The organism is Streptomyces sp. NPDC058307 (assembly GCF_042880295.1).
Taxonomy (GTDB): domain Bacteria; phylum Actinomycetota; class Actinomycetes; order Streptomycetales; family Streptomycetaceae; genus Streptomyces.
This window is the reverse complement of record NZ_JBHVYZ010000021.1, coordinates 71,861-116,755: the sequence shown is the minus strand read 5'-3', so window position 1 is coordinate 116,755 and position 44,895 is coordinate 71,861. Positions and strand designations below refer to the sequence as shown.

At 70.6% G+C, this 44,895-nt stretch carries 33 protein-coding genes, 1 tRNA gene and 1 pseudogene; 3 read left to right on the top strand and 32 right to left on the bottom strand.

All coding sequences use genetic code 11. The features are described 5' to 3' along the window. Positions 1 to 184 precede the first annotated feature (184 nt). The 22 genes from ACFVYN_RS17835 to ACFVYN_RS17730 all read right to left on the bottom strand — a co-directional run bounded on the left by ACFVYN_RS17835 (position 185) and on the right by ACFVYN_RS17730 (position 30,373). A complete protein-coding gene (locus tag ACFVYN_RS17835; RefSeq protein WP_389999117.1) occupies positions 185 to 1,528 on the bottom strand; it encodes a glutamate-1-semialdehyde 2,1-aminomutase in 1,344 nt (447 codons plus the stop codon). A gap of 6 nt (positions 1,529 to 1,534) precedes the next feature. Next, positions 1,535 to 2,086, bottom strand: a complete 552-nt coding sequence (gene rfbC / locus ACFVYN_RS17830) for a dTDP-4-dehydrorhamnose 3,5-epimerase (RefSeq protein ID WP_389999114.1) — start codon at positions 2,084 to 2,086, stop codon at positions 1,535 to 1,537. Further along, positions 2,083 to 3,315, bottom strand: a complete 1,233-nt coding sequence (locus tag ACFVYN_RS17825; RefSeq protein WP_389999111.1) for a polysaccharide pyruvyl transferase family protein — start codon at positions 3,313 to 3,315, stop codon at positions 2,083 to 2,085. Before ACFVYN_RS17825 ends, rfbC begins: the two co-directional genes overlap by 4 nt. Then, entirely contained in the window at positions 3,312 to 4,259 is a 948-nt protein-coding gene (locus tag ACFVYN_RS17820; protein ID WP_389999108.1) for a glycosyltransferase family 2 protein, read from the bottom strand. The genes ACFVYN_RS17825 and ACFVYN_RS17820 overlap by 4 nt, the downstream gene beginning before the upstream one ends. Next, entirely contained in the window at positions 4,256 to 5,563 is a 1,308-nt protein-coding gene (locus tag ACFVYN_RS17815; RefSeq protein ID WP_389999105.1) for a hypothetical protein, read from the bottom strand. Before ACFVYN_RS17815 ends, ACFVYN_RS17820 begins: the two co-directional genes overlap by 4 nt. After that, positions 5,560 to 6,858: a DUF4910 domain-containing protein gene (locus ACFVYN_RS17810; protein WP_389999103.1), complete on the bottom strand. Its 1,299-nt coding sequence runs from the start codon at positions 6,856 to 6,858 to the stop codon at positions 5,560 to 5,562. Before ACFVYN_RS17810 ends, ACFVYN_RS17815 begins: the two co-directional genes overlap by 4 nt. Continuing rightward, the gene (locus tag ACFVYN_RS17805; protein ID WP_389999100.1) at positions 6,855 to 7,880 is read right to left on the bottom strand and encodes an NAD-dependent epimerase/dehydratase family protein; all 1,026 of its coding nucleotides are present in this window, start codon (positions 7,878 to 7,880) and stop codon (positions 6,855 to 6,857) included. The genes ACFVYN_RS17810 and ACFVYN_RS17805 overlap by 4 nt, the downstream gene beginning before the upstream one ends. Further along, the gene (locus ACFVYN_RS17800; protein WP_389999097.1) at positions 7,865 to 8,530 is read right to left on the bottom strand and encodes a PIG-L deacetylase family protein; all 666 of its coding nucleotides are present in this window, start codon (positions 8,528 to 8,530) and stop codon (positions 7,865 to 7,867) included. The genes ACFVYN_RS17805 and ACFVYN_RS17800 overlap by 16 nt, the downstream gene beginning before the upstream one ends. Further along, positions 8,527 to 9,321 carry a sugar phosphate nucleotidyltransferase gene (locus ACFVYN_RS17795; protein WP_389999094.1) on the bottom strand — a complete coding sequence of 265 codons (795 nt, stop codon included), beginning with the start codon at positions 9,319 to 9,321 and terminating at the stop codon, positions 8,527 to 8,529. The genes ACFVYN_RS17800 and ACFVYN_RS17795 overlap by 4 nt, the downstream gene beginning before the upstream one ends. Continuing rightward, the gene (locus tag ACFVYN_RS17790) at positions 9,318 to 10,577 is read right to left on the bottom strand and encodes a class I SAM-dependent methyltransferase (RefSeq protein WP_389999091.1); all 1,260 of its coding nucleotides are present in this window, start codon (positions 10,575 to 10,577) and stop codon (positions 9,318 to 9,320) included. Before ACFVYN_RS17790 ends, ACFVYN_RS17795 begins: the two co-directional genes overlap by 4 nt. Then, the gene (locus ACFVYN_RS17785) at positions 10,574 to 11,815 is read right to left on the bottom strand and encodes a glycosyltransferase (protein ID WP_389999088.1); all 1,242 of its coding nucleotides are present in this window, start codon (positions 11,813 to 11,815) and stop codon (positions 10,574 to 10,576) included. Before ACFVYN_RS17785 ends, ACFVYN_RS17790 begins: the two co-directional genes overlap by 4 nt. Positions 11,816 to 11,817: 2 nt before the next feature. Then, positions 11,818 to 13,050: an O-antigen ligase domain-containing protein gene (locus ACFVYN_RS17780; RefSeq protein WP_389999086.1), complete on the bottom strand. Its 1,233-nt coding sequence runs from the start codon at positions 13,048 to 13,050 to the stop codon at positions 11,818 to 11,820. Between the two features lies 1 nt (position 13,051). Further along, the gene (locus ACFVYN_RS17775) at positions 13,052 to 14,590 is read right to left on the bottom strand and encodes a right-handed parallel beta-helix repeat-containing protein (protein WP_389999083.1); all 1,539 of its coding nucleotides are present in this window, start codon (positions 14,588 to 14,590) and stop codon (positions 13,052 to 13,054) included. A gap of 8 nt (positions 14,591 to 14,598) precedes the next feature. Continuing rightward, complete coding sequence (locus tag ACFVYN_RS17770; protein WP_389999080.1) at positions 14,599 to 16,539, bottom strand: alginate lyase family protein; 1,941 nt, start codon at positions 16,537 to 16,539, stop codon at positions 14,599 to 14,601. Continuing rightward, positions 16,539 to 18,731: a bi-domain-containing oxidoreductase gene (locus tag ACFVYN_RS17765; protein ID WP_389999077.1), complete on the bottom strand. Its 2,193-nt coding sequence runs from the start codon at positions 18,729 to 18,731 to the stop codon at positions 16,539 to 16,541. Before ACFVYN_RS17765 ends, ACFVYN_RS17770 begins: the two co-directional genes overlap by 1 nt. A gap of 16 nt (positions 18,732 to 18,747) precedes the next feature. Further along, on the bottom strand, positions 18,748 to 20,682 hold the full coding sequence (gene asnB, locus ACFVYN_RS17760; RefSeq protein WP_389999074.1) for an asparagine synthase (glutamine-hydrolyzing): 1,935 nt from the start codon (positions 20,680 to 20,682) through the stop codon (positions 18,748 to 18,750). A 3-nt stretch (positions 20,683 to 20,685) separates the two neighbouring features. Then, positions 20,686 to 22,239, bottom strand: a complete 1,554-nt coding sequence (locus ACFVYN_RS17755) for a Wzz/FepE/Etk N-terminal domain-containing protein (RefSeq protein ID WP_389999072.1) — start codon at positions 22,237 to 22,239, stop codon at positions 20,686 to 20,688. Further along, positions 22,236 to 23,606 (bottom strand): Wzz/FepE/Etk N-terminal domain-containing protein, encoded by a 1,371-nt coding sequence (locus ACFVYN_RS17750; protein ID WP_389999069.1) that lies wholly within the window; start codon positions 23,604 to 23,606, stop codon positions 22,236 to 22,238. The genes ACFVYN_RS17755 and ACFVYN_RS17750 overlap by 4 nt, the downstream gene beginning before the upstream one ends. After that, positions 23,603 to 24,871: a glycosyltransferase family 4 protein gene (locus tag ACFVYN_RS17745; protein WP_389999067.1), complete on the bottom strand. Its 1,269-nt coding sequence runs from the start codon at positions 24,869 to 24,871 to the stop codon at positions 23,603 to 23,605. The genes ACFVYN_RS17750 and ACFVYN_RS17745 overlap by 4 nt, the downstream gene beginning before the upstream one ends. Next, positions 24,861 to 26,177: a nucleotide sugar dehydrogenase gene (locus ACFVYN_RS17740; RefSeq protein WP_389999064.1), complete on the bottom strand. Its 1,317-nt coding sequence runs from the start codon at positions 26,175 to 26,177 to the stop codon at positions 24,861 to 24,863. Before ACFVYN_RS17740 ends, ACFVYN_RS17745 begins: the two co-directional genes overlap by 11 nt. Before the next feature lie 73 nt (positions 26,178 to 26,250). Continuing rightward, positions 26,251 to 27,621 carry a sugar transferase gene (locus ACFVYN_RS17735; RefSeq protein WP_389999061.1) on the bottom strand — a complete coding sequence of 457 codons (1,371 nt, stop codon included), beginning with the start codon at positions 27,619 to 27,621 and terminating at the stop codon, positions 26,251 to 26,253. A gap of 928 nt (positions 27,622 to 28,549) precedes the next feature. After that, positions 28,550 to 30,373, bottom strand: coding sequence for an ABC transporter ATP-binding protein (locus ACFVYN_RS17730; RefSeq protein ID WP_389999058.1), 1,824 nt, complete (start codon positions 30,371 to 30,373; stop codon positions 28,550 to 28,552). Between the two features lie 168 nt (positions 30,374 to 30,541). On the opposite strand from ACFVYN_RS17730, the gene ACFVYN_RS17725 reads away from it, so the two are divergent. Beyond that, positions 30,542 to 33,502, top strand: coding sequence for a GH59 galactosidase (locus ACFVYN_RS17725; protein WP_389999056.1), 2,961 nt, complete (start codon positions 30,542 to 30,544; stop codon positions 33,500 to 33,502). Positions 33,503 to 33,554: 52 nt separating this feature from the next. Here the strand turns inward: ACFVYN_RS17725 and ACFVYN_RS17720 are convergent. From ACFVYN_RS17720 to ACFVYN_RS17685, 8 genes are all read right to left on the bottom strand, one after another. Continuing rightward, positions 33,555 to 33,628, bottom strand: a tRNA-Pro gene (locus ACFVYN_RS17720). 47 nt (positions 33,629 to 33,675) lie between these two features. Further along, a complete protein-coding gene (locus tag ACFVYN_RS17715; protein ID WP_389999053.1) occupies positions 33,676 to 33,840 on the bottom strand; it encodes a hypothetical protein in 165 nt (54 codons plus the stop codon). A gap of 82 nt (positions 33,841 to 33,922) precedes the next feature. Then, entirely contained in the window at positions 33,923 to 35,248 is a 1,326-nt protein-coding gene (locus tag ACFVYN_RS17710; RefSeq protein WP_389999050.1) for an MFS transporter, read from the bottom strand. Between the two features lie 124 nt (positions 35,249 to 35,372). Next, positions 35,373 to 36,323, bottom strand: coding sequence for a catechol 2,3-dioxygenase (locus tag ACFVYN_RS17705; RefSeq protein WP_389999047.1), 951 nt, complete (start codon positions 36,321 to 36,323; stop codon positions 35,373 to 35,375). Beyond that, positions 36,323 to 37,405 carry a 4-oxalomesaconate tautomerase gene (locus ACFVYN_RS17700; protein ID WP_389999044.1) on the bottom strand — a complete coding sequence of 361 codons (1,083 nt, stop codon included), beginning with the start codon at positions 37,403 to 37,405 and terminating at the stop codon, positions 36,323 to 36,325. The genes ACFVYN_RS17705 and ACFVYN_RS17700 overlap by 1 nt, the downstream gene beginning before the upstream one ends. Further along, a complete protein-coding gene (locus ACFVYN_RS17695) occupies positions 37,402 to 38,106 on the bottom strand; it encodes a 4-carboxy-4-hydroxy-2-oxoadipate aldolase/oxaloacetate decarboxylase (RefSeq protein ID WP_389999041.1) in 705 nt (234 codons plus the stop codon). Before ACFVYN_RS17695 ends, ACFVYN_RS17700 begins: the two co-directional genes overlap by 4 nt. Next, positions 38,103 to 38,852 carry a PIG-L deacetylase family protein gene (locus tag ACFVYN_RS17690; RefSeq protein WP_389999039.1) on the bottom strand — a complete coding sequence of 250 codons (750 nt, stop codon included), beginning with the start codon at positions 38,850 to 38,852 and terminating at the stop codon, positions 38,103 to 38,105. Before ACFVYN_RS17690 ends, ACFVYN_RS17695 begins: the two co-directional genes overlap by 4 nt. 48 nt (positions 38,853 to 38,900) lie before the next feature. Next, positions 38,901 to 39,551, bottom strand: coding sequence for a GntR family transcriptional regulator (locus ACFVYN_RS17685; RefSeq protein ID WP_389999036.1), 651 nt, complete (start codon positions 39,549 to 39,551; stop codon positions 38,901 to 38,903). A gap of 212 nt (positions 39,552 to 39,763) precedes the next feature. Between ACFVYN_RS17685 and ACFVYN_RS17680 the strand changes: the two genes are divergently transcribed. After that, positions 39,764 to 41,242, top strand: a complete 1,479-nt coding sequence (locus ACFVYN_RS17680) for an MFS transporter (RefSeq protein WP_389999033.1) — start codon at positions 39,764 to 39,766, stop codon at positions 41,240 to 41,242. A 349-nt stretch (positions 41,243 to 41,591) separates the two neighbouring features. Here the strand turns inward: ACFVYN_RS17680 and ACFVYN_RS17675 are convergent, their stop codons facing one another. Beyond that, positions 41,592 to 43,736: a DPP IV N-terminal domain-containing protein gene (locus tag ACFVYN_RS17675; protein ID WP_389999030.1), complete on the bottom strand. Its 2,145-nt coding sequence runs from the start codon at positions 43,734 to 43,736 to the stop codon at positions 41,592 to 41,594. Between the two features lie 235 nt (positions 43,737 to 43,971). Between ACFVYN_RS17675 and ACFVYN_RS17670 the strand changes: the two genes are divergently transcribed. Further along, a complete protein-coding gene (locus ACFVYN_RS17670; protein ID WP_389999027.1) occupies positions 43,972 to 44,565 on the top strand; it encodes an alpha/beta hydrolase in 594 nt (197 codons plus the stop codon). Positions 44,566 to 44,682: 117 nt separating this feature from the next. Here the strand turns inward: ACFVYN_RS17670 and ACFVYN_RS17665 are convergent. Then, a pseudogene (locus tag ACFVYN_RS17665) lies at positions 44,683 to 44,895 on the bottom strand (hypothetical protein); the annotation flags it as partial.

The following is a 44,895-nucleotide window of genomic DNA, read 5'->3' as shown; positions in this document are numbered from 1 at the left end:
GCCGGCGCCGCGATGGGATGGGCAGAGGTCGCCCTGGGCGCGCACTACCCCACCGACGCGCTTGGTGGCTGGTGCACCGCGCTGGCGGTGATTCCCGCGACCGCGTGGCTGGTCGACCAGGCAGCTGACCGGCTGGCCGACCGGACGGCCGGCGCCAGTCAGCGGGAGCCTCGCTGACCTCACGTCATGCCAAACGACGGAATACAGGCTTCACCGGTCGTCCGCCCACCCAGGGGGTGGGGTCGGCGGCGTCCAGTGCCTTCCGGTACAGCGCGCATGCCTGGGCCACCACGTCGACGGTGTGATCGATGTCGGCGTCGCTGAGCGCGCTGCTCACCACGAACGACGGGGCCAGCACCCCGCCCGCGAGGAGTCGGCGCAGGAACAGAGTGCGGTACTCCTGCGACGGCTGCCCGTTCTCGTCGAGGGTGGCGAAGACCAGGTTGCTGGACCGGCCCCGGACGACGACGTGCTCGCCGACGCCCATGCCGGCGGCCGCGTCGCGGACACCGGCGGCCAACCGTTCGCCGAGGGTGTGCAGCCGCGCGGTGACGCCCTCTTCGACGTAGGTGGTCTGCACGGCCATCGCGGCGGCCAGCGAGTGCGTTTCCGCACCGTGTGTGGTGGACAGCAGGAACACCCGGTCGCCAGAGTGACGCAGTCCGCCCAGCTCCATCAGATCGCGGCGCCCGGCCAGCGCGGAGACGGCGAATCCGTTGCCCAGCGCCTTGCCGAACGTGGAGAGGTCGGGGACGACGCCGTACAGGCCCTGGGCACCCGCCTCGGACCAGCGGAAGCCGGTGATCATCTCGTCGAAGATCAGTACGCAGCCGTGCCGGTCGGCCAGTTCGCGCAGGCCGGCGAGGTACCCGGGCGGCGGCTCGGTGTGGGTGGCGGGTTCGAGGATCAGACAGGCGACCTCGTCCTGGTACCGGGTGAGCAGTTCCTCGGTGGCGGCCAGGTCCCCGTAGGGGAACGTCACGGTGAGCTCGTTGGTCGCCGCCGGAATGCCGGCGGACAGCGGTGTGGTGCCGATGAACCAGTCGTCGGTGGAGAAGAACGGGTGGTCGGCGCAGAGGGCCACCCGCGGGCGTCCGGTGGCGGCGCGGGCGAGGCGTACCGCGGCGGTGGTGGCGTCGGAGCCGTTCTTCGCGAACTTCACCATCTCGGCGGTCGGCACCGTGGCGAGGAAGCGTTCCGCGGCTTCGACCTCCACGATGGACGGCCGGACGAAGTTGCTGCCGCGGTCGATTTCCCGCCGCACCGCCTCGGTCACGCGGGGGTGGGCGTGACCGAGGCTGACCGATCGCAGGCCGGACCCGTACTCGATGTAGCGGTTGCCGTCGACGTCCCATACGTGGGCACCGCGACCGTGACTGATGACGGGGGCCAGGTCCTCGGGATACTGGTCGTCACCCTTGGCGTAGGTGTGCGCGCCCCCGGGGATCAGGGCGTGCAGCCGTTCGTTCGCCGTCCGCGACCGGGGCAGGTGGAACTCCGGGGCCCCTTCGGTGTGTTCGATGGTCAACCGACGTCAACCTTCCTTGTGCTTCAGGACTTGGGCGAGGCTCGGCGCCTCACGGTCCCGTTGGGACATCGACGTAGCCGGCAGTGGCCACGGAATGGAGAGTTCCGGGTCGTCGAATGCGATGGTCACGTCCTCGGAGGGATCGTGCTCTCGGTCGATACGGTAAGAGGTGTCGGCGATTTCGGTAAGAGCCTGGAAGCCGTGGGCGCATCCCGCCGGGATGTAGAGGGTCTTCTGCGTCTCGCCGGACAGCTCGAAGAATGCCCGGCCGAGGTACGTCGGCGAGTCCGGCCGCAGGTCCACGACGACGTCGAAGATCTGCCCGTACGAGCACCGCACGAGCTTGGCCTCGCCGGCGCCGGAGCGCAGGTGCAGGCCGCGCAGCACGCCCCGGACCGAGCGGGAGACGCTGTCCTGGACGAAGGCGTACGGGTCGAGGCCCACCGAGCGGACCACGTCGACGTCGAAGGTGCGGCAGAAGAAGCCGCGTTCGTCGGCGTACGGTGTGGGCTCGAACAGGTACGCGCCGGCGATCTCCGGGACTTCGGTCGCTTTCATGGAGCCTTCCGCGGGGCGTGGGCGTGGGAGTTCGCCCGGAACAGGGTGGTCGTCAAGGCGCTGAATTGCTGGGTGAGCTGCTCTTCGGTGACCCGGTTTCGCTCGGCGAGGGTCTGCCGTAGCTCCACCGCGTGCTTCTCCAGGTCCCGGAACTGTTCGAGCAGCCGGTCGGCGTCGAGCTCGCGTGCCGGGTGGCAGTAGGCGCCGAGGCCCATCCGGTCCATGAGGGCATTGCTCTTCGCCGCATAGCAGAGGGCGAGCACGGGCGTTCCGGTCTTCAGCGCGCAGATCAGGTTGTGGTAGCGGACGGCCACCACGCTGTCGGCGTCCGCCATCTCGTTCATCAGGTCGGCCAGTGAGGCCGGTTGGGCCGCGGTGACCAGCGGTGAGTCCACGGCGTCGAGGATCGCGGCGACCACCGACAGATCGCACTGGTCGCCGGTGAGGAGCCGGACCGGTCTGCCCTCCTCGACGAGCGCGCGGACGAACGTGATCGTCCCGTCGAGGTAGCGCCGGTAGATCTCCTCGGCCCGGTCGCGGTCGTCGTTGCCTCCGTGGAAGTCCATGACGCCGAGGCAGACGGGACCCGGGGTGTCGGCGGGCGCGCTCGACGGCGGTGCCGGCAGGAAGAACGCGAGGTCGGGGTAGACCTCGTCGCGCGAGGTGTCCACGCCCATCGCCCGCATCGCGTCGCGGGACTGCTCGTCCCGGTAGGACCGGTAGGCGGCGAGCCGTGCCGACCAGCGCACCAGGGCACGGGTCGGCCGGCTCTTGATCTCGGCGGCACCGACGCTGACCAGCGCGACCCGGGTCCCCAGCAGCCGTCCGCTCGCGCAGAGCAGGAGCAGCGAGTACGGGAAGCCCCACGGCCGCAGCGGCAGGGTGGCCTCCAGCACGCCCATACCGGGCACGATCACCACGTCGTGCCGGCGCACCCAGGCGGCGGTGCGGAAGACGTCGAGGAGTTTGCCCAGTCCCTTCGACGCGATCGCGCTCGCCCGGGACGCGGTCCGGTACTCCGCGCGGTTCCAGTGCAGACGCGTCGCGGGGATCCCGAACCTGGCCGTCACCGCCTCGGGTCCGCCGCACAGTGCGTCGACGCTCGCGTCCGGGTGCTCGGCGCGGAGGTGTCCGAGCACGGCCTCGAGTGATCCGTCGTTGCCGAGGTTGCCGGAGCCGAGCAGGCCGAACACCCCGACGCGCACCGGGGTGGCGTCCGCTGACGTCATGACTGCCTCCCCTCGCGGCCGGCGACGAGGGCGTCCACGGAGACGGTCAGCTCGGCCGGGTCGACCGGGGCGCGGTCCTCGACCCGCTCGCCGGCGCCCGGCCGGGCCCGGCTGGTCATCCATGCGGCCAGATGGCGGTAGCACTCGCGCCGGTCGGCCGGGGACAGCGGGGCCCGGTGGATCGCCGAGGCGAAGCCCCAGACGTACTCGGCGAGCAGTCGGGGTGTCGGGTGCAGCAGTCCGGCTCGGCGCGGGTCCAGGTTGGCGCACCGGGATCGCTTGGACGGGTTGGCCCGCTCGGCGCGGTTGGGGTGGTCGCGGCGGAAGTACAGCAGTTCCGGCACCTGGTGGAAGCGCCCGTGGAGGGCGATCTCGGCGACGAACGTGCGGTCCGCGTGGTGGTAGCTGTCCATCGGCTTCACCCGGCGCAGCGCGTCGGCGCGGATCACTCCGTAGAAGTCGTCACCGCCGGGCTCGAACAGCATGCTGCGGAAGCGCTCCGGTGCGTGCGGTGAGCCGGTCGCGAGGGTGTACTCATAGGGGACCTTCACCTGGCCGTCGCCGTCGATGACCGCTTGGTCGGCGTGTGCGAGGATCACGTCCGGCCGCTCGTCCAGCGCCTCGACACAGCGCCGGACCAGATCGCGGGCATAAAGGTCGTCGTGCGAGGCCCACTTGAACAGCTCGCCGCGGCACTCGGCGAACACGCGGTTGTGGTTCGGCGTGGCGCCGACGTTCCGGGGCAGCCGGAAGTACCGGATGCGTGCGTCCTGCGCGGCGTACTTGCGGCAGATGTCCTCGGTCCCGTCGGTGGAGGCGTTGTCGGAGATGACCAGCTCGAAGTCCTCGTAGGTCTGGCCGAGCAGCGCGTCGAGCGATTCCGCCAGGTACTCCTCGCCGTTGTACACGGGCAGGCCGATCGTCAGCCTGGGTTGGGAGGTCATGAAGTCCTCACTTCGGGAACGGGGTTGGGGTGGCGCTCGCGCAGGGCGGACCGCAGTTGCAGCCACCACACGGCCGAGCCGCTGACGGTGGCGGCGGCGACGCCCCAGGCCGAGCCGACCGTGCCGGCGAGGGCCGCTCCGCCGAGCCCGCCGCCGACATAGCAGACGGAGGCGAACAACTGGGAGCGCAGGCTGCGCTTGGCGGCACCGAGGGCGCGCAGTCCGGCCGCCGCGCCGGTGCCGAGGCCGGCGCCCGCGACGCTGAAGGTGATCGGCGCGATGAGATGCGAGGAGGAGTGCCAGACGCTGCCGAGGACCAGGTCGCCGAGCCGGTTCGGCAGCAGGAGCAGCGACCCTCCCCAGAGCAGCGCGGCGGTGGCCTGCCCGCCGCCCAGCAGGAGGCAGAACGTGCCGAGGCGGTGGGGGGCCTGCCGCAGCACCCGTGCCGCCTCCGGGACGGTGACCAGCGACAGTCCCATCAGTACGGCGAGGAAGGGGCCCATCAGAAGCTCGGCACCCCGCACCGCGCCCACCGCGCCGAGCCCGACGATCGCGCCGAGCCCGTAGGCCCGCAGTTGGCTCGCGCCGCTGAGGCTGACGTTCTCGACCAGATACCGGTAGCCGAGATCGCGCTGCTCGCGCAGCCACCCGCGCGCCTCGGTCATCCGGGGCCGGATGCCGCACTGGAGACAGCCGTACGCGGCGGCCACCGCGGCGGACGCGCCCCAGGCGAGGACGAAGGCGGCCACGGTGCCCACGCGGGCCGCCAGCACCATGGCCGGGATGAGCGCCACACACCACACGACGTCGTTGACGAAGGCCTTGCGCCCGTTGCCCGCGGCGAAGAACGAGAACCGCCAGGCGTCCTGCAGCAGCAGCCCCGGCAGCATGACGCCCAGGCAGACGAATGCGGGCCCCAGCCGGCCGCCGAGCGCCAGCCCGGCCACCAGGGACACCACACCGATGGCGGTACCCACGCCGAAGGCGGTACCCGTCGACCGGGCCACCGCCCCGCGCCAGGACGCCTCCGGTACGCCGCTGAAGCGCACCACGAGCGGATCGGTGGCCAGGCCCCGGGAGACGTTGAGCACCACGCCGTAGGTCACCCAGGCCAGGCTGAACACGCCGAACGCGGTCACCCCCAGCGACCGGGCCACGTAGATGCCCACCGCGAAATTGCTGATGCTGGAGGCCGCCTGGTCGGCCAGCCCCCAGGACAGTCGGCCGACCAGGGCCCGCTTGGCGGACCGGGCCGGTGGCGCCGCTGTCCGGGAGCTCTCCCCCTCGACGGGCGTGGACGTCATGTCTTGATCAGCCCTGCCTCGTGCAGGGCGGCGGCCGCGTCGGCGACGGTGTCGAACGGCAGCCCGGACCGCTGGGCGACGTCCAGCAGGCTGTGCTCGCCGTCGGAGAGGTTGAGCACCCAGAGGATGGCCATCTGGGCCTGCTTGGTGTCGCTTCGGCCGCCGAGTGCGTCGTACAACCCCCGTCGGCCGAGCTGTGGTTCGCCGTAGGGGCTGAGGTTGAGGTACCGCCGGTTGCGGTCGAGGACGGCGAACGCCTCGCGGCAGACCGCGAGGGTGTCCGCCATCGCCTCCGGGGAGACGAAGTCCAGGTTGTCCGCCGAGGTGTGGTACTCGGGGTAGCCCGCGTACGGGGTCCGGGTGAGCGAGCCGACGCCGAGGTCGAAGCCGGGCGAGCAGTACTGCCGCTCGTCGTAGCCGTACGGAGTGAACTCGGCCACCCGGTGCGGGCGTTCGGAATCGGCCAGCACGTGCCGCAGCACCCGGTCGATCTCCGCGTCGCCGCGCCTGCTCTGCTTGTACGTCAGTTGCCCCCGGTCGCCGGCGCAGGCCAGCACGACGCCGTGCTTGACCCGTTCCACCCGCTCCCTGTTGCGGGCCAGCCACGTGATCGCCCCGATGGTGCCGGGCGCGAAGATGAACCGGTAGGTGTAGTACGGCGTCTGCTCCGCCAGCGCCCGTGCCAGGAACGTCGCCACCGCCACGCCGGCCATGTTGTCGTTGGCCAGCGAAGGGTGGCAGACGTGGCAGGAGACGATCACCTCGTCGGCGACCTGCCCGGGGACCACGTGCTCGGCGTAGCTGAGATGGCCGTCGGCGAGCGTGGAGTCGATGCACACCTCGTACTCGCCGTCCGGCATCGCGTCCAGGGTGTCCTGGGCCAGGCAGAACCCCCACTCCGGCTTGTAGTAGCTGGTGCGGTACGGCACCCAGGACGGGTGGTCCGGCAGGGTGTGCAGGTGGGCGCGCAGTTCGGCCAGCGGCATGGTCCGCGCCACCGGCACGCTGTAGCCGAGCACGTGCAGACTGGACGCGGCGAAGTCGACGACCCGGTTTCCGGCGCGGTCGGCGATGTACGCGTCCCGGATGTTCCACTCCTGCGGCACCGTCCAGTCGAGCACCTGTGTCCCGGTCGGCACCTCGTGGACCTGCAGCGGAATGTACTCGCCGACGATGTCCAGGGTGGCGCGCACCCCGTCGCCCGTGATGCTGCGGCACAGCGGGTACAGCCGCTCCACCAGCGCGTACATCTCGTCGCCGGCCGAGGTCGTCGGCTGTTCGCCGCCCGCGGTCATCCGCGCCACCGCAGGGTGTCGTCGACGGTGCCGGCGTCGGAGGCCGCGCGCAGCACGGCGAGGCGGGTGAAGCGCCGGTCGAAGTCCTCCTTGGTCAGCGCGAACTTGCCGTAGGCGTCGGCCAGTTCGAGTGCACCCCGCTTGACTGTCCACTCGCAGTCGAAGCCGGGGACCGCGGCACGGAACCGGGAGAAGTCCACCCGGTACGACCGCGGATCGGCGCCGTTCTCCCCGGTGATGTTCACCTTGGAGCCGGGCACCGCCTCGGCGACCTGATCGGCGATCTCGGCGACCGTGACGTTGTTGGTCTCGCTGCCGATGTTGAACGCCCGGTCGTGCACGGCTTCCCGCGGTGCGGTCAGCGCGGCGGTGAAGGCCCGTGCGATGTCGGCGGCGTGCACCAGCGGGCGCCAGGGGGTGCCGTCGGAGAGCACCAGGACCTCGCCGGACAGGAGCGCGTGGCCCACCAGGTTGTTCAGCACGATGTCGGCGCGCAGCCGGGGCGAGTAGCCGAAGGCGGTGGCGTTGCGCATGAACACCGGGGTGAAGTCGTCGTCGGCGAGCTCGTGCAGGTCGTCCTCGACCCGCACCTTGGACTCCGCGTACGGCGTCACGGGGCGCAGCGGGGCGTCCTCGCCCACCAGGTCCTCGCCGCCGGCGGCGCCGTACACCGAGCAGGTCGACGCGTACAGGAAGCGCCCCACTCCGGCCTCGCGGGCCAGCCGGGCCAGCCGTACGGAGGCGTGGTGGTTGATGTCGTAGGTGAGTTCCGGCGCCAGCGATCCCAGGGGGTCGTTGGAGAGCGCGGCGAGGTGGATCACGGCGTCGACCCCGGCCACGTGCTCGGCCGTGACGTCGCGCAGGTCCACCCGGTGCCCCGGCGGGTCGGCGGGCGTCGGGCCGAGGACACAGTCCGCGAACAGGCCGGCGTCGAGGCCGACGACCTCGTGTCCGGCGGCGGCGAGGACCGGGGCCATGACGGTTCCCAGATATCCCTGGTGTCCGGTCAGCAGTACGCGCATGGGTCAACCCCCAGGTTGAGCGTGAGTTTGGTGACGGCGAACGCCTCGGCGTATCGCTCGTGGCATTCGATGCCGCGGATTCGCGCGAGGCCGAGGAAGGCCTCCCGGTCGTACCAGGGCCGGTGCCGCTGCGAGGCGTAGTGCTCCTGCAGCAGCCGCACCTTCTGTTCGGCGATCTCCGTCGACAGTGGCTGGTACGCCGCCATGCGGCCGAGGTCGCCGTCCCACTTGACGATCTCGTAGCCGAGCACGAGGTGGTCGCGGAAGGCGGTGGGTATCAGCTGCGCCAGGCCGCGATGGTCCTGGTGAGCGTCGTCGGTGCGCGGGGCCAGGATCAGATCCGGGTCGGTCTGCGCGCGCAGTTCCTCGACCGCGGCCTTGGCCTCGTCCCAGTGCACGGGCATGCGGCCGTCCGGCAGTTTGAGCACGGTCAGCCGCAGGTCGGCGCCCGGGCAGAAGGCGTCGAGCGCGGCCCGCTCCTCCTGCTCCCGCTCGCTGCCGCCGCCGGAGAGCACCAGCGCGTCGACGCGGATACCGGGCCGCGCACGGCACAGCGTCAGCAGCGTGCCGCCGGCGCCGATGGCGATGTCGTCGCAATGCGCGCCCACCGCGACGATCCGGTCCGGGCGTCCGGCCGCGAGCCGGATCACGCGCTCACCCCGGCGTTGTCGCCTTCCCACACGGCCCAGGGGCGGTCGCCCTGGGCGTAGGCGGCGTCGAGCGCGGCCCGCTCCTTCACCGTGTCGGTCGGCTTCCAGAAGCCGCGGTGCTGGTGCGCCACCAGCCGTCCCTGCTTGGCCAGTTCGGCGCATCCGTCGGCGACCAGGTCCCCGCCCTCGGGTATGTGGTCGAAGACCTCCTGGCGGAGCACGAAGTAGCCGCCGTTCTCCCACAGCGGCAGTTCGCTCACCGCGGTGATGCCGCCCACCAGGCCGTCCTCGCCCAACTCCACGCAGTGGAAGGAGGACTGGGGCGGCACGACCATCATCGAGGCGCCCGCGTCACGCTGGGAGAACTTCTCGATCATCTCCGGCAGCGGGGCGTCGGTGAGGACGTCCGCGTAGTTGGCGAGGAACATCTCGTCGCCGTCCAGGTGGTGGCGCACGCGACGCAGCCGCTCTCCGATCGGCGACTCGACGCCGGTCTGCGCGAAGGTGATCGTCCAGTCCGAGATGTCGGTGGACAGGAGCTCGGTCCGCCCGCCTCTCAGCACGAAGTCGTTGGACGTCGTCTCCTCGTAGTTGAGGAAGAAGTTCTTGATGTGGTGGGCCCCGTACCCGAGGCACAGGATGAACTCCTTGTGCCCGAAGTGCGCGTAGTAGCGCATGACGTGCCAGATCAGCGGTCTGGGGCCGACCATCGCCATCGGCTTGGGCACGTCGTCGGAGGTTCCGTTGCGCATCCGCATGCCGTAACCGCCGCAGAACAGAACGACCTTCATGCTGTGACCTTTCGCGACGCGGCCTCGACGATGCTCAGTTCCGGGATGGGAAAGACCAGCCGGCCGCCCCACTCGTGCACGAAGGACAGCTGCTCGACCAGCTCGGCCCGCAGGTTCCACGGGAGGACGAGGACGTAGTCCGGTCTGTCGGCGGCTATCTGCTCCGGCGGCAGGATCGGGATACGGGTGCCCGGCGTGAACCTGCCGTGCTTGTACGGGTTGCGGTCGACCGTGTACGCCAGCAGGTCGGGCCGGATGCCGCAGTGGTTGAGCAGGGTGTTGCCCTTGCCCGGGGCACCGTAGCCGACGACCGTCTCGCCGCGCTCGGCCGCCTCGATGAGGAACTTGAGGAGGTCCCGGCGTACCTTGGCCACCCGGGCGGAGAACTCGGTGTAGCCCGACAGTTCCTGAAGCCCGGCGGCCTTCTCGCGGGCCAGCACGTCGGCCACCCGCTGCGTCGGCTCCCCGGCCACCTCGGCCGGGCGCGACCACAGCCGGATGGAACCGCCGTGCGTGGGCAGCAACTCGACGTCCACGAGCGTCAGTCCGCCGCTCGCCAGGGCCTGGATCGCGGACGCGACCGTGTAGTACTGGAAGTGCTCGTGGTAGATCGTGTCGTACTGGTTCTCCTCGATCAGGGTCAGCAGGTGCTGCACCTCGATGGAGACCCAGCCGTCGTCGGCGACCAGGGCGCGCAGCCCCTGGGTGAAGCCGACCACGTCGGGGATGTGCGCGTACACGTTGTTGGCCACGACCAGGTTCGCCGGGCCGTGCTCGGCGCGGACGGCCGAGCCGGTGTCCGGGCTCAGGAACTCCGTGAGCGTGGGCACGCCCGCGTCGCGTGCCGCGGCGCCGACGTTCACCGAGGGCTCGATGCCGAGGCAGCGGATCCCCCGGTCCACCATGTGCTGCAGCAGGTACCCGTCGTTGCTCGCGACCTCGACCACGAAGGCGTCGGAGCCTTCGGCGTCGAGACCCACGCGCTCCACGGCGTCGGCGACGAAGGTGCGCGCGTGCTCCACCCAGGAGGTCGAGAACGAGGAGAAGTAGGCGTACTCCTTGAACGTCTCCTCCGGCGTGATCAGCGGCGGGATCTGCGCGAGCCAGCAGTCGGTGCAGACCTGCAGGTGCAGCGGGTACGCGGGCTCCGGCTGGTCGAGTTGGTCCGCGGCGAGAAAGCTCTCGCACGGTGGCGTGGCCCCGAGGTCGACGACGCTTGCCATCGCCTCCGAGCCGCACAGTCGGCATCGTGTCATCTGTTGTCCCCATCCCCCCTGCTCACGCGGGTGTCCCCGCCGCGAGTCTGTGCTGACCGCCCCGCGATCACGGAGCGGTACTCGTCAACCAGACGGTCGAGGCCGACCGTCGGGCTGAAACCCTGTTCGTAACGGCGCCGGGCCGCCTCACCCATCTCCCGGTTGCCGGTCGGCTCGCCCGCGATCCGGCGTATGCAGGACGCGAGGGAGGCGGACTCGCCCGGCTCGTGCAGCAGCCCGGTCACCCCGTCCTCGACGAGTTCGACGAAGGCGCCGTGGCCGGCGGCGACGACCGGGACCCCGGCCGCCATCGCCTCCACGACCACCAGACCGAACGCCTCCAGCCACGTCGAGGGAGCCACCACGGCGACCGACCTCGCGATGGCCTTCTGGCAGTCCGCCGTGTCGTACAGGCCGACGTACCGCACGTCGTCCCGGCCCGCCGCCCAGGCGGTGACCTCTGCCTCCAGTGGTCCCGTGCCGGCGATCACGAGCGGTACTCCCACCCCGCCGCTCGCTGCGATCTCGTCCCACGCGGCCATGAGCAGCCGTACGCCCTTGGCCTCCGCGAGCCGGCCGAGATACAGCAGATGCTCGCCTGCGTCCGTTCGGCGCGCGTCCGGGTCGGGCACGAAGTTGTGCTTCACCGCCAGCCGCTCGGCCGGCATGCCGGCATGCACCAGGACGTCGCGCTGCGCCGCGGAGATGCAGAAGAAGCGCTCCACGCCGGACCACCACCGCCGCCGGTTGGCCGACAGGCTGACGGCGAGCGGCACGGTCGCGAGACGGGAGCCCCGGTAGCAGCCGTGCCGGACGGCGGGCAGTGGCGTCGACCCGACGCAGTCGGTGCACGGCCGACCGTCCCGCTGCAAGGTGCCCGGGGGGCAGACCTGGGTGTAGTTGTGCAGCGTCGCCACGGCGGGCACGCCGGCGTCGGCGCAGGCGGCGAGCACCGAGGGCGACAGGAGCGGGAAGACGTTGTGGATGTGGACGATGTCCGGCCGCTCGGTGCGGAGCCGGGCGGTGAGTTCCGTACGGACCGCCGGGTTCCACGGCACCCGCAGGGGCACCGCGACCTTGGCGAGGAGGGACATGGCGCCGATGTCGTCGCTGCGCCGCTCGCACATCTCGACCCGGTGGCCGGCCTCGCGCAGCAGGTCCACCTCCTGGTCGACGACCTTGTTCTCGCCGCTCGGCTGCGCCGAGCCGTAACGGTTGTGCACCACGAGGACGTGCATGCTCACCTCACCTCGGATCTCTGGGCCCAGCGCGGGACGTGTCGTCGGGGCACGACGGGCGTCGCGAGGGGGACGGCTTCGGCAGGTGCCGCCAACAGCGCGGCGGCCAGGGCCAGGTGCAGCAGATACGGCGAGGCGTCGCCGAGGCCGGCCTCGGTGTACGACGCGATCGCGCAGTAGCTGATCAGGAAGATCGCGCAGGCCCGCTGCAGCGACGGTGGCCGCAGCAGCGCGACGCCGCCCAGCACGATGATGACCACCGCGACGAGGGTGACGCCGATCAGGCCCTGTTCGTTGTAGACGGCCAGCCAGCTGTTGTCGATCGGCAGGCCGCCGAACGACTTGTCGCCCAGGCCCACGCCGAACCACTTCTCCCCGGTCGTCCGGGGCGCGGCCAGCAGGGCGTCCCAGACCTTGGCGCGACCGGTGAGGCTGGAGAAGTTGTCCTTGCTCTGTCCGCGCAGGAACCACGCCTGCAGCGCGGAGGCGAAGCCCACCGCGGCAACCGTGGCGCACAGCACCGCCCAGCTGAAGAAGCGGCGGGCAGCGGCGCTGGTGAGCAGGAGTGAGCCGATCGCCAGCACCAGCCCGAGGAGCAGGCCGAGCGTGGCCGTCCGGGTATGGGTCAGGGCGAGCAGGACGAGGGACGGCACGATGACCACCGCCGCGCTGGTCCTGTCGGTCCGGCGGCCCAGGAGGAGCAGCACGGTGAGCCCGATGATCACCGCGGCGTACTGGCCGATCTGCGGCGGGGTGAGCGGCCACAGCGCGCCGACCAGCCGCCCGCCGTAGAGGTCGGGCAGGGCCGTGCCCGGTGAGACGACCAGGCCGAGGGCTACCGACCCCAGCACGGCGTAGTACATCCGGATGTGGTGCCGTACGAACGTCAGACTGCCGTCCCACCAGCGGCTGAGCAGCCACAGCGTGCCGACGAAGAGCGTCAGCCTGAAGCAGCGGAACAGCGCGCCGAACCCGGACTCCAGATGAGCGCTGGAGATCACGCTCGTCACCAGCAGCAGGGTGAGCAGGAACAGGTAAGCGCCGGCCCGGATGCGCAACCGGGCATTGATCGCGAGCGCCAGCGCGAACGCGGCAACCAGTGCGCCCATGGTGACCATCTGGATGAGGGAGCGGGGCAACGGGACGATGGTCTTCGCCCCGGCGGAGCCGAGCGTGTTGAGGACCAGCAGCCCCCAGACCACCCCGACGACCTTCGGCGTGCGCTCTGCCTCCATCTCAACCACCGGCCCGGTCGACGAGGGTGCTGCCCGCGTCCTGCTGGTTCGGGGTTCTCTGCCAGCCCTCGAATTCGAGCGTCGTGCTCGGATCGTGGACGACGAACTTCCATGGCCCGACGTAGACGTTGTCGTACCAGCGGTTGTGCTGCTTCTGCGTGATCGCGTCGGCCACCTTCTCGCCCTTGTACGGCGACCAGTCGGGATAGGTTCCGTAGTTGGACAGCACCGCCATCCGGTCGCACTTCGTCGTGCACCTGACGACGGACTTGTCCAGCACGAAGCGGTTGTCGTGGATGTCCACCCGCTGGGTCTTCCACCGGCAGTCGGCGTAGAGCGGCGCCTTGGCGATCGCCGGCTGCGCGCAGCTGTCGGTCTTCTTCACCAGCAGCGTGCAGTCACCGGACGAGGTGTTGGCCGGGCTGTTGCAGAACCGGTCGGCGTTCTCCCACAGGGTGATCCCGGACCAGTTGTTCTCCAGCAGGTTCCGATAGACCTCGATCTTGTCGGTGCGGGCCTTGATCCGGGGTTCCCCGCCCGACTCGGACAGGTAGACGGTCGCGAACGGGAAGCTGTCGCCGCTGTCGGCCGCCTTGCGGCCCTCGACCCAGTTGTTCCGCCGGATCGTGTTCTTCCGGATGATCGCGTTGTAGCTGATCTCGTAGATCAGCGCTGCACCGTCGTTGGCCTCGATCACGTTGTCCTCGATGAGGAAGTCGTTGTTGTTCGTGTCGGCCCACAACCCGGTTCCCCGGTTGTCGTGCACCCAGTTCCCGCGTACGTCGGCGCCGTTGACGGCCCAGAACTTGATGCCTCCGGTGCAGCCGCAACCCGGCTTGCGCCGCTCCCAGTCGCCGGTGTTGTTGCCCACGATCTCGTTGCCCTCGACCACCAGGCCGGTGATGCGGCCGTTTCCCTTGTACGCGTTCATGCCGTACTGGCCGTTGTTCCGCAGGCAGCTGGCGCGGACCTGCTGGCGGGCACCGGCCATCAGCCCGGCACCGGAGTTGTCCTGGATCGTCGTGTCCTCGATCACCCACCCGTCGGCCGAGTCATGGTTGACCACGCCCTCGTCCGGCGGCGCGACGAAACCCTGCACGGTCAGGTAGCGGATGGTGACGTCGCGGGCGCTGCCGCTGAACGCGTACTGGTTCTTCTTCCCGCCGTCGAGCACTGCGCCCGGTGCGCCGAGGTAGCGGTCCCCGTTCTTGGGAAAGACCTGGGCGTAGCGGTCCGGGTCGAGCCTGTGCCTGCCCGGCCGGAGCCAGAACGTGGTGTTCGAGGGGCTGCTCCTGGTCTTGGCCGCCAGGTCACCGACCTTCACGGGGTCGACCACCACCGCACCCGCCGGTGCCTTGGCCGGCCCGGCCGCGGGGTTGGCGCACACCCGGGCCAGGGACGCGGAGCGTGCTCCGGACGTGGTCTGCGCAGCGGGCGGGTTCGCACGGGCGTCCGGCGTACTGTCACAGCCGGTCGCCGCCAGCAGGGCCAGCGCCAGCGGTGCCGCCGCCAACGCCCAGGGCCGCCTCTTGATCCCCACGTGCCCCCCTAGCCGCAGAACCTGAGCACGGTGGTGAAACCCTCCGCGCCGTCGGTGAAGCCGCTGCCGATCAGGGTGGTGGCGGGTTCCTTGCGCCCGAATCCGGCGGAGTACCAACCCAGCGGCGGCTCGCTCTCGCCGCGGTGCGCCTGCCAGGACAGTTGCGCGGGCAGGTCGAGTACGGCGGAGCGGTCCTCGCCGTCGCGGGTCCAGGCGAGTCGTGCCCGGCTCCCGGTCAAGTCGGCGGTGATCGCCGGGCCGAGGTGGAACGCCAGGTTCACGGTCCGGCGCGGGCCGCTCACCTCGTCGACCAGCGTCAGCTCCTGGCTCGCGGCCGTCAGCTCCACCCGGCGGCGGTGCACGGACCCCTGGTAGCCGTCGTGCTCGGCAGCCCAGCGGGCCACCTCGCCGGACGCGTCCGCGGCCAGGACACGGCTCTCGGCATGCCGGGTCCACAGGAACGGGCCGCCGGAGACGGACTGGTCACCGCCGTCCAACTGCAGGGTGTTGTGGCCGAGGGTCGACCGGAAGTACTGCCGCCACTCGGGCTGCCCGTGGTAGCAGTACGTCCCCGGGTCGGCGAGCACGTCGACCCCGTCGTGCCGGACCTCCACGGACAGCGCGTCCGCGTGGGCGTGCGCGGCAATGGACAGGAAGCCGTGCGGCCCGCCGTCGCAGCGGCACCAGAGCTCCTCCGGGCCGCGCAGGATCGTCATACCCGCGTCGGCGAAGTGGGCGGGGCGGCTCGCCGGGCGGGTCACCGACGGTTCGGCGGGTTTGACGAGCGCGGCCAGCAGCGGGGTGCGCACATCGGTGGCGGTCACCTCCGGCCACCAGTCGAGCCGGCCGAACACGGCGTCCCCGGTGGCCAGCAGCGAGGCCCAGCGGTCGGTGCCCGCACCGTCCACGATCAGACCGTGCCCGTCGTCCGCGTCCCCCTGGCGCGGCGGCCGGAGTCGGTTGTCCACGACGGCCGCGAGCGCGTCGGTCATGCGCAGCAGCACCAGCCGGACGGTCGCGGGGACCTGCACTCCGGCTGCGTCCGCCTCGGCCACCGCGGCCAGGCCGAGCTCCAGGACCAGTCCGTGGTACTCGGTGGCCAGCTCGCGGTTGAGGCCGGAGCCGTAGGTGTTGCCGCGCAGCTGCCGGTCCAGCGAGCGCAGCGCGTCGGCCCGCCAGCGCGCCGAGGAGGGGAACCAGTCGAACGCGCAGGACGCGGCGAACTGACCGGCGGTCTCGGCAATGACGTGGTTGTTCGCCGAGGAGCCCCGGCTGGGGAAGGCGGCCAGCCAGCGCTGGTGGTGCCAGATCTGGTTCCGCGCCACCGGGTTGCCCTCGAACAGGTCGGCCGCGCCCGGCCAGCCGTCGAGCAGTCGGCGGACCCACACCCAGGACAGCAGCCGGATGCCCAGCTCGATGCCGCTTATCCAGTGGACGCCGCGCAGCGGCGGGTTGACCGACCACCACGACCGCAGGTGCTCGGCCACCCGCTCGGCGTACCGCTCGTTCCCGGTGATCGCGTAGGCGGCCGCGAGCTGGGTGAGGTACTGGTGCCGGGACGGCTCCCAGATCTGCTTGATGTCCCCGACCGCGTCCTCGCTGCGGTACGGCACGTCGAAGGCGTAGGCCGAGGGGGCCCGGCGCCCGGTCTTCGGATCGCGCCACCAGTCCGGGTCGGCCAGATCGTCGCGGGCCACCCCGAAGAACTCCGCGTGCCCGTCCATCAGTCGGTCCGCCTCGGCGACGAGGCGTTTCGCGGCGTCGGCGGGTACGGCGGCGATCGTCCCGGTGGGCAGCACGGCGGTGAACCGGGCGCCGGTCACGCTCGGGCAGTCGGGCGGCGCAGACCGCCAGCGCCGTCTGCGCAGCGTGTCGCCCACCCGGCCCGCGACCTCGTGCGGCCCCATCCGGGACAGCCGCCGGAGGTACCAGCCCACGCTCATGGTCATCAGGCCCTCGCCAACGTCACCGGCACGCCACCGGCCAGGCCGGCCTGCACGGCGAGGGTGGCCGCCGTGGTGGCGACCAGTGACTCCAGCGGCACCGGCATCGGCCCGCCGGTCCGGACTGCCTTGATGAACGCCGCCAGTTCGGCGTTCTGACCCTTGTCCCGCGCCTTGGGCAGCCGCGAACTGACCCACTTCTTACGGCCGGCCCTGCCGTCCGAAAAGACCGAGGCACGCACGAAGTCGTCGAGTCGCAGCGCGCGGCCGTCCGCGACCAGGTCCAGCGTCTCCTTGGGGAAGCCGGACGGGCCGGTGGTGACGTAACTGATGGTGGCGGTGGAACCGTCCGGGTAGCGCAGCACGACCTGCAGGTCCTCGTGGCCGGACGTGGCGGTCGCGTACACCGAGACCGGGTCCGCGTCGAGCAGCCAGCTCGCCGTGTCGATGAAGTGTCCGCCTTCGCCGGCGAACCGCGAGCCCTCGGTGCCCTGCTGGAGGTACCAGCTGCCGTGCGCGAGGCGACCTGCGTTGACCAGGTAGCGGAGGTTCGCCGGACCGGTCCGGGCGCCGAACCGCGCCCTGGCCTCCTGCAGCAGCGGCGCGAACCGGCGGTTGAAGCCCACCTGGAGCCGGTCGTTGCCGGACTCCTCCACCGCCGCGAGCACGCCGGCCAGTTCGTCCTCGGTGAGTGCCAGAGGTTTCTCCACGAACACGGTCTTGCCGGCCAGCAGTGCCTGCCGCGTCAGTTCGGCGTGCGAGCTGTGCCGGGTGACCACGAACACCGCGTCGATGGACTTGTCGCCGAGCACGGCGTCGAGGTCGGTGGTCGCCTCGGCGAAGCCGAACTTCCGTTGCGCGTTGGCCGCGGACAGCGACGTCGTGGTGACGACGGCCGACAACTCGACGCCCTCGCGCTGTGCCAGATGCGGCAGCAGCATCGACGTCGCGTAGTTTCCCGCGCCGACGAACGCCAGTTTCACCGGCGTCCTGGCGGCTCGGGCCGGACGTGCCTTCACGTCCACCGCGGGCACGGCGACCGCCGGGGCCTTCGCCTCCTGCGCTTTCCCCGCCTGTTCGGGGTACCGGAACAGCGCGGTGATGGCCTTCAGCTCGCCGTCCTTCAGGCGCTGGTAGGTCTCGACGGCGTCGTCGAAGTCGGCGACGTGGGAGATCAGGGGCTCCACGTCGACCTTGCCGCGGGCGGCGAGGTCGAGGAAGCAGGCCAGGTTGCGGCGCTCGGTCCAGCGCACATAGCCGATCGGGTAGTCGCGTCCCTCCAGCTCGTACTCGGGGTCGTAGCGGCCGGGGCCGTAACTGCGGGAAAACCGGACGTCGAGTTCCTTCTCGTAGTACGCGTTCCACGGCAGGTCGAGGCGGCACTTGCCGATGTCGACGACCCGGCCGCGGTCCCGGGCCAGTTTGGCGGCCAGCTCGACGGGCTGGTTGCTGCCGCCGCCGGCGGCCAGGTACACCTGGTCCACGCCGTGTCCGTCGGTGAGTTCGGCGACGGCGTTCTCCACGGCGGCGGAGGCGGGGTCGCCGCAGGCCGCGGCACCCAGGCGCTCGGCCAGCTCGCAGCGCGCCGGGTCGGGGTCGGCGCCGACGACGCGGACTCCCGAGGCGGCCAGGAGCTGCACGACCAGCTGCCCGATCAGCCCGAGGCCGACGACCAGGGCCACTTCGCCGAGCTGCGGCTCGCCCTGGCGGACGCCCTGCATGGCGATCGATCCGACGGTGCCGAAGGCCGCGTGCCTGGGCGCGAGGCCGTCCGGCACCGGGACGTAGAGGTTCTTCGGCACCCAGTTCAGCTCGGCGTGCAAGGCGTGCTCGTTGCCGGCGCAGGCCACGAGGTCGCCGACCTTCACGTCGTCGATCCCGGCGCCGACCTCCTCGACCACTCCGCACAACGAGTAGCCCAGCGGTGTGTAGGAGTCCAGCTTGCCCATCACCTTGCGGTAGGTGGCGGGCACCCCGTTCGTGGCCACGCTCTGCATGACCTTGGCCACCTGGTCCGGCCGGGAGCGGGCCTTGCCCAGCATCGACATGCCGGCCTCCGACACCTTCATGAGCTCGGTCCCCGTGGAGATCAGCGAGAAGGCACTGCGGACCAGCACACCGCTCGGCTTGCACCCCGGCACCGGCACGTCGAGCACCGCCAGCTCGCCGCTCTTGTAGTTCTGTACGACCTGTTTCACCGAAGTCCCCTGATTCCTAAGCCGTTTGCCGAGTGCTCTGGCCGGACCCGGAGGTCGCGTCGCGATACCAGTACTCGAGGGTCAGCACATGCCACAGATGCTTGGAGAAGTCCTGCTGCCCGGCGGCGTCCTCGGCGACCATCCGCGCCAGCGCGTCCCTGCGCAGGAACCCGGAACGCACGAGCTCGCCGTCGTTGACCACCTCGCGCACCAGCGGTGCCAGATCCCGGCTCATCCAGGCCCGCAGTGGGGCGCTGAACAGCCCCTTGGGCCGGTAGACGATCTCCCGGGGGAGGATCGAGGTGGCCGCCTCCTTGAGGGCGGCCTTGCCCTGCCGTCCGACGATCTTGCGGTCGCCGGGCACGGCGAACGCCGCCTTGACCACCTCGACGTCCACGTACGGGACCCGCACCTCGGTCGACGCGGCCATGCTCGACCGGTCCGTGTAGGCCAGGTTCAGGCCCGGCAGGAACATCCGGGCGTCCGCCAGGCACATGCGGTTGACGAAGTCGTCGAGTTCGTTGTCCTCGTAGATGTCGGCATGCTCGGTCACCACGTCATCGACCGTCCCCGCCAGGTCCGGGTCGATCAGGGCGAGCAGCTCGTCCTGGTCGTACATGGTGTAGCTGCGCCGGAACGCGGTCTCCTCCGGCAGGTCGGCAAAGGAGAGGAACCGCTTCGCGAAGCGAACCGACCGCAGTCCCCGGCGGGACGTGGCGACGGGCAGCCGGCCCACGGCCGCGGACACCCCGCGCCGCAGAGGGCGCGGGACGCGTTGGTAGCGCAGTGCGAGCAGGTTGGCCAGGTGCTTGCGGTACCCGGCGAAGAGCTCGTCGGCGCCCATCCCCGAGAGCATCACCTTGACCCCGGCCTCCCGTGCGGCCTCGCAGATCAGGAAGGTGTTGATGGCGGCGGGGTCGCCGATCGGCTCGTCCAGGTGGTACGTCATCTGCGGCAGCAGGTCGAGCACGTTCGGGGCGATCTCGATCTCGTGGAGGTCGACGCCGAACTGCTCGGCCACCTGCCGGGCGTAGCGCAGGTCGTCGGGCATCGCCTCGAACCTGGCGTCCTCGGCGCGGAACCCGATCGTGTAGGCGGAGATCCCCGGCTGGTGACGGGCCGCAAGCGCGGTCAGCCAGCTCGAGTCGAGGCCGCCGGACAGGAAGGTCGCCACGGGTACGTCGGAGAGCAGGTGCTGCCGGGTCGACTCCTCGACGATGGCGGCCAGATCCGGTTGTTCACCGGCCCGGGCCCGTTCCTGGCCCTCGGCGGCGACGTCCTTCAGGTTCCAGAACCGGCCGCGCTCCACCCGGCCGTCGGGTCGGCACCGCAGCCAGCTTCCCGGCGGCAGCTTCTCCGCTTCGCGGAAGGCGCACCGTGAGTCCGGCACCCAGTAATAGAGCAGCGAGGCCACCAACGCCGCATGGTCCACCTCCAGCGATCCACCGGTCGCGCCGGCGAGCGCCTTGAGCTCGGAGGCGAACATCAGGCCCTCGCCGCGCCGGAGCAGGAACAGCGGCTTGATACCCAACTGGTCGCGGACCAGCACCAGTTCACCGGTGCGCTCGTCGAAGATGCCGAACGCGAACATGCCGCGCAGCCGGGGCAGACAGTCCGTGCCCCAGCGCCGCCACGCCTCGAGCAGCACCTCGGTGTCGGAGGTACCGCGAAAGCGCACCCCGGCGGCCGCCAGTTCGGTCCGCAGCTCGGGCGCGTTGTACAGCTCGCCGTTGTACGTCAGGGCGAGGCCGTCCGAGACCATCGGCTGGGCTCCGGTGTCGGACAGGTCGATGATGGACAGCCGGCGGTGCCCGAGTTGCACCTCGCCGTCACCGACGGGGTGGCCGTAGCGACCCGCCCCGTCCGGGCCGCGGTGGGCGAGGGTGTCGGTGAGCCGGTCGGTCACGATCTTGCCGTCAGGCCATCGGTAAGTCCCTGCGATACCACACATGTCCTACCGCACCTCCTGGTCGCTGTCCGGGACTCGTGCGGCCCACATCGGCTGTCGTTCCGTCTTCGCCTGGCCGTCCCCCACTGCCTGAACGGCGTGGGAGGTACCCCCACCGTTCTGCCGGGCCGTCCGCTCGTTGTGCCCCCGCAGCGCGATGTGCAGCCCGTCCCAGAGCGTGCCGTCGGTCCGGTCCCGCGGATCGGGGTCGATCAGCACCACACCGACCACCGCGATGTGCTGGTCTGCCAGTTGCCGCGCCACGGTGTGCAGCCATGCGGCGCTGCCATGCCCGGCACGTACGACGAGCACGGTCCGGGTGCCGAGGTACTGGAGGTCGGTCCACGCGGTGCCGGGTGCCACCGATCCGACGCCGAGCAGGCGCCCGTGGTCCGGCACAGTGGTGGCCCGTTGACCGCTGACCACGGTGGGGTCCCCCGGCTTGGGGCGGCGGCCGGAGAGCTCCGAGCCCGGTAGACCGTCGACGACCACCACGGGCCCGTCGGTCGCCAGTGCCCTGGCGACGTTCAGGGCGATCGCGCTCGTGCTGCGGGCACAGCCCAGTTCCAGCAGCGACAGCCCTTCCGCGGAGCCACGCGCGGTGCGGGCCAGGGACGCGGTGAGCCGTTCGCGTGCCAGCCGGGTCCGTCGGCGCTGCCACGGCCTGCCCGACCGGCGGGGCAGCTCCGAGATGACCGAGGCGCCCAGGTTCGCCGCGATGTCCCGGCGCAGTACGGGGCGGTCCGCGACCACCACGCCGACCGCGGCCAGCGCGAGCCCGAGGAAGAGGCCGAGGACGAGCCCGATCCCGGCGTCGGTGGCAGCGGCCTTGGGCAAGGAGTGCCGTACCGCGCTCGGGGCGTCCACGATCTGCGTGCCGGCGACCACCGCGGGCGTGCCGGTGCGGGCGTCGGCGGCGCGCTGGTCGAAGTCGGAGATGCGCGAGTTGAGTTCGGCCCGGCGGGCGTAGAGCGACTCGATGCTCGCCGCCCCCGTCGTCTCGCCTGCCGTGGCGCGGTCGTTGATCTCCTTGTTGACCGCGGCCAGCTCGTCGCGCGTGCGGTCACGTTGGTCGAGCAGGGCCTTGGACTCGGCCTGCGCGATTGCCTTCATCCGCTGCACGTGGTCCGCGACGAACGCGTCGGCCAGCGCCTTGGCCCGGGCCACCGCCTGCGCGTCGTTGTCGCCGGTCACATCGATCTGCAGCAGGTTGTTGGTCAGGCCGGTGCCCCGGTAGTCCTTCATGAAGTCCTCGGGTTTTTCCGGGGACTTGAGGGACTTCAGGGCCGCGTCGGCGATACGCGTGGTCTGCAGCAGCGCGACGTCGGTGCGGATCAGCGTTCCGGTGTCGTTCGGCTGGTCCTCCGCGTGGGCGACCAGCACCTTGGTCATCGCGCTCGGCGGCGGCGGCATCAGGACCGCCACTGCCGCGCCGGCCAGGAAGCCCAGGACCGCCATGGCGCACCACAGGCGGCGACGCCTGCGCACCGCCACCACCAGCGCCTGAAGGTCCAGGAGGGGGGTGGCTGCCGACTCCGGTGACGTCGTGTTCGTCGTCACGCCCGACCTCCCGTCGCGCGGCCGGGAACCACGAACGTGAGCGTGGCGTCGTCCGGCAGGTCGGCGGCAGGACGCGTGGCGCGGGCCCGGACCGGTCCTGCGACGACGACGCCGACGACCTCGTGCCGGCCGTCCGCGCACGCCTCGGCGATGCCGGCGAGCTCCTCCGCGGTCCAGCTGTTCGCGCTGAGGACCACCACGGCACCGTTCTCCGTCCCTCGGTCCGGCACGATCGGCCGGTCCACCGACACCTCCACCACCCGCAGCAGTGGATCGTTCTTGGCCTCGGCGAGGAGCTGACCCGCGGCCCGGCGGGCGATCTCGTCGCCGTCCGGTACGACGACCAGCAGCCGCCGGGGCGCCGGCAGCTGCTCCCGGAGGCGGGCGCACACCCGCCGGTAACGGAGCCGTCTGCCGGCCTCGTCGCCGGAATTCCGCAGGGCCGGTACGTCCCACGGGGTGTCGGCGCCGAGGAGCCGGAGGATCCCGGCTCGCCGGCCCACGCCCTGCGGCCCGTGCGCGGGCCATTCACCGGACACGTCCACGGCGCCCAGCGGCGTCGAGCCCAGTGCCGCGGCGATCTCGAGTTCGGTGCGCAGGCGGCGGTTCATCCGTGCGGCGACGAGATGGCCGACGACCGCGAGCAGGAAGAACACCAGCGCTCCGCCCACGATGAGCTGAATCCTCGTCGGCGGCGCCTCACCGGTGGGCCGGGCGGCCTGTCCCATGACGACCATGCCTGACTTGTTGTTCAACGGGGCGGCCTCTTGCAGCTTCTTCATGGCCGCCTCCAGCGAGGTGCGCAGGTTCTCGAGCGCCGTGCGGGACTGAACGCTCTCCACGGTCTGTCCCGGATCGGCCGCCTTGGCCAGGTCGGAGATGCGCCGGTTGGTCTCCGCCACCTGCTTGCGCAGCGCCTCGGTCTGCGTGACCACCGAGGCGTCGACGCCGCTGCCCGCGACCTCCGCGGCGAACTGCACGAACTGCTGGGCCGCCCCGTCGGCGAGCCGCTGCGCGCGCTCCGGGGTGTCGGCCGTACCCGAGATCGTGATGATGTTTCCGTCGGCGACGGTGGCGCCCACGCGGTCCCGCAGCTCGGAGCGGCTGACGTCGGACCAGTGCAGAGCGTCGGCCGTACGGTCGACCACGGTCAGACTGGTGGCGATGTCGACCTGGGTGAGCAGCTCTCGCTCCTCCCACACCCCTGGCAGCAGTACCGGTGCCGACGCGGTGTATCGCGGCGGGAACACCAGCACCGAGGTGCCGTAACCGAACAGTGCGCCCACCACGGCGAGGACGGCCAGAAGCCGCCACCGCCGACGGAGTATCCGCCCGATCGTGACGAGGCGGATGGTGTCTTCGTTCAACTGCGCTGCCTCTTCTTCCTTGTGCGCGCCGGACCGCTCGCCGACACCGCATCGCGGTCCCGGCACGCGGCGGCATAGGCGGCGAGCAGCGACGCCTGCGAGTTGCGCCAGGAAAGCTGCCCGCCTATTCGCTCCTGGCCGATCTTGCCCATCCGGGCCCGTTCGTCCGGATCGTCCAGCAACACCGCGATGAGCTCGGCGAACCGGCCCTCGTCGTTGGCCGGCGCGTAGACGGCGGCCTCACCGGCGGAGACGCGCGCCTCCTTCAGGTCGAACGAGACGATCGGCCGGCCCATCGCCATGTACTCCAGGACCTTGTTCATGGTCGACACGTCGTTGAGCGGATTGCGCGGGTCGGGAGAGAGGCACACGTCCGCGGTGGACAGGTAGCGCACCAGGTCGGCGTCCGGAATGCGCCCGGTGAACTGCACCTGCTCGGTGAGCCCGAGCTGCCGGGACAGCTCCACCATCGCGTCGAACGCGTCGCCGGAGCCGACGAACACCGCGTGCCAGTCGGTCCGCCCGAACTCGTCGCGCAGTTCGGCAAGGGCGCGCAGGGCGTAGTCGACGCCGTCCTGCGGACCCATGACGCCCAGGTAGCACAGCAGATGGGGCTTGCCGCGCTTCAACTCCGGCTCGGACGGGACCGGTTGGAACCGCTCCGTCTGGGGCGCGCTACGCACCACGAAGACGTCCTCCGGCCGCTTGCCGCCGCGGCTCACGGCGACGTCCCGGTAGCTCTCGTTCGTGGCGAGCACGACGTCCGCGGCCCGGTAGGTCCGCCGTTCCAGCGCACACACGGCGCGGTAGAGCAGGTCCTTGCCGCGGTCGAAGCGGGAGAGGTACAGCTCGGGCACCAGGTCGTGCTGGTCGAACACGAATCGCGCGCCACGCCGCCTCAGCCGGCGTGCCGACAGGAACAGCAGGTCGGGCGGGTTGCAGGCGTGCACCACGTGGACCGGGCCGACCTTGCGGGCGAGCCGGGCCGTATGCCACAACGCCGATCCGTACTCCTGCAGATAGCCGGCCGGTCCTCCGGTGGCGGCGCGCAACGGGTAGCGGTGGATCCGCACCCCGTCGATCAACGCCTCCGGCTCCGTGTCTCGCTTCTCGCCACGGGGGCAGATGACGTGCACCTCCCAGCCCGCGTCACGCAGCGTCGTGCACTCCTGCCACACCCGTCGGTCGAACGGCACCGACAGGTTCTCCACCAGGATCAGCGCGCGTCGGCCCGAGCCGTCGCCGCTGGCTTCGTTACCAAGCAAGGCCCACGTATCCCGGTTCGGTCCGGCGCGTCTCGGCGTCGGGAAGGCGGACGAGGTCGACTATCACCGGGCCGCCGCCATGAGGCAGGGCAGCGAGGACGGCCGGGTCTTTGGTCCCGACCAGGCACACCTCGGCATGGTCGAGCACCTCCTCGACGGAGTCCGCGAGCAGCTGCGCGAGGTGCGGCAGCCGGGTCTCGATGTACTCGCGGTTGGCACCGATCAGCCGGGAGAGGCTCACGTTGGCGTCGTGGATCCGCAGGTCGTACCCCTTGCCGTGGAGCCGCTCCGCGAGCTCGACGAGCGGACTCTCCCGGAGGTCGTCGGTGCCGGGTTTGAAGGACAGCCCGAACATGCCGACCCGGCGCTTTCCGGTGCGCTCCACCAGGTCCACCGCACGCTGCAGATGGTCGGAGTTGGAGGGCAGCACGTGGGCGAGGATGGGCACCGAGACGTCGGCCCGCTGTGCCGCGTGGACCAGACTGCGCAGGTCCTTGGGCAGGCAGGAGCCGCCGAAGGCGAAGCCGGGCCGCAGGTAGGCGGGGCTGATGTTCAGCTTGCGGTCGGCCAGGAACACGTCCATCACCTGGTGCGAGTCCACCCCGAGCGCCTGGCATACCGCGCCCAGCTCGTTCGCGAAGCCGATCTTGAGGCCGTGGAACGCGTTGTCCGCGTACTTGATCGCCTCGGCCGTCGGGATCGGCACCCGGAACACCTCGCCGGGCAGGCCCTCGTACAGCGCCGCCACCACGTCGCCGCTGGCCGGGTCGAGCTCGCCGATGACCGTCTTGGGCGGGTCGAAGAAGTCCTGCACGCTGGTGCCCTCGCGCAGGAACTCCGGGTTGACCGCGACCCCGACGTCCACGCCGGCAGTGCCGCCGATGTGCTTCTCCAGGATCGGTACCAGAAGGTTCAGGCAGGTGCCCGGGAGCATGGTGCTGCGGAACACCACCGTGTGCCGCCCGCCCCGCTCGGCCAGGGCGGCGCCGATCTCCTCGGTGACCCGCTCCAAGTACGTGGTGCACAGGCTGCCGTTGGGCTCCGACGGGGTGCCCACGCAGATCAGCGACACCTCACTGCCCATGATCGCCTCGTGGACGTCGGTGGTGGCGCGGAGCGCTCCGGTCCGCACGCCGTCGGCGGTGAGTTCGCCGATCCGCTCCTCGACCACCGGGGCCTTGCCGTCGTTGACCAGGTCGACCTTCACCTGGTTGACGTCCACGCCGATGACCTCGTGCCCCATGCCGGCCAGGCACGCGGCCGACACGCAGCCCACGTAGCCAAGCCCGAACACGCTGATTCTCATGACCCGTTCCTCCCCCCAGGCAGGCCCTTGTGGCCTGCGCTCTGCCCGCCGTCAGGACGGCGCCCCCCGCACATCAGTAGGCCCCCTGGCCGTAGAGCACCGCGCGCAGCGTCTTCCACAAGATCACCGCGTCCAGGGCGAGCGACCAGTCCTCCACGTACCGCAGGTCGAGGCGGACGGCCTCCTCCCATGACAGGTCACTGCGTCCGCTGATCTGCCACAGGCCTGTGAGGCCGGGCTTGACCAGCAGTCGTCGCCGGATGTCCGGACCGTACTCGGCTGACTCCTCCGGCAGCGGAGGGCGCGGACCGACGAGCGACATCGATCCGGTGAGTACGTTGAACAGCTGCGGGAGTTCGTCGAGCGAGTACCGGCGCAGCACTGTTCCCACCCGGGTCACCCGCGGATCCCGGCGCATCTTGAACAGCAGCCCCGCGCCCTCGTTGCGGTCGGCCAACTCGGCACGTGCCCGGTCGGCCCCTACGACCATGGTGCGGAACTTGAGGATGGTGAATTCGCGGCCGTCCTTGCCGACCCTGCGCTGGCGGTAGAACGCCCCGCCCCGGCTGTCCGTCACCACGAGCATTCCGACGACGAGCATCAGCGGCGCGAACACGATCAGCAGGATCGCCGCGCCCAGCCGGTCGGCGACCGCCTTGATCACCCGGCGGCCCCCGGTGAACGTCGGCATGCTGACCCGCAGGAGCGGAATCCCGAGCACGGCGTCGACGTGCAACCGCGGGCCGGCCACCTCCATCAGCACCGGGGCCACCACCATCTCGGCATCGCTGCCCTCGAGGTTCCAGGCCAGCCGCTGCAGCCGGCCCGGTGTCCAGTACGGGTCCGGTGTGAGCGCGACGACGCGATAGCCGTCGTCCTCCACGTACTTGGCGACGTCCGTCAGCCGGCCGAGAACCGGCACTCCGTCCAGTTCGTCACCGTCGAGCCCGCTGCCGTCCGTCGTGCACACCCCGTCCACCCGCCATCCGAGGTGCGGGAACTTGCGGGTGCGGCTGATCAGGTCGCGCACGGTGGCCGGGCTCCCGGCAGCGAGCACCGGTCTCAGACACTGCCCTTCCTTGCGCTGCTTGTGCAGCCCGAGGCGGAGCACATACCGCGCGGTCATGGTGACGAGCGCGATCGCGGGGATCGCGACGAAGATCCAGAGCTTGATGTTGCGTGAGGTGAGGGCGATCCCGCCGAGCGCCAGCACGACGGTCGCCGCGAACAGCGAGCGTCCCAGCCGGCGGAATTCCTCGGCACCCTGGCCGAGCACGGCCGGAGCCCACGCCCGGCCCACCGCAAACGCTCCCAGCACCAGCAACTCGGTGCCGAAGGCGAGTATCCCCCATTTCTCATGCCAGTTGGCCGCGTCCCGGGCCCCGAAGAACTCTCCGATCGCCGCCACCACGAAAGCGGTGGTCACGGTGTCGCTGGTGATCACTGTACGGCGGTACCGCTGCTCCCAGTCGTTAGCCGACTGGCCGATCGCCCCGTCCGTCAGACGCTCGTGCGCCGACGCAACGGGGCTGACTATTCCCCCGTCTCGCACAGCGCACCCCCGCTCCCCAGTGGTATGACGTGGTTGCCAGACACCGTTCCTCCCCCCGGGAGGCCCCCGCCTCCCGCAACGTTTGTCCCCTCGCAGGGCCCCCCGCCCCGCGGCACGCTGTTCCTCTCCCGGAAGACCTCGCCTTCCGCGCAAGACATATCGGACAGTTCAACGCTGCGCGAGCAACTCACCTCGGCGGCAGCGCACTACACGTCCCGCCACCCTCTTCGAGGTGCGCGGGAACCACGAGGACCTCGGATGCTCCCCGCACCCGAACCCCCTCGGGCTCCAAGAACTGTTCACCCCCGAGCCTGGCGCCGAGACGTTTCTGCTCGGCGTCCGCGACCCTGTGCCCACACATCACTATTTGTCGCTTCGTGTCCCAGCATGGGCAGCAAGGTCAATCTAGACCATGGACACCCGTCTGCAGAGGGGGATGTGTGGAATATGTGCTTACGAATCGGAGATGGCGCAATGGGGCCCTCACCGCAGCGGACGCTTCGGCACGAGGGCGGACCACCTGACCTGCGATGACGGGAGCCTGGGGGTGCAGGATGGCGTACCGCGGGGTGGCCGACGGGTGGCACGGCCGGTCGAGACGCCGGTAATCCGCAGGCCGGGAACGGCGGAAAGGGGCTCCGCAGGCTCCCGCCCGCGAAGACCCTTCGCGCCGCAGGGACGACAGGGTGTGAACCTGCGCCCCCTTGGCCCCCAGAAGTGACAACCCCAGAAACTCGTCGAGAACGTGGGGTGCTCCTCGCTCTCCCCGCCGAGAGCAAGGCCGGCACCAGCGACCGGGCACCCACTCAAGGGAACCCCGTCAGCGCAACTCGGCCTTCACGGGGTCGTCCTCGCTGTCTTCGAGGAACCCGCCCGACTGGTGGCGCCACAGCTTCGCGTACGGGCCGTCCAGCGCGAGCAGTTCCTGGTGGCTGCCCTGCTCCACGATCCGCCCGCGGTCGAGGACGACGAGCTGGTCCATGCCGGCGACCGTGCTCAGCCGGTGGGCCACCACGAGTGCCGTCCGCCCCTCCATGAGCCGCCACAGCGCCTCCTGGACCAGGATCTCGCTCTCCGAGTCCAGGGCGCTGGTCGCCTCGTCGAGCAGCAGGATCGGTGCGTCGCGCAGGATCGCCCGGGCGAGGGCGACGCGCTGGCGCTGTCCGCCGGACAGCTTGACGCCGCGCTCGCCCACGAGGGTGTCGAAGCCCTCCGGCAGCGCGTCCGCGAACTCCGTGACGTGGGCCGCTTCGGCGGCACGGCGGATCTCGGCGTCGGTGGCCCCGGGCCGGGCGAAGGCGATGTTGTCCCGCAGGGTCCGGTGGAACATCGCCGGGTCCTGCGGCACGTAGGCCATCAGACTGCGCAGGTCGGTCTGGCGCAGCCTGCTGATGTCCTGTCCGCCGACCAGGATCCGGCCGCCGTCGATGTCCTGCATCCGCAGCAGCAGCCGGGTGAGCGTGGTCTTGCCGCCGCCGGAGCGGCCGACGAGCCCCACCTTCGTCCCGCCGGGCACGACCAGGTCGAGCCCCTCGAAGAGCCGCTCGGCGCCCGCGTGGGCGAAGCTCACCCCCTCGAAGCGGACCTCGGCGGGCCCGGGCAGCAGCGGCTCGGGCGACGGCGGGTCGAGCACGGTCGGCGGGGTCAGCAGCAGTTCGGTGAACTGCGCGGCCTCCGTCATCGAGCTCTCCAGACGCCTGTAGATCTGATTGAACTCGAACATGATCCGAGTCGCGTTGGAGTAGTAGGTGAAGGCGACCACGACCGCCTCCACGCCGTGCTCGCCCCCACTGAGGGTGACCGCGAGCAGCAGGCCCAGCGCGTTGGTCAGCACCGACATCGGCGCGACGAAGGTGTCGATGCGCAGATTGCCGTAGTCCCACGACCGGAGCATGAGCCGGCGTGAGGCCGCGACGCGGGAGCGGTGCTCGGCGGCCTCGCGTTCCTCGGCACCGAAGGCCCGGACGGTGTCCATGTTCATCAGGCTGTCGGCGACGTGCCCGGAGACCCGGGCGACCGCCGCCTCGCGCTCGGCGACCAGTGCCTGGCGGCGCCGGATGAGGGGCGCCGCGCACAGCGCCGTCACCGCGATCATCGTCAACAGCCCCACGACGAGCAGCGGTTCGTAGCGCCAGAGCACCACCGAGCCGAACAGCAGCGGCACGACGTTGCCCACGACCTGGAACGCCAGGGTGTCGACGAACGGCTCGAAACGGGTGGCGAAGCTCAGGACCCGCTTGGTGAGCGACCCGGCGAAGTTGTCGTGGAAGAACGTGGCGTCCTTGGCGAACAGTTCGTCCATCCCGATGACGTACAGCTGCTCGATGCCGAGGGCGTCGAGACGGTTCATGCAGTGCAGGGCGACCCGCCACAGCGCTTCCGCGAGCAGCAGGACACCGGCGAAGCCCAGGACGTACGGCAGTGCCGACCCGATGGTGAGTCCGCCGCCGTCGGCGATGTCGCCGGCGAGCTTCGCGACGATCAGCGGGGCGATGTAGTTGAGGCCGATGCCGCCCAGCGCGAACAGCAGCATGGCGGGAGCCGTCAGCCGGCGCAGCCGGGCCAACTCCCGTCCGTAGTAACGGAGTGCGAGAAGCACCGCACCCCTGCGCGGGGTGATCTTCTCCAGCTCAGGCGTCTGCATTCTAACCCTGTGTGTAGGAGGAGTAACGGTCCGAGTTCGGCAGTGTCCCGCGGCGACACCCGCGCGGTCCACGCGTTTTTCCGCAGGCCACGCCCACGGGGACGGGTGAAATCTCAGGTGACGCAAGGGGATTGACGCAGAAAGCGCTTGCCACCTACGGTCCCCCGAATGGGTAAGCAGCGAAGATTCGGATGGGCGTCGCTCGCGGCGGCGACCACCATGGCACTGGCGGCCGGAGTGACCGCGGCACCGGCCGCGCACTCCGCGGACGATCCCGTGCAGATCGTGGTCGACGGGAACGACGTACGCGCCGGCAACGTGAACGGCCTGACCTACAAGGGCCTCGGTCTGCTCAGCTGCAACAGCACGAGCAATCTGCTGATGGACTACAAGGCGGAGCACCCCGACCGCTACTGGCAGCTCGTCAGAGTGCTGTTCGGCGGCAGGAACCCGCTCATCGACCACGTCAAGGTCGAGATGGGGTCGGACACCAACACGTCGACCGGTTCCGATCCGGCGACCATGCGCACGGCGGACGAACTCGCCGACGCGTCCCGCTCCCCCGGCTTCCAGCTGGCCGCCGACGCCAAGACCGTGAACCCGGGGCTCAAGGTCTCGATCCTGCGCTGGGTCATGCCCCAGTGGGTCCAGACCGAGTGGAACAAGGGCACCGGCACCGACGAGATGTACAAGTGGTACAAGGAGACGATCCTCGACGCGTACCAGAAGTACGGGTACATGGTCGACTACGTCGATCCGGACACCAACGAGACCACGAAACCCGACCTCTCCTTCGTCAAGTGGTACAAGAACGCCGTGGCGAAAGACACCGAATTCAGCGACCCACGCTATGGATTGACGTCTCGCCAGCAGCAGGCGGCCGCGAAGGCGTACCACGCCATCAAGATCGTCGCCTCGGACGAGAACACCACGAAGAACATCGGCCCGGCGATGCTCACGGACACCGAACTCTTCGGCTCGGTCGACGCGGTGGGCTACCACTACACCACCGAGGACCGGCTCGACGGCGCTCCGGACAGCCCCACCTACCGGCCCTACTCGAAGCTGGCGACCGGTGACAACGCCCACGGCCAGGACAAGGAGGTCTGGTACAGCGAGGGCGTCGGCTCCTTCGGCTGGACGGACTACCGGGTGGCCAACACCGAGGGGCCGGGCGGCGCGAGCACCGGGATCGGCGGTGTGCAGAGCGCCCTCGACATCGCCAACCGCTCCGTGAAGAGCTACGCCGACTCCAAGCGGACGCACTACATCTTCCAGCCGGCGATCGGGGCCTTCTACGAGGGCGCCCAGTACAGCCACAAGGAACTGGTCAGCGCCCGCGACCCGTGGTCCGGGAGCATCCACTACGACGCCGCCGTGTACGTGATGCAGCACTTCACCCAGTTCGCGAAGACCGGCTGGGAGAACGACACCAACACGGCCGGCATCTGGCGCACCGTGCCGGAGGCGAGCTACAGCGGGGTGAGCGGCACCGAGAACGTCGACGGCTCGAACGGCGCGCCCAGCTACATGACACTCGCCGACCCGAAGAAGAAGGACTTCTCCACCATCGCCGTCAACGACAGCGACCGGACGAAGACCTACCGGATCAAGGCCGAGAACATGGACCTGGGCGGCGATCCCACGATGGAGGTCTGGGAGACCCGCGCGGCCGACCCCGGCCAGGCCTACGACGCGAACTTCAAGCACCTCGCCGCCGAACTCCGCCCCGACGGCGACGGCTTCTACACCTACACCGTGCAGCCGCGCTCGATCGTCACGTTCACCACGCTCGACCGCAGCCACGACAAGGAGACCCGGCAGCGCCTGCCCGAGACCGCGGCCCGCACCGTGCTCGACACCGACCCGACCGGCAAGCGGCACGACACGCGTGACACCGTCCTGTACGCCGACGACTTCGGGTACCAGGAGGAGGGCCGGGTCCAGGTAGGCACGGACAACGGGGCCCGCAAGGTCTCCGAGTCGTACCTCGACTCCCGTGGCAACCAGCCTCGTTACCTGGTCGACCAGACCGGCGCCTGGGAGGTCGGCAGGGACACGGACGGCGACAACGTCCTGTACCAGTACCTGGACCAGTCCATGAAGGACACCGGCGCCTGGAACCGGAACACCCCCAACACCACGGTCGGCGACTTCCGCTGGGAGAACTACAAGGCCTCGGTCGACGTCTCCTTCCCGGACCCGCAGGGCGGCGTCGCCACCCTGGGCGTGCGCCAGCAGAAGGGCATGGCCGCGACGGACGCCGCGTACAGCATCGGGATCGGCCCGGGCGGAAACTGGACCCTCTCCCGGTACGGCACGGCGATCCGCACCGGGACGGTCGCCGCGTCCGACGGCTACCGCCTCGCCGTCGAGGCCAGGGGCGCGACCGTCACCGCGTACGTGGACGGACAGGCCGTCGCCACCTACCTGGACCCGGCGCCCGTGACCGAGGGACGCGTCAAGCTCGGCACCGACTTCCACCGGACCGCGTTCGACGACCTGAAGGTCGAGAAGGTCGCCGGATACACCCCGTACGCCACCACACTGACCGACAACATGGACAGCTCGGTCGCCTACGACGGCACCTGGAGCCGGAACGCCGCCCTCGGCGACGCGATGAACTGGTACCGGTCCACGTCGACCAGCGCGACCGCCGGCGCGACGGTCACCGTCCCGTTCCGCGGCACGGGCATCGACGTCATCGGCGGCAACGACGGAAGCGCCGTCCTCGACGTCTCCCTGGACGGCCGGCCCGTCGCCCGGGACGCGAGGACCACCGCCACCGACAAACGCCAGGCGACGTACTCGCTCCGCGGTCTGCGCGACGGCAGGCACACGGTGACCTTCACCCTGAAGTCCGGGAAGATCGTCCTCGACGCGTTCACCGCGCTCTCGGGGGACGTGGACGGCCAGGTCGACACGACACCGGTCCGCACTGCCCTGGAGGCGGTGGGCTCCCCGGACCGGAGCGACTACACGGCCGACTCCAGGGCCCTGTTCGCCTCCGCACGCACGGCCGCCAGGGCCGCGGTGTCCGGACAGCGGGGCCTCGACACCCTCGGCGTCGAGCAGCTCGCGAGCAGGCTCGGCGACGCCTACGCCGGGCTGGTCCGCGAGGAAGCCTGACCAACGCGAGCGGCGGGCCCGCCATTTCTGGCAGACCCGCCGCTCGTCACCGTCGGGACGACAGGATTTGAACCTGCGACCCCTTGACCCCCAGTCAAGTGCGCTACCAAGCTGCGCCACGTCCCGGCCGCGATGCCACGGAGTTCCGTGTGATCGCGCAGGTAGACCTTACCTCACGCGCGCGGCCGGACCGACTGGTGGGCTGTCAGCACCGCCCGCGCCGCCTTGTGTGTCTCCGGACTCGTACGGCGCCCCGACGGCTGCATGGTGGTCCAGGAGGTCACCGACCAGGAGCCCTGGGAGGTGGCGGGCGACCTGCTGCGGATGGCCGTCGGCATCACGGTGACGGCCTTCGACGACCCCGTCCAGCGCGGCCGGGTGTTGTCGATCGCGCTGGACGGGACGCGGGCGGTGACTGGATCAGTGCGCGGTGACCAGTTCCCGCTCGCTTCCGGCTGGCACCTGCCGGGAACTGCGCAGGGCGGCTATGCCGATGAAGACCATGGACGAGAGGCCGGCGAGGGCGAAGGCGGTGAAGCCCCGGTCGCCGTTGCCCGAGGCGAGCAACTGGCCGCCGAGCCAGGGCCCGAAGACGGCACCGAAGCGGCCCATGCCCGAGGTCCAGCCGACGGCCGTGGCGCGGTGGTCCGGGTGGGAGCGGATCGAGACCGTGGCATAGATCATCGTCTGGGCGCTGTTGAGGAAGACGCCGGTGAGGAAGACGACGATCATCGTGACGGTCGTCGACATGTGGACGCTGAGCAGGAAGACGCCCGCGGCGGTCAGCGCGAACCAGAGCGCGGAGATGCGCGGGGCGCCGAAGGCGTCGGCGGCCCGGCCCGCGACCAGCATGCCCAGGATGCCGCCGAGGTTGAAGGCGACCACGAAGGACAGGGCAGAGCCCAGTGCGTAGCCCTCGGCCCGCATCAGGGTGGGCAGCCAGGTGGCGACGCCGTAGACGAGGAGCAGACCGCCGAAGGAGGCTACCCAGTAGAGCAGGGTCTGGATCCACTCGTCGCCGCGGAAGAGCTTCGCGAGATTGGTCCAGCGGTCACCGGCGCCGCCGGTCCTGGCGGCGGGCACCTCGACGTCGTACCGCTCGGCCAGCGCCCTGGCCTCCTCGCCACGGCCCTTGGCGACCAGGAAGCCCAGCGACTCGGGCAGGAACTTCGCCAGCACCGGGGCGAACAGCAGCGGGACCACGCAGACCCAGAACGCGGCACGCCAGCCGACCGGGTCGACGAGCCATTTGGCGACGTAGGCGGAGAGGATGCCGCCCGCGTGGTGGGCGGTCATCAGCAGGCCGATGACGAGGGCACCGCGGCCGCGTGGGGCGTAGTCGCAGACCATGCTGATCGCGGTCGGCAGCAGACCGCCGAGGCCGACACCGGCCAGGGTCCGGCCGAGACCGAAGACCGCGACGCTGTCGGCCAGCGCGCACACGCCCGAGGCCAGTGAGAACAGGATCACGCAGGAGACCATCAGCTTCTTGCGCCCGATGCGATCGGCGATCGTGCCGGCGGCGAGGGCGCCGACCAGCATGCCGAACGTGGCGTAGCTGCCGAGGTCGCCGGCCTGGTCCGCGGTGAGGCCGAAGGTCCTGGTCTCCAGCAAATGGGGCAGCACGGAGCCGTAGACGAACATGTCGAGACCGTCGAAGAGCACGGCCAGCCAGCACAGACCGACGACCAGCAGGGCCAGTCCGCTGCCCCGGGCGGACAGGAGCGGGGAGGGGGAGGAAGACATCGTTGGTTACCTCTCGTACGTGGTGCGCCAGACGCTAAGGAGCCACGCGGCGGAGTGTCAACGCTTTTGTCAACAATCTCATCGACAGTCTCCCGCCGGGTGGCTCCTGCGTGCTGCTCGCGTCTCAGCCGACCGGAGGCGTACCGTGCGTATGGAAGGACTCGATGGTCTTCAGCCCCCAGGCCTGCCCCTTCTTCCGCTCCTCCTCGGTCCAGGTGACGAGCGGCCAGTCGGGCGCGAGCACCAGCCGCGTGAGCGGGTTGCACAGCTCGATGCGGTTGCCGCCGGGCTCGTAGACGTAGAGGAAGAACGTCTGCTGGATGGCGTGCTTGTGCGGGCCCGTCTCGATGAACACCCCGCTGTCGACGGCGAGATCGGCCGCGCGCAGGACGTCCTCGCGGGTGTCGGTCGCGAAGGCGATGTGGTGCAGCCGCCCCTCGCTGCCGGTCCAGTCCGAGGTGTAGACGACGTCGTACGACTTGTTCGTGTACGTCAGCCAGCGCGCCGCGATCTTCCCGCTGTCCAGCCGGATCTGCTCGGTGGGCCGGGCGCCGAGGATGTTCTGCTGGAACTCGGAGTTGGCGAGCACGTCGGCGGCGAGGAAGTTGATGTGGTCCAACCGCCGTACCCCCACTCCCCTGTTGGGCTTGGCCTGCGGCTGGTTCTTCAGCGCGGGCTTCAGTTCGTCGGGGGCCCGGTAGTACGCGCTCTCCCAGTAGAGGGCGTGTTCGTGGCCGTCCGGGTCGGTGGTGACGTAGAGCTTGCCGAGACCGGGTTCGTCCTCGACCCACGTGCCGGTGCCGCCCGCGTCCTCGACTGCCTTGATACGGCGGTGCAGTGCCTCCTCGCTGGAGGTGCGCAGGGCGAGCCGGCCGAGGCCGGGCTGCTCGCGGGCGGTGAGGACCAGGCTGTGGTGCTCGTAGTCGTCGTAGGTCCGCAGATAGACCGTGTCGCCGTCCTGGCCGTTGGCCGTCAGGCCGAGGAAGTCGGTGAAGAAGGCGACGCTGGCGTCCAGTTCCGGCGTGAAGAGCTGGGTGTGGCCGATGTGGGCGATGTCGCCGAGCGGCGGAGTCATCAGTGAGCTCCCAGGGGTCGGTCGGCGGCCCGGGGGAAGACGGTGCCGTCGAAGATCTTGCGGGCCGTGCGGACCACGGCGGTACGGCGGGCGCAGGGCCGGCCGTCGGGGGTGGCGGCCAGGCTGCTCTCGATGTCCAGGAACCCGGTGGGGTGTTCTATGCGCACCCGGTCGCTCCCGGGATCGATCTCCGCGAGCCCGGCGCCCACGCTGCCGTCGATCCGCAGGCCGGCGGCCACACTGGCCGCGCCCAGGACGCCGATGGAGGTGTGGCAGCGCACGGGGATGAAGGTCCGGGTGGTGACCGCACCGCCGTCGCGGGGCGGGGCGAGCAGGGTGAGCTTGGGGACCGTGGCGTCGGACACGTCACCGAGGCCCATCAGGCGGCCCGCCGCCAGGCGGACGGTGCGCAGGCGGTCGGCCAGGGCCACGTCCTCCTCCAGGTCCCGGGGCAGCTCGTAGCCGCTGGCCTTGAGGGAGGTCGCCGCGATCAGGACGGTCGGCATGCCGTTGTTCACGCAGGTCACCTCGATGCCGTCGATGACGTCGACGGCGTTGCCGGTGGGGAGCAACTCCCCGGCGCCCGGCGGGAACTCGATCACCACGGCAGCGGCCGTTCCCGGCACACCCGAGATCTCGGCGTTCCCGGTGTAGTCGACGCGGCGGCCCGGGGTCGGAAAGGTCGCGGTCGCATAGTCGCCGGTGTTGACCATGCGGATCCGGACGGAGGTCTCCTGCTCCCCAGCCGGGACGAGTCCGCGCTCGACGGCGAACGGGCCGACGCCGGCGAGGATGTTCCCGCAGTTCTGACGATCACTCACTTCTGGCCTGTCAACGGCTACTTGGAGGAAGTGATAGTCGACGTCGGCCTGCGGATCGGTGGACGGGGAGATCAGCGCGACCTTGCTGGTGAGCGGGTGTGCGCCGCCCAGGCCGTCGATCTGCCGGTCGTCCGGGCTGCCCATGATCCGCAGCAACAGGTCGTAGCGCAGGGCGGGTTCGGCGGGCAGGTCGTCGGCGAGGAAGTAGGCGCCCTTGGAGGTGCCGCCCCGCATCAGCATGCAGGGCACCTGCTCGGTCACGACCGCTCCCCCTCGTACTCCTCGTACGTCCGGTACTCGACTCCCAGCCTCTTCAGCGTCTCCCGCAACCCGTAACGGTCCAGGCCGAGTTGCCCCTCGACGAAGGCGGCGCGGGTGGCGGCCTCCTTGGCCTCGCGGGCCTCGGACCTCTCCACCGTCTCGGCCACGCGTCCGCGCGGGACGACCACGACACCGTCGTCGTCGGCGAGGATCACGTCACCCGGGGCGATCACCTGGCCGTCGATGGCGATCGGCACGTTGACCGAGCCGCCGGTGGCCTTGACGGTGCCCTGCGAGGAGACCGCGCGGGACCATGCGGCGAAGCCCATGTCCCGCAGTTCCTGGGTGTCACGGATGCCGGTGTTGGTGACGACCCCGCGCACTCCGCGCTGCTGCAGAGCGGTCGCGAACAGTTCGCCGAACAGTCCGTCCGTACAGGGCGAGGTGGTGGTGACGACAAGGAGGTCGCCCTCGCCGCACTGCTCGACGGCCGCGTGGATCATGAGGTTGTCGCCGGGCCAGCCGATCACGGTGACCGCGGTGCCCGCGACCCGTACGCCCTGTTGGACGGGTCGGATCGCCGGACCCAGCAGGCCCGTTCGGCCCATGGCCTCGCTGACGGTGGCGACGCCGTACCGCGCGAGCGCGTCGACGTCCTTCAGGTCCGCCTTCGGGGGGTTGGTGACGATCACGCCGCTCATGCCAGCTCCTTCGCGATCTGCGGGTAGGGACGCATGAACGCCTCGGCCATGGTCCTGTGGGCCAGGCCCAGGTTCGGGCCCGCGTTGCGCTTGAGCTGGACACCCCGGCGCACGGCCAGGTCGGTGTAGTAGTCCCACAGGTGCTGCTGGGCGCCGAGGCACTCCATCGCCTTGCGCTTGGTCTCCCAGACCTCGGTGATGTCGAGGAGAACCTCGGGCCTGAAGCCGCTCATCTCGGGCTGGTGGGGCTCGAAGTAGAAGACCGGCGGGGCGCCGATGATCTCGCCCTCGCCCGGGTAGCCGATGGCCTGCGCGAGGATCCGGGCCTCCAGGGCCATGCGGTTGGCGGCCGGGTGGTCGCCGTTGTACGGGTCCTCCACCGGGTGGGTGAGCACGATGTCGGGCTGGGTGGCCCGGTAGACCTCGACGAGCCTGTCGGTCAACTCGGCGGTGGCCACCAGCGGGTAGTCGCCGGCGTCGAAAAAACGGACCTCGGCGCCGAGGGTCGCGGCGGCGCGCTCGGCCTCGTCCCGGCGTATCGCCTTGATCTCGTCGAGCTTCTTGCCCTCGCGCCAGGCCTTCGCGGACTCCCCGCGTTCACCGAAGGTCAGACAGGCGATGGTGACCTTCTCATCCCGGGAGGCTGCCAGGGCGATGGCTCCGCCGGCGCGCCACACGAAGTCCCCGGCGTGCGCGGTGATCACAAGTGTCGAACGTGGAGTGGCGGGCGCGCCTGACTGCGTCATTGCGTGAATCTCCTTGGAATGGACAGGTTCGCGCCCGCCTCGCGTCGCTCAGTCGCGCAGCGCCTCGATCACGCTGGTGAGGTGGGCGCGGACGGCCTTCTCGGCCGCCTGCGGGTCCCTGGCCCTGATCGTCTCGATCATCGCCAGATGCTCGTTCAGGGAGTGCTGCGGGCGCCCCGGCCGAAGCGCCAACTGGAAGCGGTGACGCACCAGTTGGGCGTTCAGCCGCTCCAGCAGATCCACGGCGGTCCGCTGGCCCGAGAACTCCCGCACCCTGGTGTGCAGCTCCTGGTTGAGTTCGGAGTAGGTCACCGGCTCGCCGTCGGCCACGGCCTTGGTCATCGCCGTACCCAGCTCGGTGAGCTCGGCGAGTTGCTCGTCGGTGGCCAGGGTCGCCGCCTTGGCCGCGCACAGCCCTTCGAGGACCATGCGGCACTCGGTGATGGCGACCGCCTCCTCGACGGTCACCACCCGCACCCGGGAACCCTTGTTGCGGATCCGCTCGACGAGGCCCTGGGCCTCCAGATCGATGAGTGCGGCCCGGATGCTGGCCCGTGTCACACCGAACTGCTCGGCGAGCTCGTTCTCCACCAGCCGCTGCGCCGGTGCCATCTCGCCGTGCAGGATCGCCTGCCGCAGCTGCGCGAGCGCATGCTGCTTGGCCTGCTCCCCGGTGCTCGGACGGGCTTCTTTCGGCATCGTTGCCCTCCCTGAGTGAGTGCCTGTCGAACCTAAATCTAGCCAGACAAGATTGTCAACAATTTTGTCCGCCGTATCGCCTGCTTCTGCTGTTGTTGTCCAGCCCACTCCCCGTGAACTTGCGTAAGTCAATCAACTGCGATTCACTTGAGTAAGTCAAGCAATCTTGCTTGTCCCGCTTATCCCCCCTGTTCTCGACCGGAGGACCAGCCATGTCCGACGCCCTTGCCGAACCCGCCGCAACGGGGTCGCCGGCCCCGCCGAAGCCGAACGCCGTGGTGGCGGTGCTGGCCCTGGCCGGAATCGTCGTCTCGCTGATGCAGACCCTGGTCATCCCGATCGTTCCCGAGCTGCCCAAGCTCCTGCACGCGGAGGCCTCCGACACCGCCTGGGCGGTCACCGCCACTCTCCTCGCCGCGTCGGTGGCCACGCCGGTCGTCGGGCGGCTCGGCGACATGTTCGGCAAGCGGCGGATGCTGCTGCTCAGCATCGTGCTGCTGGTGTCCGGTTCGGTGGTCTGCGGCCTCGCCGACTCCCTCGTCCCGATGATCATCGGTCGGGCCCTGCAGGGGCTGGCCGCCGCGGTCGTGCCGCTCGGCATCAGCGTCATGCGGGACGCGCTGCCGGCCGACCGGCTCGCCGGGTCCACCGCGCTGATGAGCGCCTCGCTCGGTGTCGGTGGCGCCCTGGGGCTGCCCGCCGCCGCGTTCATCGCCGACAACTGGAACTGGCACATCCTGTTCTGGGTCTCGGCCACGCTCGGGGTCGTCGCCTTCGTCCTCGTCCTGCTCATCGCGCCGGAGTCCAAGGTGCGCGCCGGGGGCCGGTTCGACCTGGTCGGTTCACTGGGTCTGTCGGCCGGTCTGGTCTCGCTGCTGCTGACCGTCTCCAAGGGCGGTGACTGGGGCTGGACCAGCGGCACCACGCTCGGTCTCGGCGCCGCCGCGGTCGTGATCCTGCTGGCCTGGGGCTGGTGGGAGCTGCGCAGCCCGCAGCCGCTGGTCGACCTGCGGACCACCGCCAAGCCGCAGGTGCTGTTCACCAACCTCGCCTCGATCGCCCTCGGCTTCTCGATGTTCGCGATGTCCCTGGTGCTTCCGCAGCTGCTCCAACTGCCCGAGCAGACCGGCTACGGCCTCGGCAGGTCCATGCTGACCGTCGGTCTGGTGCTGGCCCCGCAGGGTCTGGTGATGATGGCGATGTCCGCGGTCTCCGCGGCCCTCACCAAGGCCAAGGGTCCCAAGATCACGCTGTTGACCGGCACGCTGATCGTGGCCGCGGGGTACGGGCTCAACATCGTCCTGATGTCCGAGGTCTGGCACCTCGTCCTGGTCTCCTGCGTCATCGGCGCCGGCATCGGCTTCACCTACGGCGCGCTGCCCGCCCTGATCATGGGCGCCGTGGACCCCACCCAGACAGGTGCCGCCAACAGCCTCAACACCCTGATGCGGTCCCTCGGCACCTCCTTCGCCAGCGCCGTCGCCGGTGTGATCCTGGCCCAGATGACCACCGACTTCGGCGGCTCCGCGCTGCCCTCGGAGAACGGCTTCAAGGTCGTCATGGCGATCGGTGCGGGGGCGGCGCTGCTGGCCTTCGCCGTCGCGACGTTCATCCCGCGCCAGCGCCGGACGTCACCGCAGGCCCCGGCGGACGGTCCGGTGGAGCCGGCGGGGGCCGGCGCCAGGGCGTAGGGCCGGGTCTGTGGCAGATGGATCGGCCGCCGCTCCCGCACGGAGCGGCGGCCGACCGGCGTCACGGGGCCTGCGGACCGGCCTCGGCGCCGCCGTCCCGGTGGCAGTCACATGAGCCCTGGTCGGCGGACAGCACGAAGAGGGACTCGAAGGCGTCGTCGTTCACCGGTCCCCGTCACCGCCACTGCGGCGCGCCACCCGGGCGATCCCGTTTTCGTCGGTCACCTGGACGACGCTGCCGCCCCGTCGCGGCATTCTGCACAGGACGGCCGTCATTGTCTTGCGTCGACTACGCTCACGCAGCTGAAACGCCGCCTGGCTCCTGGCCGTAGCTTCGGGAGTGTCGGGCCTAGCGGGGCACCGTGGCGGGTCGGCCCACCAGGTGCCGCTGGAGGAATTCCAGTTGGTGCCCCAGTAGCCGGGCGAAGGTGTCGTTGGTCGGTGCGGCATGTGTCATTCCGCTCAGCGGCAGCACCTCGTGCGGTTTCCCGGCGGCCAGCAGAGCGCTTGAGAGCTGGAGCGTACTGGCCACGAAGACGTTGTCGTCTGCCAGTCCGTGCATCAGCAGCAGCGGACGGCTGAGCTTCGGAGCGTCGGCAAGCAGCGAGGACATCTCATAGTGCTCCGGGTACTGGTCGGGCAGACCGAGGAAGCGCTCCTTCCAGCAGGCGTCGTAGAGCCGCTGGTCGGTGAGCGGGGCGCCGGCCACCGCGGCGTGGAAGACGTCGGGCCGACGCAGCACCGCGGCGGTGGCCAGCATCCCGCTGAACGACCAGCCGCGGATGCCGACGCGGCCGAGGTCCAGCTCCGGGTGGCGCTCGGCCGTCGCGTGCAGCGCGGCGACCTGGTCGTTCAGGGTCGGGCCGATCAGGTCACCGAAGATCTCCTTCTCCCAGCGCGGCCCGCGTCCGGGCGTGCCGGCGCCGTCCGTCACCAGCACCGCGAAGCCCTGTTCGGCGAACCACTGAGAGACGAGAGTGTGAGAGGTCTGTTCGGCCATCACCTTCTGCATCGCGGGGCCGCCGTAGGGGTCGACCAGCACCGGCAGCGGGGCATCACCGGCCCGGTGCCAGGACGGCAGGAAGAGGTGTGTGCGCAGTTCACGCGGCCCGACGGCGGCGGACTCGACACGCAGTCGCAGCAGAGGTCGTTGGGCGTGCGAGCTGATCTCGACGGGCGCGGGGCCGTCCGGCTCCGGTCGGCCGTCCCCGGTCAGGCGGTGCACGGTGGTGTGCGAGCCTGGCAGATCCAGCGTGCGCGTGGTGTGTACAAACGTGCCGCCGCGGAATGCGCCGGAGTGCACGCCCGGCTGCTCGGTCAACCGGCGTATCCCCTGGCCCGGACGGTAACTCCACACATGGCGCTCGGTGGGTTCCACGGCCGCCGTGAAAAGCACCGTCTCGCCGTCCACCGCGAGCACCTCGTGCAATTGCAGGCCGTCAGGCGTGACCGGCCTACCGTCGATGCTCAGGTGCCGGGTCTCGTCCCGGTCGAGGTAGTCGACGAGCAGGCCGGTGTCTGTCCGCGTGGGCACTCCGGGCACCAGCAGTTCCACCCAGCGCTCATCGCGCCGCTCGACCAGGAGGCTGGTTGTACCGTCTGCCGGGTCGACGGCCAGCACTCGGAGCGTGCGTTGGTCGCGGCTGAGTACGGCGGCGAACGGACCGTGCCCGTCCCAGCCGGCCACGGGGAGGTACTCGAAGCCGGCCCGGTCCCAGCGGACCTCGGTGCGGTTGCCCGCCAGGTCGGCGATCCAGAGCGTGACCTCGGCGTTGGCGGTGCCGACCTGCGGGTAACGCATCGTGCGTGGCGGCTTGGCGGGGTCGGCCGGATCGGCGATGTACCACAGCCTGACCTCCCGGTTGTCCACCCGGGTGGTCAGCAGCCGCTCCCCGTCCGGTGCCCACCAGTACGCCCGATAGCGGCCCATCGACTCGGACGCCACATGCTCCGGCAGGCCGAAGAAGACGTCCGGACCGTCCGCCGGCTCGGGCGCGGCCACCGCTCGGTCACCACGGCCGTCGACGCCGATCACCCGGAGCGCGCCGCCGGAGACGTATGCGATGTTCCGGCCGTCCGGGGACGGGCGCGGATCCACCACCGGCTGCCGGGCGGGCAGTTGCCGGACGGCGCCGGAGCCGGTATCCACCACCCACAGGTGCCCAGAGAGGGCGAACGCGGCCACCTGGGCGGCCGTGTCAGTGGCGTAGTCGGTGATCCCGGCGGCCTGGTGCCGGGCGCGTTCGCGCCGGATGCGCTCCTCCTCCGGCACCTCGTCGGTCGCGTCGCCGAGCAGCCCGGCGGGGTCAGCCAGCAGTCGCTCCGCGCCGGTTGCCGGGTCGAGCGTCCACAGGCACCCGACCGGATCGTCCCCGGCCCGGCTCCGCAGGAACAGGACACAGGCACCGTCCGCTGCCACGGTGAAACGGGCGGGTGCGCCGAGGGTGAAGCGGCGGGTGCGGGCGAGCTGTCGCAGAAGTGGGGAAGTCACCATGCCTGGCACTGTGTCATTCGTTTTCAGTCCATGCCTGCGTTCCGGGCGCCGGGCAGACGCCAACCGCACCTGCCTGGCGCCCGGTCACAGCCGCTCCGCCATACGCGTCAAGCGGGTGCGACCTGGCCGTTCCACTTCCCCAAGGATTCATGGTCAGGTAATTCCCCAGGCGGTGGTTGTGCCGGCGTTCGAGCGCCGGGGGGTCGCATGATCAGCTGGCTAGTACTCTGCGGCCATGCCTGATCCCGTCCGCTTCGCCATGCCCACTCGTTTTGACGGAGGCCGAGATCGTGTCGCGGTTGTCGTTCCGGGTGTCGGTTACTCGCCGGCCAGGCCGCTGCTGCACTTCGCCCGAAGCGTCCTGCTCCAGCACGGCTGGACGGTCCAGGAGCTGTGGTGGCAGATCCCCGAGGACTTCGCGCAGTTCACGGTGGTCGACCGGATCGCATGGGTGGAGCGGCAGGTCACCGAGGCCATCGAAGCCGAGGCGGGGGCTTGTCGGCTCGTCGTCGGTAAGTCCCTGGGCTCCCTCGCCTGCGGCATCACAGCCGACAGGAACATCCCTGCAGCCTGGCTCACTCCGGTCCTGACCATCGACCACGTTGCCGCGGCTCTCCGGCGAGCCATGGAGCCGACCCTCCTCATCGGCGGAAGCGCCGACAGGCTCTGGGATTCACGAATTGCTGCGTCGCTGCGACACGATGTCCTGGAAGTGCCCTCGGCGGACCATGGCCTGGAGCTGCTTGCGGACGATGCCGCAGGATCGGTTGAGGTCCTGCGGCAAGTCGTCTCCAGGCTGGACCGCTTCATCGGCTCGCTCGGCCGCTGAGGGCATCTGACAAGATCGGCTCGGGCGGGTTCCAGCCGCCGACGGAGGTACCCGGCATGCCGGTGGGGCCCTTTGGCCGCTTGTTGGGCCGGTAGCTGGGGCCGTTCCGCGCACCCCCTACTTGATCACCGCGTTCGCCACCACGACCACGGCCCCCAGCATCGCGTCCACCACTCCGATACCGATCGCGACCGCCCACGGGCGATGGGACCAGCGGGCCGTGACCAGGCCCAGGGTGAACAGGAGGGCGATGTTGAGGAGGAAGGCCGGGTACTCGACGCCGTTCGCGGGCCACCAGCCCCAGCCGGCCCCGGCCAGGAGGGCGACCGT

Bases quoted from the DNA above. Each gene is read 5' to 3' on its own strand.
- rfbC (WP_389999114.1), bottom strand. From the start codon at position 2,086: ATGAAAGCGACCGAAGTCCCGGAGATCGCCGGCGCGTACCTGTTCGAG.
- ACFVYN_RS17825 (WP_389999111.1), bottom strand. From the start codon at position 3,315: ATGACGTCAGCGGACGCCACCCCGGTGCGCGTCGGGGTGTTCGGCCTG.
- ACFVYN_RS17820 (WP_389999108.1), bottom strand. From the start codon at position 4,259: ATGACCTCCCAACCCAGGCTGACGATCGGCCTGCCCGTGTACAACGGC.
- ACFVYN_RS17815 (WP_389999105.1), bottom strand. From the start codon at position 5,563: ATGACGTCCACGCCCGTCGAGGGGGAGAGCTCCCGGACAGCGGCGCCA.
- ACFVYN_RS17810 (WP_389999103.1), bottom strand. From the start codon at position 6,858: ATGACCGCGGGCGGCGAACAGCCGACGACCTCGGCCGGCGACGAGATG.
- ACFVYN_RS17805 (WP_389999100.1), bottom strand. From the start codon at position 7,880: ATGCGCGTACTGCTGACCGGACACCAGGGATATCTGGGAACCGTCATG.
- ACFVYN_RS17795 (WP_389999094.1), bottom strand. From the start codon at position 9,321: ATGAAGGTCGTTCTGTTCTGCGGCGGTTACGGCATGCGGATGCGCAAC.
- ACFVYN_RS17790 (WP_389999091.1), bottom strand. From the start codon at position 10,577: ATGACACGATGCCGACTGTGCGGCTCGGAGGCGATGGCAAGCGTCGTC.
- ACFVYN_RS17785 (WP_389999088.1), bottom strand. From the start codon at position 11,815: ATGCACGTCCTCGTGGTGCACAACCGTTACGGCTCGGCGCAGCCGAGC.
- ACFVYN_RS17780 (WP_389999086.1), bottom strand. From the start codon at position 13,050: ATGGAGGCAGAGCGCACGCCGAAGGTCGTCGGGGTGGTCTGGGGGCTG.
- ACFVYN_RS17770 (WP_389999080.1), bottom strand. From the start codon at position 16,539: ATGACCATGAGCGTGGGCTGGTACCTCCGGCGGCTGTCCCGGATGGGG.
- asnB (WP_389999074.1), bottom strand. From the start codon at position 20,682: ATGTGTGGTATCGCAGGGACTTACCGATGGCCTGACGGCAAGATCGTG.
- ACFVYN_RS17740 (WP_389999064.1), bottom strand. From the start codon at position 26,177: ATGAGAATCAGCGTGTTCGGGCTTGGCTACGTGGGCTGCGTGTCGGCC.
- ACFVYN_RS17730 (WP_389999058.1), bottom strand. From the start codon at position 30,373: ATGCAGACGCCTGAGCTGGAGAAGATCACCCCGCGCAGGGGTGCGGTG.
- ACFVYN_RS17725 (WP_389999056.1), top strand. From the start codon at position 30,542: ATGGGTAAGCAGCGAAGATTCGGATGGGCGTCGCTCGCGGCGGCGACC.
- ACFVYN_RS17715 (WP_389999053.1), bottom strand. From the start codon at position 33,840: ATGCCGACGGCCATCCGCAGCAGGTCGCCCGCCACCTCCCAGGGCTCC.
- ACFVYN_RS17710 (WP_389999050.1), bottom strand. From the start codon at position 35,248: ATGTCTTCCTCCCCCTCCCCGCTCCTGTCCGCCCGGGGCAGCGGACTG.
- ACFVYN_RS17705 (WP_389999047.1), bottom strand. From the start codon at position 36,323: ATGACTCCGCCGCTCGGCGACATCGCCCACATCGGCCACACCCAGCTC.
- ACFVYN_RS17695 (WP_389999041.1), bottom strand. From the start codon at position 38,106: ATGAGCGGCGTGATCGTCACCAACCCCCCGAAGGCGGACCTGAAGGAC.
- ACFVYN_RS17690 (WP_389999039.1), bottom strand. From the start codon at position 38,852: ATGACGCAGTCAGGCGCGCCCGCCACTCCACGTTCGACACTTGTGATC.
- ACFVYN_RS17685 (WP_389999036.1), bottom strand. From the start codon at position 39,551: ATGCCGAAAGAAGCCCGTCCGAGCACCGGGGAGCAGGCCAAGCAGCAT.
- ACFVYN_RS17680 (WP_389999033.1), top strand. From the start codon at position 39,764: ATGTCCGACGCCCTTGCCGAACCCGCCGCAACGGGGTCGCCGGCCCCG.
- ACFVYN_RS17675 (WP_389999030.1), bottom strand. From the start codon at position 43,736: ATGGTGACTTCCCCACTTCTGCGACAGCTCGCCCGCACCCGCCGCTTC.
- ACFVYN_RS17670 (WP_389999027.1), top strand. From the start codon at position 43,972: ATGCCTGATCCCGTCCGCTTCGCCATGCCCACTCGTTTTGACGGAGGC.